45 protein-coding genes and 1 tRNA gene are annotated in these 56157 nt (G+C 65.0%); 26 read left to right on the top strand and 20 right to left on the bottom strand.

Annotation, left to right across the window (positions count from 1 at the left end; translation table 11 throughout):
- Positions 1-148: 148 nt before the first annotated feature.
- The gene (locus BMI01S_RS11490) at positions 149-589 is read left to right on the top strand and encodes a hypothetical protein (protein ID WP_028231700.1); all 441 of its coding nucleotides are present in this window, start codon (positions 149-151) and stop codon (positions 587-589) included.
- Between the two features lie 43 nt (positions 590-632).
- On the opposite strand, the gene BMI01S_RS11495 is transcribed toward BMI01S_RS11490, so the two are convergent.
- From BMI01S_RS11495 to BMI01S_RS11515, 5 genes are all read right to left on the bottom strand, one after another.
- Positions 633-1145, bottom strand: a complete 513-nt coding sequence (locus BMI01S_RS11495) for a hypothetical protein (RefSeq protein WP_028214500.1) — start codon at positions 1143-1145, stop codon at positions 633-635.
- A 345-nt stretch (positions 1146-1490) separates the two neighbouring features.
- Positions 1491-1565 (bottom strand) — tRNA-Val (locus BMI01S_RS11500).
- 49 nt (positions 1566-1614) lie between these two features.
- The gene (gene dnaQ / locus BMI01S_RS11505; RefSeq protein WP_028214499.1) at positions 1615-2361 is read right to left on the bottom strand and encodes a DNA polymerase III subunit epsilon; all 747 of its coding nucleotides are present in this window, start codon (positions 2359-2361) and stop codon (positions 1615-1617) included.
- A gap of 46 nt (positions 2362-2407) precedes the next feature.
- Positions 2408-2857 carry a ribonuclease HI gene (gene rnhA, locus BMI01S_RS11510; RefSeq protein ID WP_028214498.1) on the bottom strand — a complete coding sequence of 150 codons (450 nt, stop codon included), beginning with the start codon at positions 2855-2857 and terminating at the stop codon, positions 2408-2410.
- The gene (locus tag BMI01S_RS11515; RefSeq protein ID WP_028214497.1) at positions 2854-3780 is read right to left on the bottom strand and encodes a class I SAM-dependent methyltransferase; all 927 of its coding nucleotides are present in this window, start codon (positions 3778-3780) and stop codon (positions 2854-2856) included. Before BMI01S_RS11515 ends, rnhA begins: the two co-directional genes overlap by 4 nt.
- A gap of 20 nt (positions 3781-3800) precedes the next feature.
- Between BMI01S_RS11515 and gloB the strand changes: the two genes are divergently transcribed.
- The 6 genes from gloB (at position 3801) to BMI01S_RS11545 (ending at position 12809) form a co-directional block, all read left to right on the top strand.
- Positions 3801-4658, top strand: a complete 858-nt coding sequence (gene gloB, locus BMI01S_RS11520; protein WP_042289248.1) for a hydroxyacylglutathione hydrolase — start codon at positions 3801-3803, stop codon at positions 4656-4658.
- A 154-nt stretch (positions 4659-4812) separates the two neighbouring features.
- Complete coding sequence (locus BMI01S_RS11525) at positions 4813-6456, top strand: transglycosylase SLT domain-containing protein (RefSeq protein ID WP_028214495.1); 1644 nt, start codon at positions 4813-4815, stop codon at positions 6454-6456.
- 577 nt (positions 6457-7033) lie between these two features.
- Positions 7034-8170: a glutamine-hydrolyzing carbamoyl-phosphate synthase small subunit gene (carA, locus tag BMI01S_RS11530; protein WP_028214494.1), complete on the top strand. Its 1137-nt coding sequence runs from the start codon at positions 7034-7036 to the stop codon at positions 8168-8170.
- A gap of 145 nt (positions 8171-8315) precedes the next feature.
- Positions 8316-11570, top strand: coding sequence for a carbamoyl-phosphate synthase large subunit (carB, locus tag BMI01S_RS11535; protein WP_028214493.1), 3255 nt, complete (start codon positions 8316-8318; stop codon positions 11568-11570).
- 215 nt (positions 11571-11785) lie between these two features.
- The gene (gene greA, locus BMI01S_RS11540) at positions 11786-12262 is read left to right on the top strand and encodes a transcription elongation factor GreA (protein WP_028214492.1); all 477 of its coding nucleotides are present in this window, start codon (positions 11786-11788) and stop codon (positions 12260-12262) included.
- Positions 12263-12347: 85 nt separating this feature from the next.
- Positions 12348-12809, top strand: a complete 462-nt coding sequence (locus tag BMI01S_RS11545) for a DUF4149 domain-containing protein (protein ID WP_042289261.1) — start codon at positions 12348-12350, stop codon at positions 12807-12809.
- A 55-nt stretch (positions 12810-12864) separates the two neighbouring features.
- On the opposite strand, the gene yhbY is transcribed toward BMI01S_RS11545, so the two are convergent.
- Positions 12865-13410, bottom strand: a complete 546-nt coding sequence (yhbY, locus tag BMI01S_RS11550; protein WP_028214490.1) for a ribosome assembly RNA-binding protein YhbY — start codon at positions 13408-13410, stop codon at positions 12865-12867.
- A gap of 271 nt (positions 13411-13681) precedes the next feature.
- On the opposite strand from yhbY, the gene BMI01S_RS11555 reads away from it, so the two are divergent.
- The 11 genes from BMI01S_RS11555 (at position 13682) to phoR (ending at position 26253) form a co-directional block, all read left to right on the top strand.
- On the top strand, positions 13682-14344 hold the full coding sequence (locus BMI01S_RS11555; protein WP_028214489.1) for an RlmE family RNA methyltransferase: 663 nt from the start codon (positions 13682-13684) through the stop codon (positions 14342-14344).
- Positions 14345-14535: 191 nt separating this feature from the next.
- Positions 14536-16422, top strand: coding sequence for an ATP-dependent zinc metalloprotease FtsH (gene ftsH, locus BMI01S_RS11560; RefSeq protein WP_028214488.1), 1887 nt, complete (start codon positions 14536-14538; stop codon positions 16420-16422).
- Between the two features lie 201 nt (positions 16423-16623).
- Complete coding sequence (gene folP / locus BMI01S_RS11565) at positions 16624-17451, top strand: dihydropteroate synthase (protein ID WP_081716210.1); 828 nt, start codon at positions 16624-16626, stop codon at positions 17449-17451.
- A 149-nt stretch (positions 17452-17600) separates the two neighbouring features.
- Entirely contained in the window at positions 17601-18953 is a 1353-nt protein-coding gene (gene glmM, locus BMI01S_RS11570) for a phosphoglucosamine mutase (RefSeq protein WP_028214486.1), read from the top strand.
- A gap of 396 nt (positions 18954-19349) precedes the next feature.
- Positions 19350-20381, top strand: coding sequence for a phosphate ABC transporter substrate-binding protein PstS (pstS, locus tag BMI01S_RS11575; RefSeq protein ID WP_028214485.1), 1032 nt, complete (start codon positions 19350-19352; stop codon positions 20379-20381).
- Positions 20382-20590: 209 nt separating this feature from the next.
- A complete protein-coding gene (pstC, locus tag BMI01S_RS11580) occupies positions 20591-21577 on the top strand; it encodes a phosphate ABC transporter permease PstC (RefSeq protein WP_028214484.1) in 987 nt (328 codons plus the stop codon).
- Complete coding sequence (gene pstA, locus BMI01S_RS11585) at positions 21574-22470, top strand: phosphate ABC transporter permease PstA (RefSeq protein WP_028214483.1); 897 nt, start codon at positions 21574-21576, stop codon at positions 22468-22470. The genes pstC and pstA overlap by 4 nt, the downstream gene beginning before the upstream one ends.
- 24 nt (positions 22471-22494) lie before the next feature.
- A complete protein-coding gene (gene pstB / locus BMI01S_RS11590) occupies positions 22495-23349 on the top strand; it encodes a phosphate ABC transporter ATP-binding protein PstB (RefSeq protein WP_407669052.1) in 855 nt (284 codons plus the stop codon).
- Positions 23350-23371: 22 nt separating this feature from the next.
- Complete coding sequence (gene phoU, locus BMI01S_RS11595) at positions 23372-24076, top strand: phosphate signaling complex protein PhoU (protein WP_028214481.1); 705 nt, start codon at positions 23372-23374, stop codon at positions 24074-24076.
- 29 nt (positions 24077-24105) lie between these two features.
- Positions 24106-24807 (top strand): phosphate regulon transcriptional regulator PhoB, encoded by a 702-nt coding sequence (phoB, locus tag BMI01S_RS11600; protein ID WP_028214480.1) that lies wholly within the window; start codon positions 24106-24108, stop codon positions 24805-24807.
- A 132-nt stretch (positions 24808-24939) separates the two neighbouring features.
- On the top strand, positions 24940-26253 hold the full coding sequence (gene phoR / locus BMI01S_RS11605) for a phosphate regulon sensor histidine kinase PhoR (RefSeq protein ID WP_028214479.1): 1314 nt from the start codon (positions 24940-24942) through the stop codon (positions 26251-26253).
- An 81-nt stretch (positions 26254-26334) separates the two neighbouring features.
- Here the strand turns inward: phoR and ppk1 are convergent, their stop codons facing one another.
- Entirely contained in the window at positions 26335-28398 is a 2064-nt protein-coding gene (ppk1, locus tag BMI01S_RS11610) for a polyphosphate kinase 1 (protein WP_028214478.1), read from the bottom strand.
- A gap of 189 nt (positions 28399-28587) precedes the next feature.
- Between ppk1 and ppx the strand changes: the two genes are divergently transcribed.
- Positions 28588-30210, top strand: a complete 1623-nt coding sequence (gene ppx / locus BMI01S_RS11615; protein ID WP_028214477.1) for an exopolyphosphatase — start codon at positions 28588-28590, stop codon at positions 30208-30210.
- Between the two features lie 194 nt (positions 30211-30404).
- On the opposite strand, the gene BMI01S_RS11620 is transcribed toward ppx, so the two are convergent.
- Complete coding sequence (locus BMI01S_RS11620; protein WP_028214476.1) at positions 30405-32123, bottom strand: glutamine--tRNA ligase/YqeY domain fusion protein; 1719 nt, start codon at positions 32121-32123, stop codon at positions 30405-30407.
- Between the two features lie 156 nt (positions 32124-32279).
- Here BMI01S_RS11620 and BMI01S_RS11625 point away from each other — a divergent pair, with 156 nt between their 5' ends.
- Entirely contained in the window at positions 32280-32828 is a 549-nt protein-coding gene (locus BMI01S_RS11625; protein ID WP_154671324.1) for an RBBP9/YdeN family alpha/beta hydrolase, read from the top strand.
- 54 nt (positions 32829-32882) lie between these two features.
- Here the strand turns inward: BMI01S_RS11625 and BMI01S_RS11630 are convergent, their stop codons facing one another.
- Positions 32883-34103 (bottom strand): CaiB/BaiF CoA transferase family protein, encoded by a 1221-nt coding sequence (locus BMI01S_RS11630; protein WP_028214474.1) that lies wholly within the window; start codon positions 34101-34103, stop codon positions 32883-32885.
- A 317-nt stretch (positions 34104-34420) separates the two neighbouring features.
- On the opposite strand from BMI01S_RS11630, the gene alaS reads away from it, so the two are divergent.
- Positions 34421-37045: an alanine--tRNA ligase gene (gene alaS, locus BMI01S_RS11635; RefSeq protein WP_028214473.1), complete on the top strand. Its 2625-nt coding sequence runs from the start codon at positions 34421-34423 to the stop codon at positions 37043-37045.
- A 120-nt stretch (positions 37046-37165) separates the two neighbouring features.
- Here the strand turns inward: alaS and BMI01S_RS11640 are convergent, their stop codons facing one another.
- A complete protein-coding gene (locus tag BMI01S_RS11640; protein ID WP_028214472.1) occupies positions 37166-38098 on the bottom strand; it encodes a LysR family transcriptional regulator in 933 nt (310 codons plus the stop codon).
- 96 nt (positions 38099-38194) lie between these two features.
- Between BMI01S_RS11640 and BMI01S_RS11645 the strand changes: the two genes are divergently transcribed.
- The 3 genes from BMI01S_RS11645 (at position 38195) to BMI01S_RS11655 (ending at position 40646) form a co-directional block, all read left to right on the top strand.
- The gene (locus BMI01S_RS11645; protein WP_028214471.1) at positions 38195-39424 is read left to right on the top strand and encodes a YbfB/YjiJ family MFS transporter; all 1230 of its coding nucleotides are present in this window, start codon (positions 38195-38197) and stop codon (positions 39422-39424) included.
- Between the two features lie 126 nt (positions 39425-39550).
- Entirely contained in the window at positions 39551-40081 is a 531-nt protein-coding gene (locus tag BMI01S_RS11650) for an NUDIX domain-containing protein (RefSeq protein ID WP_028214470.1), read from the top strand.
- 52 nt (positions 40082-40133) lie between these two features.
- Complete coding sequence (locus tag BMI01S_RS11655) at positions 40134-40646, top strand: acyl-CoA thioesterase (RefSeq protein ID WP_042289254.1); 513 nt, start codon at positions 40134-40136, stop codon at positions 40644-40646.
- Between the two features lie 8 nt (positions 40647-40654).
- On the opposite strand, the gene BMI01S_RS11660 is transcribed toward BMI01S_RS11655, so the two are convergent.
- The 3 genes from BMI01S_RS11660 to BMI01S_RS11670 form a co-directional block, all read right to left on the bottom strand.
- Positions 40655-41572, bottom strand: coding sequence for an ATP adenylyltransferase family protein (locus BMI01S_RS11660; protein ID WP_028214469.1), 918 nt, complete (start codon positions 41570-41572; stop codon positions 40655-40657).
- 6 nt (positions 41573-41578) lie between these two features.
- Complete coding sequence (locus BMI01S_RS11665; protein WP_028214468.1) at positions 41579-42064, bottom strand: adenosine-specific kinase; 486 nt, start codon at positions 42062-42064, stop codon at positions 41579-41581.
- A gap of 189 nt (positions 42065-42253) precedes the next feature.
- A complete protein-coding gene (locus BMI01S_RS11670) occupies positions 42254-43507 on the bottom strand; it encodes an MFS transporter (protein WP_028214467.1) in 1254 nt (417 codons plus the stop codon).
- A gap of 475 nt (positions 43508-43982) precedes the next feature.
- Here BMI01S_RS11670 and BMI01S_RS11675 point away from each other — a divergent pair, with 475 nt between their 5' ends.
- Positions 43983-45665: a methyl-accepting chemotaxis protein gene (locus BMI01S_RS11675; RefSeq protein WP_028214466.1), complete on the top strand. Its 1683-nt coding sequence runs from the start codon at positions 43983-43985 to the stop codon at positions 45663-45665.
- Positions 45666-45741: 76 nt separating this feature from the next.
- Here the strand turns inward: BMI01S_RS11675 and iolB are convergent, their stop codons facing one another.
- The 7 genes from iolB to BMI01S_RS11710 form a co-directional block, all read right to left on the bottom strand.
- Positions 45742-46545, bottom strand: coding sequence for a 5-deoxy-glucuronate isomerase (gene iolB / locus BMI01S_RS11680; RefSeq protein WP_028214465.1), 804 nt, complete (start codon positions 46543-46545; stop codon positions 45742-45744).
- A complete protein-coding gene (gene iolE / locus BMI01S_RS11685) occupies positions 46542-47456 on the bottom strand; it encodes a myo-inosose-2 dehydratase (protein ID WP_028214631.1) in 915 nt (304 codons plus the stop codon). Before iolE ends, iolB begins: the two co-directional genes overlap by 4 nt.
- A gap of 30 nt (positions 47457-47486) precedes the next feature.
- Positions 47487-49478: a 3D-(3,5/4)-trihydroxycyclohexane-1,2-dione acylhydrolase (decyclizing) gene (gene iolD, locus BMI01S_RS11690; RefSeq protein ID WP_028231701.1), complete on the bottom strand. Its 1992-nt coding sequence runs from the start codon at positions 49476-49478 to the stop codon at positions 47487-47489.
- Positions 49475-51475 carry a bifunctional 5-dehydro-2-deoxygluconokinase/5-dehydro-2-deoxyphosphogluconate aldolase gene (locus BMI01S_RS11695; protein ID WP_028214633.1) on the bottom strand — a complete coding sequence of 667 codons (2001 nt, stop codon included), beginning with the start codon at positions 51473-51475 and terminating at the stop codon, positions 49475-49477. Before BMI01S_RS11695 ends, iolD begins: the two co-directional genes overlap by 4 nt.
- Before the next feature lie 38 nt (positions 51476-51513).
- On the bottom strand, positions 51514-52323 hold the full coding sequence (locus tag BMI01S_RS11700) for an ATP-binding cassette domain-containing protein (RefSeq protein ID WP_028214634.1): 810 nt from the start codon (positions 52321-52323) through the stop codon (positions 51514-51516).
- 15 nt (positions 52324-52338) lie between these two features.
- Positions 52339-53502, bottom strand: a complete 1164-nt coding sequence (locus BMI01S_RS11705; RefSeq protein ID WP_028214635.1) for an ABC transporter permease — start codon at positions 53500-53502, stop codon at positions 52339-52341.
- Positions 53503-53792: 290 nt separating this feature from the next.
- Positions 53793-54854 (bottom strand): sugar ABC transporter substrate-binding protein, encoded by a 1062-nt coding sequence (locus BMI01S_RS11710; RefSeq protein WP_028214636.1) that lies wholly within the window; start codon positions 54852-54854, stop codon positions 53793-53795.
- 290 nt (positions 54855-55144) lie between these two features.
- Between BMI01S_RS11710 and BMI01S_RS11715 the strand changes: the two genes are divergently transcribed.
- The gene (locus BMI01S_RS11715; protein ID WP_028214637.1) at positions 55145-56035 is read left to right on the top strand and encodes a MurR/RpiR family transcriptional regulator; all 891 of its coding nucleotides are present in this window, start codon (positions 55145-55147) and stop codon (positions 56033-56035) included.
- Positions 56036-56157: the final 122 nt, after the last annotated feature.

Consider the following 56157-nt stretch of genomic DNA (forward strand, 5'->3'; position numbering starts at 1 on the left):
ACACCTTGCGGGACTCCGCAACAATCCGGCTGCAAGAGTTGTTGCGGCTTACGGAGGTGATGACTTCTGACGGGGCGTGGGTTTCGCTGTCCAAGCCGCGAATGATCGTTACCGGGTGCGGCATTTCGCCGTATATGGCGCGGTCGGCATGTTCGACCGTCTGGACACGATTCATCCTGCGGAGTTACTGGCGCTGACCGAAGTGAAGGACGGGGAGGCGTGGCACTCGTTAGCCTTTCCGCAGAACATCGACAGGTACGTGCGGGACGTTTTGGGCGCGCTGCGGCCGCACGAGGCGTTGGCCGCAATCATGAACCTCGTGAAGCAGTACAGCTTCGGATTCAAGGCGCCTAAGGTCAACGTGCCGCACCGCTTCCGGACCGAGACTGAAGAAAAGGACGATCCGGGCGGCATGCGTCCGGTCCTTTCGTGGCTGTATACGGAAGGGAAGGCGACCATGCGCGAGTTACAAAAGGACTACACGCTGGAAGATGCGTTCCGCAAGCACCGGGAACTTCTTAAAGCGAAGGTGAAGGCCGCGCTCGAAACAGAGGCCGCACAGAAGAAGGCTAAGGCGAAGGGTGGGTGAGCAAAACGAAACGCCCGCCTATCCGATCAATAGTGTGGGGGTTCTATGGTTTCGTGGCTTGAGCGATACGTGCAGCCGTCATGGCCGTGACTTGGTGAGCTATCTGCTTTCTGTCTTCACTATCAGCAGCGAGCGCGGCGCGATACTTGGCGACCATCCCTGACAGGCTTGTCTTGATCTTGTGCGCGGCAACTATTTCAGCTTCGAGGTGTTCTGACGAAAGTGTAGAGAAGTCTGCACCTTCGCTCGGAAGGCTCGGTGCAATTCTGTCGATTTGCGCGCGGTCTGCCGCCACCGCTTCATCCCACACGATTTTGTTGCCTGATCCGCCTAGTCCCTTCGCCGCGAGCACGGCATGGCGGGAGCCGTTTGCCTCTTCAATCAGTGTTGGCAAAGAGGAAAGGGAGTCGTGGGCATCACTCAGCACCTTCCGGAGTTCAAGCCGCAGGTCCAACGACTTGATTTGGTTGGCCCGCCGATAGCCTAGGAAGCCAGTTACCGCTCCGAATATTCCCGTCGCCATCCCAACGTAGCCCGTCCAGTCTGCGTCCGCCATTTTGGTCTCCGCGTGAGGATCTGCAAATTGTACATAACAAGGGCCAGGAAATAGGCTAGTTTCGAATCGTCCGCTAGAAGGCGGGTGATAGTAGATCGCGCGGCGCGGTGCCGGACAGGTCGCCTGCGCACGGAGTCTTAGGCGCGCTCGCGGACTCTCGGAGGCGACTAAGGCCGCGCCGCGCATGCACTAGCCGTACAGATTTCCGTATCGGGCGGCTCGTACGGAAAAGATACATTTCCTACTTTCAGAAATGCGCGCGTAAACGGAAAAGGGCTTACGTCTTTCAACGTAAGCCCTTGATTTTCCGCTTCGGTGTTTGTCGTTACCAACACCAGGGAATTCTGGTGGGTAGTACTGGGATCGAACCAGTGACCCCTGCCGTGTGAAGGCAGTGCTCTACCGCTGAGCTAACCACCCGAAGAGATTGAGATTATGCAGGCTATTTCAGATCCTGTAAAGCCCTTCTTTAAGCATTTTGCACATCGGCCGAATTTTCTTCGACGGCGACCGGCTCGGTGCGCCAAACGGACGTCCCTTTGAGCGCCTTGTCGAGCTCATCGAGCACGGCGTTGTGCGCGCAGACTTCCTCGTCGCTTGCCAGGATCACCGGCAGCTCGATCGACTCGAACCGCACGCGCGGCGCGGCGACCGAGCCCGGCGCAGCGTGCTCGCCCAGCATGTCGATGACGAGGCTCTCCTGGCCGCGCGTCATCGCCAGATAGACTTCGGCGAGCAACTCCGAGTCGAGCAGCGCGCCGTGCAGCGTGCGGTGCGCGTTACTGATGCCGAAGCGGTCGCACAGGGCATCGAGCGAGTTGCGCTTGCCGGGGAAGATCTGCTTGGCCTGCACGAGCGTGTCGATCACCTCGCCGCAATGCTCCTTGAACGCCGGCTTGCCGAGCAGCGCGAGCTCCGCGTCGAGAAAGCCGATGTCGAACGGCGCGTTGTGAATGATGATGTCCGCGTCGCGAACGAAGTCGAGGATTTCATCGGCGACTTCGGCGAACTTCGGCTTGTCGGAGAGGAATTCGGTCGTGAGGCCGTGCACCGCGAGTGCGCCCGGATCGCTGTCGCGCTCCGGATTCACGTAGAAGTGCAGGTTGTTGCCGGTGAGCCGGCGGTTCACCAGCTCGACGCAGCCGATTTCGATGATGCGGTCGCCCGTGCGGGCGTTCAGGCCCGTGGTTTCGGTATCGAGAATGATTTGGCGCATGTTTTGTCAGTCTTGAAAGCGTCGAGGAGCCGCGTGCGGTGCGGTCTCAGAGTTCGGCGAGCGTGGCGACGCCGCGGTTCGCGAGCGCGTCGGCACGCTCGTTCTCCGGGTGGCCCGCATGGCCCTTCACCCAGCGCCACTCGATCTCGTGCTGCGCGACGAGCGCGTCGAGGCGCTTCCAGAGATCGTCGTTCTTGACCGGCGTTTTGGCGGCCGTCATCCAGTTCTTCTTTTTCCAGCCGTGAATCCACTCACTGATGCCTTTCTGCACGTACTGCGAGTCGGTGTGCACGATCACCCTGCATGGGCGCTTGAGCGCGTCGAGCGCGGCGATCACCGCCATCAGCTCCATGCGGTTGTTGGTCGTGCCGGCCTCGCCGCCGAACAGTTCCTTTTCCTGCGCGCCGAAGCGCAGCAGCGCGCCCCAGCCGCCGGGGCCGGGGTTGCCTTTGCAGGCGCCGTCCGTGAAGATTTCGACGAAATCGGGTGTGCTCATGTGTCCTTGTTGCGAGTGGGTGACGGTGTGGTGGCGGCCGGCTTCAGGCTCGCCGCCAGTACCGGTTTCTTGACCTTCAGCGGCCCGACGAGGCGCATGCCGCGCACACGCTTGATCGCCGTCACCATATAGATCGCGCCGAAAATGGGCCACCAGCGGTCGCCGGCGGCTTCCATGAAACCGTAGCGGCCGAGCCACTGGTCGGTGGCGAGCGGCGGACGATAGCAGCCAAAGCGCCCGCGTTCAAGCTCGAAGCCGAGCAGCTTGATCCAGTCCTTCAGGCGCGTGAAGGCGATGAGGTCCTGCCGCGCGGGCAGGAACGGATGGCCAGTCAGCTTTCCGGCAGAGTGGCGCGCACCCCACAACGAAAGCGAGTTGAATCCGACGATCAGCAATTGCCCCTCGGGCATCAGCACCCGTTCGGCTTCGCGCAGCAGTCGGTGCGGGTCGCTCGTGAATTCGAGCGTGTGCGGCATCACGATCAGGTCGACGCTCTGCGCCTCGAACGGCAGGTCGAGGTAGTCGCACCATACCGTGCTGCGGCCAGCGGGCGCGTATAGCGGCGGGGCGCCTGTCGCCGCCGGGAAGCGGGCTTCCGTGGTGCCGGCCGCGCGCGTGCCGCTGGTTTCGGGTATGCCCGGCGCGCCACGCAACGGTTCGGCGCCGTTCTCGAGTGCATGGCCCGGTGCGCCGGGGATCGAGTAGGGCGCGCTCGCGGCGCTGGCCGCGTCGAGCACGAGGCCGCGGCACGGCATGCGGTTTTCGCGCAGGGCGTCGAGCTGCGGCAGGCCGAGCTGGAGCGCATGGTAGCCGAATATGTTCGACACCACGCGATCTAGCTGCTCCTGTTCCCAACCTAGCACGTAACTGCCAGCGGGCGATGTGGTCCAGGCGGGCCAGTCTATAATCAATCGATCAGTCATGTCGAAGAATACGTCGCCCCATGAAGAGTCCGCTTGAGTACGCGCGTTCGGGCGCTGCCTGCGCTGCCCACGAATACGTACCGGTTCCGGCTTTTGAAGACAATTACATCTGGGTCGTCTCGGACGGCCAGAATGCCGTCGCCGTCGACCCGGGCGACGCCGCCCCGGTTCGCGCATATCTCGCGAAACGCGGCTGGCGGCTCGCCGCTATTTTACTCACGCATCACCACAACGACCACGTCGGCGGCGTGGCCGACTTGCTCGCCGACGCCAGCGTGCCCCGCGTGCCCCGCGTGCCCGTATACGGCCCGGCGGGCGAAGCGCTCGGCCCGCTCGATCCGTTCGTCACGCGCGTGAAGGGCGGCGACGCCGTCCATCTCGACGCGCCCGCGCTCGACTTCACGGTGATCGACGTGCCGGGCCACACGCGCGGCCACATTGCGTATTTCCAGGCGGCGGTCGCCGCCGGCACGCCCCATGTGTTCTGCGGCGACACGCTGTTCGCCTGCGGCTGCGGCCGCCTCTTCGAGGGCACGCCCGCGCAGATGCTCGTCTCGCTCGACGCGTTGGCGGCACTGCCCGGCAACACCCACGTGCATTGCGCACACGAATACACGCTGTCGAACATCCGCTTCGCGCTCGCCTGCGATCCCGGCAATGCCGATCTACGCGACTGGAGCCGCGAGGCGGCGGCGCTGCGCGAGCGCGGCGTGCCGACCTTGCCCACGACGATCGCGCACGAGCGCGCCGTCAATCCGTTCCTGCGCGCGGGCGATGCGGCCGTGCAAGCCGCGCTCGCCGAGGCACTGCACGAAGCGGTGCCGGACCGGCTGGCTGCTTTCGCCATGATGCGCGAATGGAAGAACCGGTTTCGCTGACCGACCGGAATGAGGGGGTATGCTCAACCCAAGCGTGTGGAATCGCACCCAAGCTGCGGATTTCACGGCTTTTTTCCGAATAATTCCGATTGACGGAAGCGGGTGTGTTCCGTACTATCGGCTGCAAATTCCAGCCTTGCGGATGTAGATTTTCATGCGATTCATACTCAGTGCGCTGCTGGTCCTCATGCTCGCCGCCTGTGCGGGCGGGGGACAGTCTGCGAGTTCTCAAGCCTCAGCCAACGCCCAAGCCAACGCCGACCTCATTCGCAAGACCTCAGCAGCGAAAGAAACGATTAACGTCGATCAAGGTTCCGTCACTCAACTCACGAGCCCCGACGCCGACCTCTGGGGGCGCATCCGTCGCGGCTTCCAGATGCCCGACCTGCAGAGCGACCTCGTCGACATGAACGCCAACTGGTACGCCCAGCGGCCCGACTACGTCGCGCGCATGACCGAGCGTTCGCAAAAGTACCTCTATCACATCGTCGAAGAACTCGAGGCGCGTCACATGCCGACCGAGCTCGCGCTGCTGCCGTTCATCGAATCCGCGTATAACCCGCAGGCGCTGTCGGTCGCGAAGGCGGCCGGAATGTGGCAGTTCGTGCCGGGCACCGGCCGCACCTACAACCTCAAGCAGAACATGTGGCAGGACGAGCGCCGCGACGTGCTGGCCTCCACCAGTGCCGCCCTCGACTATCTCTCGCGTCTGCACGACATGTTCGGCGACTGGTATCTCGCGCTGGCCGCCTACAACTGGGGCGAGGGCAACGTGCAGCGCGCCATCGCGCGCAACCAGGCGGCGGGCTTGCCCACGGACTACCAGAGCCTGCGCATGCCCAATGAAACGCGCAATTACGTACCCAAGCTCCAGGCGGTCAAGAACATCGTGATGAACGCGCAGCAATACGGGCTCACGCTGCCGTCCATTCCGAACCACCCCTATTTCGTCACGGTCACGACGTCGCACGACATCGACGTGGACGTCGCCGCCAGGCTTGCGAACATGACGACCGACGAGTTCCGCTCGCTCAACCCGTCGTTCAAGAAGCCGGTCATTCTCGGTGCCACCGACCCGCAGATCCTGCTGCCGTTCGACAACGCGAGCGCGTTCGAGCGCAATCTGAAGGCGTATTCGGGGCAGCTGTCCTCGTGGACCGTCTATACGACCGATGCACGCACGACGCCGGCTGCGCTCGCGCAGAAGATCGGCGTGGACGCCGACACCCTCATGTCGGTGAACAAGATTCCGGCTGGCATGCGCCTGAAGGCGGGCTCGACGCTCGTCGTGCCGCGCACCGACGACGGCGACGACGAGGACATCAGCGCCGACGTCGCGGAGAGCGCCGTGCTGGCCATGGAGCCGGACGTGCCCGACACGCGCAAGATGTTGATCCGCGTGCGCCGCAAGCAGTCGATGGAAGCGGTGGCGAGCCGCTACGGCGTGTCACTGGGACAGTTGAAGGCATGGAACAAGACCCGCCGTGACTACGTTGCACCGGGCCAGGTGCTCGTGCTGCACGTGCCCGTCAACAAGGCAATGCCGAGCGAGCCGGGGCCTGAACGTCTGGCAACGAACGTTTCTGGTGGCGGCGTGCAGCGAATCGGCACCCGCGTTACAGACACTGGGTCGAAGTCGCGCTACGATAAGAAGCACGGTCGCACGCGCACTGAGGTCGTCAAGGTTTCCGAACCTGTCAAGGCAAAGGCCTCGAGCGCAGCGCCCAGCAAGGCGTCGAAGGGTGCGGCAAGCCGCCCGAAGGCCGAAACCCATACGCAGAAGCACAAAGTCCAATAGCGGCTAGCGAAGGGTGCTCAAATCGTGCGTTGCGGGGGCAGCGCAGGGTATTCGCTCCGATCACTTCTCCGTGTTGTTACGTTTAGCGCCGTCAACCCGCCAGGTGACGGCGTTTTCATTTGCGGCGTGTGCATTCGAAAAGCGCAGCGCCTGTTTGCCGCCGCGCCGCCGCCCGCTATAGTGGAAAGGGCCGCACGCGTGAGCGCGTGGGTGCTCCCCATCGTCGGCGTCATCCTGGAATTTGAAGGAAAGGTGACTTTCGCGCTATAATTTCAAGGTTTGAGCTTATCAACCCGCACCCTAGCGCCTACCTCCTCCCAACCGTTCATCCGCCGCCCGCGCCTCACCGTCGACTGGCCGGCTGCCGCCCGATCCTGCGTCAAAAACGCGAACTCGTGGCCCGGCGCCACCACGGCCGACCGCACGAAGAGTCGCGTAGCGAGCGAGCCGCGCGCGCATTCCAGATCTACCCGACGAAGGTGGACACAGAATGCCGACGCCGCAGCCGCTCCCAGGTCGCAAGATCGCAACGTCGGATAACAGGTCGGCACAGGGTGCTCCCCCCAAGGAGTCTCCCGTGTTGCCGTCATTTTCTCCCGCTCTGCTCGCGCTCGCCGACGGCACGGTCTTTCGTGGTTACTCGATCGGCGCGCCGGGTCATACGATCGGTGAAGTCGTGTTCAACACGGCCATTACCGGTTATCAGGAAATCCTGACTGACCCGAGCTACGCTCGCCAGATCGTCACCCTCACGTACCCGCATATCGGCAACGTCGGCGTCAACGCCGAAGACGTCGAAGCCACGAAAGTCCATGCCGCCGGTCTGATCATCCGCGACCTGCCCACGCTCGCCTCGAACTTCCGCATGGAGCGCACGCTCGGCGACTACCTGAAGGACGAAGGCGTGGTGGCGATCGCCGGCATCGACACGCGCAAGCTCACCCGTATTCTGCGCGACAAGGGCGCGCAGAACGGCGCGATCCTCGCCGGTTCGGACGACGAAGCCCGTGCCATCGAACTCGCGCGCTCGTTCCCGGGCCTCGCGGGTATGGATCTCGCCAAGGTCGTCTCGACCGCAAAGCCCTACCCGTGGAATACGACCGAGTGGCGTCTGGGCGAAGGCTACCGCACGCAGTCGGCGCCGAAGTACAAGGTCGTCGCGTTCGACTTCGGCGTGAAGCAGAACATCCTGCGCATGCTGGCCGAGCGCGGCTGCGACGTCACGGTGCTGCCGGCGCAGGCCACGGCTGAAGACGCGTTCGCGCTGAACCCGGACGGCGTGTTCCTCTCCAACGGTCCCGGCGACCCGGAGCCGTGCGACTACGCGATCAAGGCCACGCAGGCGTTCATCGCTCGCGGCATCCCGACCTTCGGCATCTGTCTCGGCCACCAGATCATGGGCCTCGCCGTGGGCGCGAAAACCATGAAGATGAAGACGGGTCACCACGGCGCGAACCATCCGGTCAAGGATCTCGGTGACGGCCGCGTCGTCATCACGTCGCAGAACCACGGCTTCGCAGTGGATGCCGACACGCTGCCCGCCAACGCACGCGTCACGCACGTCTCGCTGTTCGACGGCACGCTGCAAGGCTTCGAGCTGACCGACAAGCCCGCGTTCTGCTTCCAGGGACACCCGGAAGCGTCGCCCGGCCCGCACGACATCGGCTATTTGTTCGACCGCTTCACCGCGCTGATGGACAAGGCGAAGGCGTAAGCGCGGCGCACAGGCGGGAACGAACAGAGCAGGGTGCGCAGCGAGCCGAACTCAAGATCGGCCCACGCGCGTACCCGGCGGCGAGCGGCAAGCGAAGCGCGCGCCGCAGGACGTAAAAGACACAGGAATATTTAGCGAGAGCGTTATGCCCAAGCGGACAGACATCAAGAGCATTCTCATCATCGGCGCGGGTCCGATCATCATCGGCCAGGCGTGCGAGTTCGATTATTCGGGCGCGCAGGCATGCAAGGCGCTGCGTGAAGAAGGCTACAAGGTCATCCTCGTCAACAGCAATCCGGCGACGATCATGACCGACCCGAACACGGCCGACGTCACCTACATCGAGCCGATCACATGGGAAGTGGTGGAGCGCATCATCGAGAAGGAGCGCCCCGACGCGATCCTGCCGACGATGGGCGGCCAGACCGCGCTGAACTGCGCGCTCGACCTGCACCACCACGGCGTGCTGCAGAAGTACGGCGTCGAGCTGATCGGCGCGTCGCCGGAAGCCATCGACAAGGCCGAAGACCGTCAGAAGTTCAAGGACGCGATGACGAAGATCGGCCTTGGCTCGGCGAAGTCGGGCGTCGCGCACTCGATGGAAGAGGCGCTCAAGGTTCACGCCGAAATCGCCGCGGCGACCGGCACGGGCGGTTATCCCGTCGTGATCCGTCCGTCGTTCACGCTGGGCGGCTCGGGCGGCGGCATCGCGTACAACCGCGAAGAGTTCGAGGAGATCTGCAAACGCGGCCTCGACCTTTCGCCCACGCGCGAGCTGCTGATCGAAGAGTCGCTGCTCGGCTGGAAGGAATATGAGATGGAAGTCGTCCGCGACAAGGCGGACAACTGCATCATCGTCTGCTCGATCGAGAACCTCGACCCGATGGGCATCCACACCGGCGACTCGATCACGGTCGCGCCGGCGCAGACGCTCACCGACAAGGAATACCAGATCCTGCGCGACGCGTCGCTGGCAGTCCTGCGCGAGATCGGCGTGGATACCGGCGGTTCGAACGTGCAGTTCTCGATCGATCCGCGCACCGGCCGCATGATCGTGATCGAAATGAACCCGCGCGTGTCGCGTTCGTCGGCCCTCGCTTCGAAGGCCACGGGCTTCCCGATCGCCAAGGTCGCGGCCAAGCTGGCTGTGGGCTATACGCTCGACGAGCTGAAGAACGAAATCACGGGCGGCCAGACGCCGGCTTCGTTCGAGCCGACCATCGACTATGTGGTCACGAAGATTCCGCGCTTCGCGTTCGAGAAGTTCCGTGAAGCCGACCCGCGCCTCACCACGCAGATGAAGTCCGTGGGCGAAGTCATGGCCATCGGCCGCACCTTCCAGGAGTCGTTCCAGAAGGCGCTGCGCGGCCTCGAAGTCGGCGTGGACGGGCTGGACGAAAAGACCACGAGCCGCGACGAAATCATCCGCGAGATCGGCGAAGCCGGTCCGGACCGCATCTGGTACGTGGGCGACGCGTTCCGCGTGGGCATGACGCGCGAAGAGATCTTCGAAGAAACCGCGATCGACCCGTGGTTCCTCGCGCAGATCGAAGAGATCATCAGGAAGGAAGAAGCGGCTCGCGGCCGCACGCTCGAAAGCCTCTCGAAGGACGAACTGCGCTATCTCAAGCAGAGCGGCTTCTCGGATCGCCGTCTCGCGAAGCTGCTCGGCAGCAACGCCGCCGACGTGCGCCGCCGCCGCATCGAACTGAACGTGCGCCCCGTCTACAAGCGCGTAGACACCTGCGCAGCCGAGTTCGCGACGAAGACGGCCTACATGTACTCGACCTATGAGGACGAGTGCGAGGCAAGCCCCACGAACAACAAGAAGATCATGGTGCTGGGCGGCGGTCCGAACCGGATCGGCCAGGGTATCGAGTTCGACTACTGCTGCGTTCATGCCGCGCTCGCCATGCGCGAAGACGGCTACGAAACGATCATGGTCAACTGCAACCCCGAAACCGTTTCGACCGACTACGACACGTCCGACCGCCTGTACTTCGAGCCGGTGACGCTCGAAGACGTGCTCGAAATCGTCGATCTGGAAAAGCCGCTTGGCGTGATCGTGCAGTACGGCGGCCAGACGCCGCTGAAGCTCGCGCTCGACCTCGAGGCGAACGGCGTGCCCATCGTCGGCACGTCGCCCGACATGATCGACGCGGCCGAAGACCGCGAGCGCTTCCAGAAGCTGCTGCAGGACCTGAACCTGCGCCAGCCGCCCAACCGCACCGCGCGGGCCGAAGACGAAGCGCTCAAGCTCGCCGACGAAATCGGCTATCCGCTCGTCGTGCGTCCGTCGTACGTGCTGGGCGGCCGCGCGATGGAAATCGTCCACGAGCCGCGCGATCTCGAGCGCTACATGCGCGAGGCCGTCAAGGTGTCGAACGATTCGCCGGTGCTGCTCGACCGCTTCCTCAACGATGCGATCGAATGCGATGTGGACTGCATCTCCGATGGCGAAGCCGTGTTCATCGGCGGCGTGATGGAGCACATCGAGCAGGCGGGTGTCCACTCGGGCGATTCGGCGTGCTCGCTGCCGCCGTACTCGCTCTCGACGGAGACGATCGCCGAACTCAAGCGCCAGACCGCCGCAATGGCGAAGGCGTTGAACGTGGTCGGCCTGATGAACGTGCAGTTCGCGATCCAGCAGGTGCCGCAGGACGATGGCTCGAAGAAGGATGTCATCTACGTGCTGGAAGTGAACCCGCGCGCGTCGCGTACGGTGCCGTACGTCTCGAAGGCAACGAGCCTGCCGCTCGCGAAGATCGCGGCGCGCGCAATGGTCGGCCAGAAGCTGGCGCAGCAGGGCGTGACGAAGGAAGTCGAGCCGCCGTACTTCAGCGTGAAGGAAGCGGTGTTTCCGTTCGTGAAGTTCCCGACCGTCGATCCGGTGCTCGGACCCGAAATGCGTTCGACCGGCGAAGTGATGGGCGTGGGCAAGACGTTCGGCGAAGCGCTCTTCAAGTCGCAGCTTGCCGCGGGCTCGCGCCTGCCGGAATCGGGCACCGTCTTCATCACCGTGATGGACGCGGACAAGCCCAAGGCCGTTGAAGTCGCACGCATGCTGCACGAGCTCGGCTACGGGCTCGTCGCCACGCGCGGCACCGCCGCCGCCATCGATGCGGCCGGCGTGCCGGTCAAGGTCGTCAACAAGGTGAAGGACGGCCGTCCGCACATCGTCGACATGATCAAGAACGGCGAGATTTCGCTCGTCATCACGACCGTCGACGAAACGCGCGCGGCGATTGCCGATTCGCGTTCGATTCGCATGAGCGCGCAGGCCAACAAGGTCACCTATTACACGACGATGTCGGGCGCACGTGCGGCCGTCGAGGGGCTGCGCTACCTGAAGAACCTGGAAGTCTATGATTTACAAGGCCTCCATGCTCGCCTAAACTAAGGCTTCAATTGTCTGTCCAAGATTGACGAGGCAGGCTAAAAAGCTGAATGTGCCGCGGTTAAGCGGCGTCCCCACAGGGTTTCCAGGCTGCGCCAGACCGCGCAGCCGCCCTCGCGGGATGCACTTAACCGCGGAATTTTTTTATGGCCGCACTATGCGCGCAGGCGCGCGTGGCGCGGCTTCATTGAGGGCCTAACTGGCCAGACGAGTTGTTTATGAGCACGATTCCCTTGACCAAGCGCGGCGCAGACCAACTTCGCGGAGAACTGCAGCGCCTGAAGTCCGTCGAGCGTCCGGCGGTGATCAATTCGATCGCCGAAGCCCGTGCGCAAGGCGATCTGTCGGAAAACGCGGAATACGACGCCGCGAAAGAAAAGCAGGGCTTCATCGAAGGCCGGATCGCAGAAATCGAGTCGAAGCTGGCGGCCGCGCAGATCATCGACCCGTCCACGCTCGAGGCCGACGGCCGCATCGTGTTCGGCTCGACGGTGGCTCTCGAAGACCTCGATTCGGGCAAGACGGTGACCTACCAGATCGTCGGCGACGACGAGGCCGACCTCGAGCACGGTCTGATCTCGGTCAGCTCGCCCATTGCGCGCGCGCTCATCGGCAAGTCCGAAGGCGACGTCGCCGAAGTGCAGGCGCCGGGCGGCGTGCGCGAGTACGAGGTCATCGAGGTTCGCTACGTCTGAGGACGCCGACGTGAGTACCGCAAGCCACGTGGGTTCCGCCACGCCCGTTTCGCTCGTTCCGCACCGGCTTTTCGGGCTGCTGGCCATGCTGTGGGTCGGCAGCCAGCTGACCATCGGCTATGCCGTCGCGCCCGTGCTGTTCGCCTCGCTCGAAAGGGCGGTGGCCGGCGACATCGCCGCACAGCTCTTTCGTCTCGAAGGCATGGTCGGCGTAGTGTGCGGCGTGCTGCTGCTCGGTCTCGCGAACGTGCTCGCGCGCCGTGGCATGCTGGGCTATCGCCGGCTGCGCTGGATTCTGGCCGCGATGCTGCTGTGCGTGCTGATCGGTTATTTCGCGCTGCAGCCGTTCATGAACGCGTTGCGCGTACAGGCGATGAGCGCGGGCATGGATGTCGCCAGTTCGCCGTATGCGAGCCGCTTTGGCTTGCTGCACGGCGTATCGAGCGTGTTCTATCTGGTGCAGAGCCTGCTTGGCGCCTGGCTCGTCTGGCTGCTGCCTTCGGCGCGCGGTACGCTGCCGCAGCGCCCGGAAGCCGCCCCGCGCTGAACGCGCCCGAACGCTGCGTCAGGCGAAAAAAAGCGCGGCTCGAAGGCCGCGCTTTTTACTTCGAACCCTGATGGACGCGCTTGGAGCTGGTCTGGCGCTTCTTGGCGCGCTTGATGTTGCCGCCTTGCGTCACGCGCTCGTTGCCTTTCACCGTCAGCTTTTGTGCCTTCGGCTTGCGCATCGGGTTCTCGCTGGGCTTGACGACCTTCACGACGCGCGGCGCAGCACCGCGCTTGCCTGCCTCGCGCGCGCTCGGCACGTCGGCGGACGGGCGCGACACGGTGCCGCGTGCGCCCGCGCGCGCGGTAGTGGTCTTCGCGCTGGCTTGCTCGGGCCTGTAGATGACGAGCAGCTTGCCGATGTGCTGGATCGGGGCGGCGCCCAGACGGTCGCAGATCTCTTCGTAGATCGCGATGCGCTCCTCGCGCTCGTCGCCGAACACGCGCACCTTGATGAGCTGGTGCGCGTCGAGGTGAACCTGGATTTCCTTGATCACGGCGTCGGTCAGTCCCTCGGCGCCGATGAGCACGACCGGTTTGAGCGCATGAGCCTGGGAGCGCAGTTCGGAGCGCTGTTCGGCGGAAAGAGAGAGGGCGGGCATGGGATGTGGCAGACTCGACTAAAATGACGGCGCCGCGCGGGTCGGCAGGCAAGGATTGGCAGCCTGTACGGACCGGACGCGGTCCGCGGATGGCGGGCCGCTGGCGGGCAAGCGCGTCGGAACAACGGAAAACCGTGGGGAAACGGCAGGGCGCGGGCACTTGGGTTGCCGGAGCAACGATCATCCGGCAAGGCGAGCCGCGACGGCCGCACGAATTAAACGCGTATTATCCGCTAAAAGCGCGGAATCACGCAGCAAGAGTTCATCTTTAATGGCAAAAAATCGCTTCAACCAGTCGTGGCTGCACGACCATATCAACGACCCTTACGTGAAAATGGCGCAGCGGGAGGGCTATCGCGCCCGCGCCGCGTACAAGCTCAAGGAAATCGACGAGCAGGACAAACTGATCCGCCCTGGCATGGTGATCGTGGACCTCGGGGCGGCGCCGGGAAGCTGGAGCCAGTACGCGCGCAACAAGCTCGCGGTGGGCGTGAAGCGCGACGAGCAGCGGCAGGGCGGGATCGACGGCACGATCATCGCGCTCGACATTCTGCCGATGGAACCCATCGCCGACGTCCAGTTCCTGCAAGGCGACTTTCGCGAAGACGACGTGCTTGCGCAACTCGAAGAATTGGTGGGTGGCCGCCCGGTCGATCTTGTAATTTCGGACATGGCGCCCAATCTCTCGGGGGTCGCGTCGGCCGACGCGGCACGGATCGAACACGTGTGCGACCTTGCGCTCGAGTTTTCGCAGAATCATCTGAAGTCCGAAGGGGCCCTTTTAGTCAAATGTTTCCACGGCAGCGGTTACAGCCAGATCGTCGAGAAGTTCAAGCAACAGTTCAAGGTCGTAGCCGCGCGCAAACCGAAGGCGTCGCGCGACAAATCGTCCGAAACGTTTATATTGGGTAAACACTTGAAGCGCCCCCGTTAAACAGGGCGCGATTGCGGTACATAACGCGAAACCGACTGTCAGACGCGTGCAAGACGCAGTCAGGGCAAGGCGCCGAGGCTATTCCTGCGGTAGTGAAACCTTATGGCAGGGGGCCTTGTACTGGATTAGAATGCTTTGATGGTGTCGCAAGGCGAATGTAGGCGCCCATCTATGAGTGAAGGAGTGGTGCTTTGAACAACAACATGTTTTCGAAGGCAGCGGTGTGGCTGGTAATCGCACTGGTGCTGTTTACGGTGTTCAAGCAGTTCGACAAGCCCCGTGTCCAGGAAGGCGTTTCCTATTCGCAGTTCATGGACGACGCGAGAAACGGCAAGGTCAAGAGCGTCGTGGTGCAGGGGCGGAACCTCACGGTCACTCCGGCTGATGGCCAGAAATACCAGATCGTCTCCCCGGGCGACATCTGGATGGTCGGCGACCTGATGAAATATGGCGTGCAGGTGAGCGGCAAGGCCGATGAAGAGCCGAACGCGCTCGTCTCCGCGTTGTACTACCTCGGGCCAACCATCCTCATCATCGTGTTCTGGTTCTACATGATGAGACAGATGCAGGGGGGCGGCAAAGGCGGGGCGTTTTCGTTTGGTAAATCGCGCGCCCGCCTGATCGACGAGAACAACAACGCCGTCAACTTCTCCGACGTCGCGGGCTGCGACGAAGCCAAGGAAGAAGTGTCCGAGCTCGTCGACTTCCTGCGCGATCCGCAAAAGTTCCAGAAGCTGGGCGGGCGCATCCCGCGCGGCGTGCTGCTGGTCGGCCCTCCGGGCACCGGTAAGACGCTGCTGGCACGTGCCATTGCCGGCGAGGCGAAGGTGCCGTTCTTCAGCATCTCGGGTTCCGACTTCGTCGAAATGTTCGTCGGCGTGGGCGCGGCCCGCGTGCGCGACATGTTCGAACAGGCCAAGAAGCATGCACCGTGCATCGTGTTCATCGACGAAATCGACGCGGTCGGCCGCCATCGCGGCGCCGGCATGGGCGGCGGCAACGACGAGCGCGAGCAGACGCTGAACCAGATGCTGGTGGAGATGGACGGCTTCGAGGCGAACTCGGGCGTCATCGTGATCGCGGCAACCAACCGTTCGGACGTGCTCGACAAGGCGCTGCTGCGTCCGGGCCGTTTCGACCGTCAGGTTTATGTCGGCCTCCCGGACATTCGTGGCCGCGAGCAGATCATGAAGGTGCACCTGCGCAAGGTGCCGATCGCCAACGACGTAGACGCAGCCGTCATCGCGCGCGGCACGCCGGGCTTCTCGGGCGCCGACCTCGCCAACCTGGTGAACGAAGCTGCGCTCTTCGCGGCGCGCCGCGGCAAGCGCATCGTCGAGATGCAGGATTTCGAGGACGCGAAGGACAAGATCTTCATGGGTCCGGAGCGCAAGTCGGCCGTGATCCGCGAAGAGGCGAAGCGCGCCACGGCATATCACGAGTCGGGCCATGCGGTCATCGCGAAGCTGCTGCCGAAGGCCGATCCGGTGCACAAGGTCACGATCATTCCGCGCGGCCGTGCGCTGGGCGTGACGTGGCAGCTGCCCGAACACGACAACGAGACCTACTCGAAGGACTATCTGCTGGATCGTCTGGCTATCCTGTTCGGCGGCCGTGTGGCGGAAGAGCTGTTCATGAACCTGATCAGCACGGGCGCGTCCGACGACTTCAACAAGGCGACGCAAACGGCTCGCGCAATGGTCACGCGTTTCGGCATGACCGACGCGCTCGGACCGATGGTCTACGCCGACGACGACAGTGACAGCGGTCCGTTCGGCAAGGGCTTCACGCGCGCGATTTCGGAAGCCACGCAGCAGAAGGTCGACGCGGAAATCCGCCGGGTGCTCGACGAGCAGTACAACCTCGCGAAGCGTCTGCTCGACGAGAACCGCGACAAGGTCGAAGCCATGACCGCCGCGCTCATGGAGTGGGAAACGATCGACGCCGAGCAGATCAACGACATCATGGCCGGCCGTCCGCCGCGCTCGCCGAAGAGCACGCCGTCGCCGGGCGACGCGTCGTCGGGCGGTAGCCCGGGCACCGAGGTCAAGCCGGGTAGTGCCACCGCACCGGCGTGATCCTTATCGAGTAAAGTTGCGGGCCGGTGTGATGTTCACACCGGCCCTTTGCATTTCTGGTGCGCGCGGCATGCCGGCCCACCACATCCCGTTACACTTCTGACGTTTCTTGACGTGCCCAACATCATCTCGCAGGGTAATCTTCCACCCGAACCGCTCGCGTGCGGCCGCTTCACGCTGACTTTCGAACGTCCGCTCGTCATGGGCATCCTCAATGCCACGCCGGACTCGTTTTCCGATGGCGGCCGCTATCTCGCTTTCGGTGACGCGCTGCGCCGCGCCGAGCAGATGATGCTCGACGGCGTCGACATCATCGATATTGGCGGCGAATCGACGCGGCCGGGGGCGCCTCCGGTACCGCTCGACGAGGAACTCGCGCGCGTGATTCCGCTCGTGGAGAAGCTCAAGGCCGCGAACGTGCCGCTCTCCATCGACACGTACAAGCCCGAGGTCATGCGCGCGGCGCTCGCGGCCGGCGCGGACATGATCAACGACATCTGGGGCTTCCGGATGCCCGGCGCGATCGAAGCCATACGCGGCAGCGACTGCGGATTGTGCGTGATGCACATGCTGGGCGAGCCGCAGACGATGCAGGTGTCCGAGCCCAACTATGCGGACGTCGTGCGCGAGGTGCGCGAATTTCTCGAGCAGCGTTGCGCCGAACTCGAAGCGGCGGGCGTGGCGAAGGCGCGGATCAGCGTGGATCCGGGCTTTGGCTTCGGCAAGTCGGTGGTGGAGCACAATTACGCGCTGCTCGCGCACCTGCCCGAGACGGCGCCCGAGGTCCCGAGCGGCAAGGCGCCGTATCCGATACTCGCCGGCATGTCGCGCAAATCGATGCTGGGCGCACTCGTGAACCGACCCGCGAGCGAGCGGGTGGCGGCGAGCGTGGCGGCAGCCGTGTGCGCGGCAGAGCGGGGCGCGGCAATCATCCGCGTACACGACGTCGCGCCCACTGTGGATGCCCTCAAGGTCTGGGCAGCGATGCGCAATGCGATGGGCGCCGGCGCGCCGGCCGGGCGAGGTTGAGCCACTGACCGGATAGACGCTTGCCGGCGCCAAATGCACCAGGGCGCACCAGGGCGCACCTGAGCGCACCAGAGCGCACCTGAGCGCACCGGCGCATGTCACGGTGGCTACGTACAGTACAAGACAGCACCAAACCGAGGGATAGAAAAATGGGACGTCGTTATTTCGGAACTGATGGGGTACGCGGCAAGGTCGGCGAGGCGCCGATCACGCCTGACTTCGTGCTGCGCCTTGGCTACGCCGCGGGCAAGGTGCTCGCGGGTTCGGCGGCGGCTTCGGGGCCGCGTCCGTCCGTGCTGATCGGCAAGGACACGCGCATTTCGGGCTATATGCTCGAGGCGTCGCTGGAAGCGGGGCTTTCGGCCGCTGGCGTCGACGTGATGCTGGCCGGCCCGATGACGACGCCCGGCATTGCCTATCTCACACGTGCGCTGCGGCTTGCCGCGGGCGTCGTGATCAGCGCATCGCACAATCCCTATTACGACAACGGCATCAAGTTCTTCTCCGCGGACGGCAACAAGCTGCCCGACGAGGTCGAGACGCAGATCGAGGAGCAACTCGAGCAGCCGCTGGACTGCGCGCCTTCCGAGCAGCTTGGCCGCGCGCGACGGCTCGACGACGCGGGCGGGCGCTACATCGAGTTCTGCAAGAGCACGTTCCCGCAGGCGTTCAATCTGCGCGGTCTGAAGCTCGTGATCGACTGTGCCAACGGCGCGGCGTATGACATTGCGCCGCACGTGTTCCACGAACTGGGCGCGGATGTCATTCCGATCGGGGTGTCGCCGAACGGCTTCAACATCAACGACGGCGTGGGTGCGACCTCGCCCGACGCGCTCGTGCGCGCGGTGCGCGCGAATCACGCCAACCTCGGCATCGCGCTCGATGGCGACGCCGACCGTCTTCAAGTCGTGGATGCACAAGGGCGCCTCTACAACGGCGACGAACTGCTCTACGTGCTCGTGAAGGACCGCATCGCGACCGACGGCAAGGTGGAAGGCGCGGTGGGCACGCTCATGACCAATCTCTCGGTCGAGCAGGCGCTCGCGCGCCTCGGCGTGCAGTTCGTGCGGGCGAATGTGGGTGACCGCTACGTGCTGGAGCAACTGCGCGAGCACGGCTGGCAACTGGGCGCGGAAGGCTCGGGCCATATTCTCTCGCTCGATCGCCACACGACCGGCGACGGCATCGTCTCTGCGCTGCTCGTGCTCGCCGCGATGAAGCGCAGCGGCCAGACTTTGGCGCAACTGCTCGACGGCGTGACGCTGTTCCCCCAGAAGCTCATCAACGTGCGCATTGCGCAGGGCGCCGACTGGAAAGGCAACGCCGCGATCCAGCAGTCGATCGCCTCCGCCGAGGCGGAACTGAAGGGCAAGGGCCGCGTACTGATCCGCGCCTCGGGCACGGAGCCGGTGCTGCGCGTGATGGTAGAGGCCCGCGAGGAGCGCGACGTGGTGCACTACGCCGAGGCGATCGCAGGCGTGGTCAAGCGTGCTATCGCGTGATCGTCAGCCAGGCTGGCCGATCGCATACCGATCCCACGCGCGCGATGCTGGAACGGCATGCGCGCGTTTTTTCCGTGTTTTTTTTCGATGACACGCAGATTCGGGCAAACGTTTAAAACATAAAAAACATCGTTCGCTAACATTATTCGAGGGATTCCTCGAAAACTTCCGACGATTTCCCGACTGACACGAAAGCCCCGCCGGGCGGCCTTCACTGCTGTCACTCTCCTTGCAGGCCTCGCCGCAATTGCCGGTAAGCGCGCATTCTTCGCGCCATCCCCCGCCTTTCAGTCGGTAATCGAACTGTCACGTTTGCTTCATGAACCGTCACAGTACTGTCACAGAGACCCCCTAAGCTTCGCGGTGTCGTTATCCCGCTCACACACTGGAGGTCTCATGAAATTGATGCAAACCGCGCTCGCTGGCGTTGCTGGCGCGCTCTTCGCGATCGCAGCCCACGCTGCAGACATCACCGGCGCGGGTAGCACCTTCGCAGCACCGATCTATACGAAATGGGCGGATGCCTATCAAAAGTCGGGTGGCGGCAAGGTGAACTACCAGGGCATCGGCTCGTCGGGCGGCATCAAGCAGATTCAGGCCAAGACCGTCGACTTCGCGGGCTCTGACGCCCCGCTGAAGGACGAAGATCTGGCCAAGGCCGGTCTGTTCCAGTTCCCGACGGTGGTGGGCGGCGTCGTGCCGGCGATCAACGTTCCGGGCGTCAAGGCTGGCGAAATCACGCTGTCGGGCCCGGTGCTCGGCGACATCTACCTCGGCAAGATCAAGAAGTGGAACGATCCGGCCATCGTCGCACTGAACCCGAAGGTCAAGTTGCCTGATCTCGACATCGCCGTGGTCCGCCGCGCCGATGGTTCGGGCACCAGCTTCATCTGGACGAACTACCTCTCGAAGGTCAACCCCGAGTGGAAGAGCAAGGTCGGCGAAGGCACGACCGTGAACTGGCCGACGGGTACGGGCGGCAAGGGCAACGACGGCGTCGCCGCCTTCGTTCAGCGCCTGCCGGGCGCGATCGGCTACGTCGAGTGGGCGTACGCCAAGCAAAATCACATGGTCTACACTGCCATGAAGAACGAGGCGGGCGCCGTCGTTCAGCCGGACACCGAAACGTTCAAGGCCGCCGCTGCCGGCGCGGACTGGAAGAAGTCGTTCTACCAGATCCTCACGAACGAGCCAGGCAAGGACGCATGGCCGGTCGTCGGCGCGACCTTCGTGCTGCTGCATACGGCGCAGGACAAGCCGGAACAGGGCAAGGAAACGCTCAAGTTCTTCGACTGGGCGTTCAAGAACGGCACGCCGGCTGCTGACAGCCTCGACTACATCTCGCTGCCGCCTTCGGTTGTGAGCGAAATCAAGGCGCAGTGGAAGGAGAAGGTCAAGGACGCGAGCGGCAAGCCGGTCGCTGAGTAAGCAAGGCGTCAGGCAAGCGTAAAAAGGGCCGCCGCGTGACGCGCGCGGCCTGTTCGCTTGTGGCTTGCCTGAATGCGCTGTCCATGATGTGCCGCCCGCCCTCCGGTCCAGTCGTCAGCCATAGTGGCCGGAAGTCGGGCGATCCGCAGTCTCACGGCTGCGTCAACGTCGTGAGCCCCGCGCTCGCGGCAAATGGAACCCAGGTCACCATGTCCGACGTCCCGCTCGTGTCGAACCCATCCGGCAACGCTGCGCAGCAAAGAGCGCCCAGCCCGGCAGGGGACATCATTTTCGGCGGCCTCGCACGCCTCGCCGCCATCGTCACGTTGCTGCTGCTCGGCGGCATCATCGTATCGCTGCTCGTCGCCTCGTTGCCGACGATCCAGAAGTTCGGTCTCGCATTCCTCTGGACTGCCGACTGGGATCCTCCCAGTGAGCAGTTCGGCGCGCTCGTGCCCATCTACGGCACGATCGCCACCTCGCTCATCGCGCTCATCATCGCCGTGCCTGTGAGCTTCGGCATTGCGCTCTTTCTCACTGAGCTCTCGCCCGCGTGGCTGCGCCGGCCGCTCGGCATCGCCATCGAGCTGCTCGCCGCCATCCCGTCGATCGTCTACGGGATGTGGGGTCTGCTCGTGTTTGCGCCGATCTTCGCGCAATGGTTCGAAAAGCCCCTCGGCGCGCTGCTGGGCGGCATGCCGATCGTCGGCGCGCTGTTCAAGGGCGCGCCCATCGGCATCGGCATTCTCTGCGCCGGCGTGATCCTCGCGATCATGATCATTCCGTACATCGCCTCGGTCATGCGCGACGTGTTCGAAGTCACGCCCGTGCTGCTCAAGGAGTCGGCCTACGGCATCGGCTGCACGACCTGGGAAGTGATGTGGAAGATCGTGCTGCCCTTCACCAAGACCGGCGTGATCGGCGGCGTCATGCTCGGGCTCGGGCGCGCGCTCGGCGAAACGATGGCCGTCACGTTCGTGATCGGCAATACCAATCTGCTCGACAACGTGTCGCTCTTTTCACCGGGCAACAGCATCACCTCGGCGCTCGCCAACGAGTTCGCGGAAGCGAGCCCGGGCCTGCACACGGCCGCGCTGATGGAACTCGGCCTGATCCTGTTCGTGATCACGTTCATCGTGCTGTCGATCTCGAAGGTCATGTTGCTGCGCCTTGAAAAAGCGGAGGGTGCGCGATGAGCGAACCGCTGATGAAGATTCCGGGTGCGATTTACGGGCCCGAACTGGACCGCATGCGCGGCAAGCTGCAACGCCGTCGCCGCATCACCAACGCGATCGCGCTCACGTGCTCGCTCGCCGCAATGGCGTTTGGCCTGCTCTGGCTCGTGTGGATTCTCTACACGACGCTGTCGCTCGGCATCGGCGGTCTTTCGGTGGAGCTGTTCACGCAGTCCACGCCGCCGCCGAACACCGATGGCGGCGGTCTCGCCAACGCGATCGTCGGCAGCCTGATACTCGTTGCGGCTGCAACCTTCGTCGGCACGCCGATCGGCATTCTCGCAGGCATCTATCTCGCGGAATACGGCCAGAAAAGCTGGCTCGCGAGCGTCACGCGTTTCATCAACGACATTCTGCTGTCGGCGCCTTCGATCGTCGTCGGTCTGTTCGTCTACGCGCTCGTCGTCGCGAAGATGGGGCACTTCAGCGGCTGGGCCGGCGCGATCGCCCTGGCGCTCCTGCAGATCCCGATCGTGATCCGCACGACCGAAAACATGCTCAAGCTCGTGCCGAACAATCTGCGCGAGGCGGCATTCGCGCTCGGCACGCCGAAGTGGAAGATGGTGATGTCGATCACGCTGAAGGCTTCGATCGCCGGCATCGTGACGGGCGTGCTGCTGGCGGTCGCCCGGATTGCCGGCGAAACGGCGCCGCTGCTCTTCACGGCGCTGTCGAACCAGTTCTTCACCACGAACATGAATCAACCGATCGCGAACCTGCCGGTCACGATCTTCAAGTTTGCGATGAGCCCGTTTGCGCAGTGGCAATCGCTTGCGTGGGCCGGCGTTTTCCTGATCACACTGGGCGTGCTGGGTCTGAATATCCTCGCGCGCACGGTCTTTTCGAACAAGTAATCCAGGGCGGAGTACCCGATGAACATGGCAGAGACTCACCTCAAGAGCGCCGGGCAAGCTGCGTCGCCGGCAACGGGTTTCCAACCCGCGGAACCCGCCCATCACGCGCCAGCGCAGGCGCTCGGCACGCCGAAGATCGAAGTGAAGGACCTGAACTTCTTCTACGGCAAATATCACGCCCTGAAGAACATCAACCTGCAGATCCCCGAAGGCAAGGTGACCGCGTTCATCGGCCCGTCGGGCTGCGGCAAGTCCACGCTGCTGCGGACTTTCAACAAGATGTACGCGCTCTATCCGGAGCAGCGCGCCGAGGGCGAAATCGTCATGGACGGCGAGAACCTGCTCACGTCGAAGCGCGACATCTCGCTGCTGCGCGCACGCATCGGCATGGTGTTCCAGAAGCCGACCCCGTTCCCGATGTCGATTTACGACAACATCGCGTTCGGCGTGAAGATGTTCGAATCGCTCTCGCGTCCGGAAATGGATGACCGCGTCGAGTGGGCGCTCACGAAGGCCGCGCTCTGGAACGAAGTGAAGGACAAGCTGGGTCAGAGCGGCTACGGCCTCTCGGGCGGCCAGCAGCAGCGCCTGTGCATCGCGCGCGGCATTGCCATCCGCCCCGAAGTGCTGCTGCTCGACGAGCCGTGCTCGGCGCTCGACCCGATTTCGACGGGCCGCATCGAGGAGCTCATCGCCGAGCTGAAGAGCGACTACACGGTGGTGATCGTCACCCATAACATGCAGCAGGCCGCGCGTTGTTCGGACTACACTGCGTATATGTATCTCGGCGAGCTGATCGAATTCGGCGACACCGAGAAGATCTTCATCAAGCCGGTCCGCAAGGAAACGGAAGACTACATCACGGGCCGTTTCGGCTGACCGACGACGCAGCGAGGAAACCATGTCCGACAAACACCTGTCCAGCCAGTTCGATGCCGACCTCAATCTGATTTCGTCGAAGGTCCTCGAAATGGGCGGCCTAGTCGAATCGCAGATCATCACGGCGATGCAGGCCCTGAACGAGTTCGACGGCGCCGCCGCCGATCGCGTGATCGCTGCTGAAGACCGCCTCAACACGATGGAAGTCGAGATCGACGAGGAGTGCAGCAACATCATCGCGCGCCGCCAGCCCGCCGCGCGCGACCTGCGCCTCGTGCTCGCGATCTCCAAGACGATCACGAATCTCGAGCGCGCCGGCGACGAAGCCGAGAAGATCGCCAAGCGCACCAAGCGCCTGATGGAAGACGGCGCCTCGCGCACCGTCAACATCGCCGAAATCAAGGTCTCGGGCGAGATGGCCGTGTCGATCCTGCGCCGCGCGCTCGACGCGTTCGCGCGCCTCGACACCGTGGCGGCCGCGCAGATCGTGCGCGACGACAAGGCGATCGACGAGGAATTCCGCGCCTTCGTGCGCAAGCTCGTGAGCTACATGATGGAAGATCCGCGCACGATCTCGGTGGGCCTCGACTATCTGTTCATCGCCAAGGCGATCGAGCGGATCGGCGACCACGCGAAGAACATCGCGGAATTCATCATTTACATCGTGAAGGGCACGGACGTGCGGCACAAGTCGCGCGACGCGCTCGAACGCGAAGCACTCAGCTAACTTTCAGGTAACAAGGTCAAGAGGTGCCGATGCCTAGCAGCATTCTCGTCATCGAAGATGAGCCCGCCATTTCCGAGCTGATTTCGGTGAACCTGCAGCACGCAGGCCATTGCCCGATCCGCGCCTACAACGCGGAGCAGGCGCAGAACCTGATCAGCGACGTGCTGCCCGATCTCATCCTGCTCGACTGGATGTTGCCGGGCAAGTCCGGCGTCACCTTCGCGCGCGACCTGCGCAACAACGAGCGCACGAAGCATATCCCCATCATCATGCTGACCGCGCGCGGCGACGAGCAGGACAAGGTGCTCGGTCTCGAGATCGGCGCCGACGACTACGTGACGAAGCCGTTCTCGCCGAAGGAGCTGATGGCGCGTATCAAGGCGGTGCTGCGCCGCCGCGCGCCGCAGCTCACCGAAGACGTCGTGGCGATCAACGGACTGAAGCTCGATCCGGCCACGCACCGCGTGGCGGCGGCGGCCGATGGCTCGGAGATCAAGCTCGATCTCGGTCCCACCGAGTTCCGCCTGCTGCACTTCTTCATGACGCACCCCGAGCGCGTGCACAGCCGCACGCAGCTGCTCGACCAGGTGTGGGGCGATCACGTGTTCGTCGAAGAGCGCACCGTTGACGTGCATATCAAGCGTCTGCGTGCCGCGCTAAAGCCGGCGGGGTGCGATGCTATGATCGAAACGGTGCGCGGCAGCGGCTACCGTCTCGCGAAGAGCGCCTGAGCCCGTTCCACGGCAGCGCCGCAGGGTGAGTCACCGGGCGGCGCGGCTGATTGGAATCCACCGTGACCGCAGCGGTGGTCACAAGATGTCGCGTGCCCGCATCCGACCGTATCTACCTTCGATCGCAGGATCATGAACATCATCTGGGTGCGCTCCCTCGTATCGATCGCGTTGCTCGCGCTCGTATGCGCGGGCATTGGCGCGATCTTCGGCGTCAAGATCGCACTGAGCGTGGCCGTGCTGGCGCTGCTCGCTCAAATGCTCTTCGGCACGTTCCACAAGCAGCGCCTCTGGCGCCTGCTCGACGCGCCGGTCTATGGCGAAGTGCCGAGCGCCCCCGGCATCTGGGGCGAAATCTATTACCGTCTGCACAAGCTCGCGAAGCGCTGGCACGCCCAGGTGCGCCAGGTCGAGCAGCAGCATTCGCGCTTCATCCAGGCGATTCAGGCGTCGCCCAACGGCGTCGCCATGCTCGACGATCACGATCAGATCGAATGGTGCAACGCGATCTCCGAAGTCCACTTCGGTCTCGACGCGAAACGCGATCTGCGCCAGCACATCACGCATCTCGTGCGCCAGCCCGACTTCGTGCGCTATCTCAATTCGCACGACTACACGGACATGCTCATCATGCGGGGCATGGGCGCGAAGCGTCAGAATGTGATTTCGGTGCAGGTGTTTCCGTACGGCGAGAACCGTAAGCTCGTGCTCTCGCAGGACATCACCGAACTCGAGCGTACCGACGCCATGCGGCGCGACTTCGTGGCCAACGTCTCCCACGAATTGAAGACGCCGATCACCGTGCTCTCGGGCTTCCTCGAGACGATGCGCGAACTGCCGCTGGGCGAAGCCGAGCGCACCCGCTATCTGGAGTTGATGGAGCAACAGGCCTCGCGCATGCGCCACATCGTCACCGATCTGCTGGTGCTGGCCAAACTCGAAGGCGAGGCGCGTCAGCCCGACGACCAGATGGTCGATATGCGCGCGGTACTCGGACACGTGCGTGAGGACGCGGAGAACCTGTCGGGCGGCCATCACCGCATCACGGCCGATTTCGACGATGGCTTGAGCGTTACGGGCTCCGAAACCGAGATCCTGAGCGCGCTCGGCAATCTCGCGACCAATGCGGTGCGCTATACGCCGGAGGGTGGCTCGGTGCACCTGAGCTGGCGCATGGAGCAAGGCAGTGCGGTGTTCTCGGTCACCGACAGCGGACTGGGCATTCCAGCCGCCGATATTCCGCGCCTGACCGAGCGCTTCTATCGCGTGGATCGCAGCCGCTCGCGCGACACGGGCGGCACGGGGCTGGGCCTCGCCATCGTGAAGCACGTGCTGCAACGCCATGATGCAGCGCTCGAAGTGAAGAGCGAAGAAGGGCGGGGCAGCACGTTCACGGTGCGCTTCCCGACCGCGCGTACGACGAGAAGGCAGCCCGCGCCGGTGTAAGCGCCGCAGCCAGTGCAAACGAAAATGCCGCTTCCCGGGAAGCGGCATTTTTTCGTCCAGCGCGACCAGCCCGTCAAGCCATCAAGGGCAGAACTTCGCGAGCAGATTCAACTGCGCATTGCGCACGGCCTTGCCAGCACGGCGCCGGCGATAGTGGCCGTCGCTCTGCATGAGCCAGGCCGACTGGTTGTCGCCGAGAAAGCACGACAGACCTTCGGCGATCACGCGGCGCTTGAGCCTGCGGTCACGAATCGGGAACGCCACTTCGACGCGCCGGAACAGGTTGCGATCCATCCAGTCGGCGCTCGACAGATAGACGTCTTCCTTGCCGCCCGCATAGAAGTAGTAGATGCGATGGTGTTCCAGAAAACGCCCGACGATCGAGCGCACCGTGATGTTCTCCGAGAGCCCGGGCACGCCGGGCTGCAGCGAGCACACGCCGCGGATGATGAGGTCGATTTTCACGCCGGCCTGCGATGCTTCGTACAGCTCATCGATTACCGTGGGCTCGAGCAGCGCATTCATCTTGGCGACGATGCGCGCCTTCTTGCCCTGGCGCGCAGCCTCGGCCTCGGCGCGGATCGCCTCGATCATCTTCGGATGCAGCGTGAACGGCGACTGCCACAGATCGTGCAGTTGCAGCTCGCCGCCGATGCCCGTGAGCTGCTGGAAGACGTGGTGAACGTCCTCGCACATCTTCGGCTCCGAGGTCATGAGGCCGAAGTCGGTGTAAAGACGCGCCGTGCGCGGATGGTAGTTGCCCGTGCCGAGGTGGACGTAGCGACGCAGTACCATGCGACCGTTCACGGCCACGCGGCGCACGATCAGCATCATCTTGGCATGGCACTTGTGGCCCACCACGCCGTACACCACGTGCGCGCCCACGGCTTCGAGCTGCGCGGCCCAGTTGATGTTGGTTTCTTCGTCGAAGCGCGCGAGCAGCTCCACGACCACCGTCACTTCCTTGCCGTTGCGCGCGGCCTGCATGAGCGCGTCCATGAGCGGCGAATCGGTGCCGGTGCGGTAGATCGTCTGCTTGATCGCGACCACGTTCGGATCGTTCGCGGCCTGCAGCAATAGTTCGAGCACCGGCTGGAAGCTCTCGTACGGGTGATGCAGCAGCACGTCGCCTTGGTCGATCACATCGAACATGTTGCTGTTCGCGGCGATGCGCTGCGGAATGGCGGGCACGTGCGGCACGAACTTGAGGTCGGGGCGATCCACCATCTCGGGCAACTGCATGAGACGCACGAGATTCACGGGTCCATCGACGAAATAGCAGTCCTTCTCGTTGAGGCCGCTTTCGTCGAGCAGACGCTTCACGAGATGCGCGGGCGTTTCCGCCGACACTTCGAGCCGCACCGCATTGCCGAGATGGCGCGCGGGCAGTTCGCCCTGCAGCGCCACGCGCAGATTGGTGATTTCGTCTTCGTCGACAAAGAGTTCGCTGTTGCGCGTGATGCGGAATTGATTGCAGCTGCGCACGACGAGACTCGGGAACAGCTCGCCCACGAAGCGTTGCAGCAGCGAGCCGAGCAGCACGAAACCGTGCTGGAAGCCCGAGAGTTCCTGCGGCATGCGCACGAGGCGCGGCAGCGCGCGCGGCGCCTGCACGATGCCCATTACGGCCTGACGTCCGAAGGCGTCCTTACCTTCGAGCTCCACCACGAAATTCAGGCTCTTGTTGAGCACGCGCGGGAACGGGTGGGCAGGATCGAGGCCGATCGGCGTGAGCACGGGCAGCAGTTCGTCGAAGAAGTATTTGCGCGCCCAGGCGGTTTGCGCCTCGTTCCAGGCGTCGGTGCCGTGAAAATAGATGCTTTCCTGCTCTAGCGCGGGCAGCACCGTGTCGTGCAGCATGCGGTACTGGCGATGCACGAGACGCTGCGCGCGCTCGACCACGAGGTCGTACACGTGCTGCAGCGACATGCCGTCGGGCGAGAGCACGCCCGGGTTGTCGCGCATCTGTTCCTGGAGCCCGGCCATGCGGACTTCGAAGAATTCGTCGAGGTTGCTGCTGGTGATGCAGATGAAGCGCAGGCGCTCCAGCAAAGGAACAGCGGGATCGGACGCCTGTGCCAGCACGCGCTCGTTGAATCCCAGTATGCCCAGCTCGCGGTTAAGCAAAGGGTAGCGGATGGACATTGGCAATGAAAAAGGAATATCGGGGAGTGATTCGAACGGACGCTCGGAAATTCTCACAGTAATATGACTTTAATATGACTTTTGATGTGTCATAAATTTTACGCCGCATTTTCATGAAATCGACAACTCGCGTAGCGAACATGCACCCTGGGTAAAAGTCCCTGGTTGACCCGCGCGAGGAGCGACATGGTGAAGTCGGCTACGCTTAAAATATCGCATTTGGACAGTGCGGCCGCGGAGCAGCAAGCCCGTATGGCCGCGCGTTCGTCGATGTACGCACGCACGGAGCCCGCCCCCCTGATGGTAACGAATCCCCACCTGCTTGCCGCCGTCGATCTCGGCTCGAACAGCTTTCGTCTGATCGTTGGGCGCGTCGAAGAGACCGATGCCGGCAGCCAGATCTATCCGGTGGATGCATTGCGCGAGCCGGTGCGGCTTGCAGCAGGCCTGTCGAAAGACAAGCTGCTCGACCGCGCCTCGCAGGTGCGCGGCTGGGACGCGCTCAAGCGCTTCGGCGAGCGCCTGCGCGACTTTCATCCCGATCAGGTGCGCGCGGTGGCGACCAACACGCTGCGCGTCGCCAAGAACGCGGGCGAGTTCCTCGCCGAGGCCGAAGCGGCGCTCGGCTTCCCGATCGAGGTGATCGCCGGCCGCGAAGAGGCGCGCCTCATCTACGCGGGCGCCGCGCACTCGGTGCCGGCGAGCGCGGGTAAACGCTTCGTGGTGGACATCGGCGGCGGCTCGACCGAATTCATCATCGGTGCGCACTACACGCCGATCCGGATGGAAAGCCTGTATATCGGCTGCGTGAGCCATAGCCGGCAGTTCTTCCCCTCGGGCAACGTCGACGAATACACGATGCGCCAGGCCGAACTCGCGGCCACGCGCGAAATCCAGATCATTTCCTCCGACTACCGCACGACCGGCTGGGACCAGGCCATCGGTTCCTCGGGCACGGCGCGCGCGCTCGCGGAACTCGTCGAGGCCAACGGTTTCAACGATGCGGGCGTGACGCACGGCATCTCGCGCGGCGGCCTCGAACGCCTGAAGCGCGCGCTCATCAAGGCCGAGAACGTGAACCGGCTCAAGCTCGTCGCGCTCAAGCCCGATCGCGTGCCGGTGCTGGCGGGCGGGCTCTCGATCATGATCGCGGTATTCGACGAGCTCGGTATCGACTACGTCGACACCACGGACGGCGCGCTGCGCCTCGGCGTGCTCTATGACCTGCTCGGCCGTTCGCAGCACGAGGACATGCGCACGGTGACGGTGGAAGGTTTCATGCGCCGCTACGGCGTGGACCGCGCGCAGGCGGGGCGCATCGGCGATCTCGCCGTGAAGTTCTACGACCAGTTCGAGGAGCCCGACGAGGAGCGCCGCGAAGAGAACCGCATGTTCATCTCGTGGGCGGCGTCGCTGCACGAGATCGGGCTCTCCATCTCGCACAGCGCGTATCACAAGCACTCGGCGTACATCGCCAGCAATGCCGACATGCCCGGCTTCTCGCGTACCGACCAGGCGCGCCTCGCCGCGCTCGTGCTCGGCCACGTGGGCAAGCTCGGCAAGCTCTCGCAGACACGCGACGTGGAGTGGCCGCTGCTCTTCTGCCTGCGGCTCGCCGCGCTGCTGTGCCGCCGCCGCGCCGACGTCGGCCTGCCGCACATCAAGGTAGAAGAAGAGGGCAATGGCTATGAGGTGCTGCTGCCCAACGCCTGGGTCCAGAACAATCCGCTGACCGACTACAACCTCGTTCAGGAAGCGGCAGAATGGGGCAAGATCGGCATTCCGTATCGCGTGGTGTACACCGACGAGTGAACGGGCGAGGCGCGTGGAAGCAGAGCTCGCCAAGGGTCGATCCGATCAACGGGAGTGTGTCCATGACGATCTCCGAAAAGGAAACAGCCCGATCAGCGTAAGCCGATCGGGCTGTTTCGGTCAGACTGCCCCTCTCACAAAAGCCCGCACGAATCCGTGCGGGCTTTTGCTTATGTGGGCGCGCAGCGCGTACCTTACTTGCCCCAGCTGTCGCGCAGGCCGACGATGCGGTTGAACACCGGCGCACCCGGTTTCGAATCGTAGCGGTCGGCGACAAAGTAGCCGTGGCGCTCGAACTGATAGCGGTCTTCGGGCGCGGCGTCGCGTGCGCCCGGCTCCAGATACGCCTGCACGACGCGCTTCGAGTCCGGGTTGAGCGCTTCGAGGAAGTCGCGGCCGCCCGCATCCGGCTGCTCTTCGCGGAACAGGCGGTCGTAGAGGCGCACTTCCGCCGGACACGCATGCGCCGCGCTCACCCAGTGGATGTTGCCCTTCACCTTGTAGTTGTTCGCGCCTTCCGTGCCCGACTTGCTGTCCGGGAAGTAGTTGCAGTGCACGGCGATCACGTTGCCGTTCTCGTCCTTGTCCGCGCCCGTGCACTCGATCACGAAGCCGTAGCGCAGGCGCACCTTGTTGCCCGGGAACAGGCGGAAATAGCCCTTCGGAGGCGTCTCGTTGAAGTCCTCCCGCTCGATCCACAGCTCGCGCGAGATCGGGAACGTGCGCAGGCCGCGCTCCGGATGATGCGGATGGACGGGCGCCGTGCAGTCTTCGCTCTGACCTTCGGGATAGTTGTCGATGATGAGCTTGAGCGGGTCGAGCACGGCGGCCGTGCGCGGCGCCTTGTCGTCGAGGTCGTCGCGCAGCGCGCCTTCGAACACGCTCATGTCGATCCACGAATCGACCTTCGTCACGCCGATGCGCTCGCAAAAGAGCTGGATGCTCTCGGGCGTGAAGCCGCGGCGGCGCACGCCGACGATGGTGGGCATGCGCGGGTCGTCCCAGCCGTCCACGTGGCCTTCGGTCACGAGTTGCAGCAGCTTGCGCTTGCTCGTGATCGCGTAGGTGAGGTTCAGGCGCGAAAACTCGATTTGCTGCGGGAGCGGCCGCGTGAACACGCCGGCGTCGGCCAGTTCGTTGAGCACCCAGTCGTAGAGCGGGCGATGATCTTCGAACTCGAGCGTGCAAAGCGAGTGCGTGATGTTCTCCAGCGCGTCCGAGATGCAGTGCGTGTAGTCGTACATCGGATACACGCACCACTTGTCGCCCGTGCGGTAGTGATGGGCGAAGCGGATGCGATAGATGACCGGGTCGCGCATGTTGAAGTTCGGCGACGCCATGTCGATCTTCGCGCGCAGCACGTGCGCACCTTCCTCGAACTCGCCTGCCTTCATGCGGCGGAACAGGTCGAGGTTCTCATCGACGGAACGATCGCGGAACGGCGAGTTCGTGCCGGCTTCCGTGGCCGAGCCGCGGTTCGCGCGCATCTCTTCCGGCGACTGGCTGTCCACGTAGGCCTTGCCGCGCTGGATCAGCAGTTCGGCGAACTCGTAGAGCTTGTCGTAGTAGTCGCTCGCGTAGAAGAGGTATTCCTGGTCGGCCTTCTTCCATTCGAAGCCGAGCCACGTCACCGCGTCGATGATCGAATTGACGTACTCGATGTCTTCCTTCTCAGGATTCGTGTCGTCGAAGCGCAGGTGGCACACGCCGCCGTAGCTTTTCGCGACGCCGAAGTTCAGGCAGATGCTCTTCGCGTGGCCGATGTGCAGATAGCCGTTCGGCTCCGGCGGGAAGCGCGTTTCGACACGCTGCGCCCACTTGCCCGACCGGTTGTCGTCGTCGATGATATTGCGGATGAAATTGGATGCCGCAGGCGCGTCCGTGCGGTCAGCGTCTTTACGTTCGGTATTCATGCGAAAAGGGAAGTCGTTCGAGGGCGCCCGATAAAAGGCAAAATGCACGCGATTGGGCACCCGATGGTGTCTTCCATTCTACCTGACGCGACCCGCCGTGCCAGTCCCGGTGCCGGATCGTCGCGTGGACCACGAAAAAGCGAGGAGAAGCTGACGATGAGCGAAACACGTGTGCTGGTGCTGCCGGGCTATATGGACTCAGGGCCCGGACACTGGCAGACGCGCTGGGAGGCCGCGCACGCGGGCTTTGCGCGGGTGCAGATGCCCGACTGGATGCACCCGGACTGCGAGGCGTGGTGCGCGACGCTCGAAGCCGCCGTGCAACGCGCGCCCGCCGGCGTGCGCCTCGCGGCGCACAGCCTGGGCTGCCTGACCGTGGCGCACTGGGCCGCGCGCCACGCGAGCGCCGCGACGCGGGCGAAGGTGGCCGGCGCGCTGCTGGTCGCGCTGCCCGATCCGCACGGCCCCGACTTTCCGCGCGACGCGCGGGGGTTCGATCCCGTGCCGCTGGCGGCGCTGCCGTTCGCGAGCGTCGTGGTCGCGAGCAGCGACGATCCCTACTGCGGCGTGGCGTTTTCGCAGCGCTGCGCGCAGGCCTGGGGAAGCCGCTGGTTCGATATCGGCGCGCGCGGGCACATCAACGCCGAAAGCGGCCTCGACGACTGGCCGCAGGGCATCGACTGGTTGATGTCGATGAAAAAATAGGGCGAAGGCCGCGTCGCTCTATGCGGCCGGGCCTTGCTTATGCGCAGGCACGCGTCAAACCACGCCCTTGTCCCGCAGCGCGGCGACCTGCTCATCCGCATACCCGAGCACATCGCGCAGTACCGCATCGGTATGCTCGCCGAGCGTGGGCGGATGGCTCGCCACGCGCGGCGGCGTCTCGCTCATGCGGATGGGATTGCCCACGAGCCGTGCCGTGCCGCCCGAGGGGTGCGGCACATCGACCTGCAGCGCGCGCGCGATCACCTGCTCGTTCTCGAACACTTCCGCGAGGTTGTTGATCGGCCCGCACGGCACGCCCGCGGCTTCGAGCGCGCCGATCCAGTCGGCCTTCGCGCGCGTGCGGATCAGGTCGGCGACGATCGGCACGAGCGTCTCGCGATGGCGCACGCGTTCCGGATTGGTCGCGAAGCGCTCGTCGTCGGCAAGCTCTGGCCGGCCGGCCACTTCGACGAACTTGCGGAACTGCCCGTCGTTGCCCACGGCCAGGATGATCCAGCTATCGCTCGTCTGGAATGCCTGATAGGGGACGATGTTCGGATGCGCATTGCCCCAGCGCGCCGGCGGCTTGCCGCTCGCCAGGTAGTTCGAGTTCATGTTCGCGAGCATGGCCACCTGCACGTCGAGCAGCGCCATGTCGATGTACTGGCCAACGCCCGTGCGGTCGCGGTGGGCGAGCGCCGTGAGCACGGCGATGGTCGCGTACATGCCGGTCATGAGGTCGGCGATCGCCACGCCGGCTTTTTGCGGGCCGCCGCCCGGCAGCGCGTCGCGCTCGCCGGTGATGCTCATGAAGCCGCCCATGCCCTGGACGATGAAGTCGTAGCCCGCGCGCGAGGCATAGGGCCCCGTCTGTCCGAAGCCGGTCACGGAGCAGTAGACGAGATCGGGCTTCACCTCGCGCAGCGACGCGTAGTCGAGCCCGTACTTCTTGAGCTGCCCAGCCTTGTAGTTCTCCAGCACGACGTCGCTTTGCGCGGCCAGTTCGCGCACGATGCGCTGCCCCTCGGGCGTGGCGATGTCCACCGTCACCGAGCGCTTGTTGCGGTTCGCGGCAAGGTAGTAGGCGGCTTCGGCGGTGTCCGCGCCGTCGGGGGTTTTCAGGTACGGGGGCCCCCAGTGCCGCGTGTCGTCGCCGGCGCCGGGGCGCTCCACCTTGATCACGTCGGCGCCGAAGTCGGCGAGGGTCTGTGCGCACCACGGTCCGGCGAGGACGCGGGTGAGATCGAGTACGCGGATATGGCTGAGAGCACCCATGCTATGTCTTCCCAATGTCGTTCTATGGCGGGCCGCGAGCGCTGGCCGATGCCGCCCATGGTAAGCGATCGGCGTGACCTGCGCCAATTTTCGGTACGATGTTCCGCTAAGCGGAACACAAGCCGCGAGCCGGCTACATCGAGGTCCGTGCCCGGCCACGCGCAGTGGGGTCGCCCGGACGCGCAGCGCCGCCGCGAGCGCGCGACGATCCCGTATAATCGTCCGATTCAGCACCGGGGTTTTGCCGCAAGCCGGGCCCCCGACCACGACAAAGATCGAGCACCGTACGCCCCCAAGAGAAGGACCCAACGCACGCCATGAAAGCCGCCGACATCCGCGAGAAATTCCTCAAGTTCTTCGAATCGAAGGGCCACACGATCGTGCGCTCGTCGAGCCTCGTGCCGGGCAACGACCCCACGTTGCTCTTCACCAACTCGGGCATGGTGCAGTTCAAGGACGTGTTCCTCGGCACCGACAAGCGCCCGTACACGCGCGCCACGACGGCGCAGCGCAGCGTGCGCGCGGGCGGCAAGCACAACGACCTCGAGAACGTCGGCTACACCGCGCGTCACCACACGTTCTTCGAGATGCTCGGCAACTTCTCGTTCGGCGACTACTTCAAGCGCGACGCGATCCACTACTGCTGGGAACTGCTCACGAAGGTCTACGCGCTGCCGGCCGACAAGCTCACGGTGACCGTCTACAAGGAAGACGACGAAGCCTACGACATCTGGGCGAAGGAAATCGGCGTACCGGTCGAGCGCATCATCCGCATCGGCGACAACAAGGGCGCGCGCTACGCCTCCGACAACTTCTGGCAGATGGCCGACACCGGCCCCTGCGGCCCGTGTACGGAAGTGTTCTACGACCACGGCCCGGAGATCTGGGGCGGGCCGCCGGGGTCGCCCGAGGAAGACGGCGACCGCTTCATCGAGATCTGGAATCTCGTGTTCATGCAGTTCAACCGCGATGCCCAAGGCAACATGACGCCGCTGCCCAAGCCGTGCGTCGACACGGGCATGGGTCTCGAGCGTCTTGCGGCCGTGCTTCAGCACGTGCATAGCAACTACGAGATCGACCTGTTCCAGAACCTCATCAAGGCCGCTGCGCGCGAAACGAACACGCCGGACCTCACGAACAACTCGCTGAAGGTCATTGCCGACCATATCCGCGCGTGCTCGTTCCTGATCGTCGACGGCGTGATTCCGGGCAACGAAGGTCGCGGCTACGTGCTGCGCCGTATCGTGCGCCGCGCGATCCGCCACGGCTACAAGCTCGGCAAGAAGGGCGCATTCTTCCACAAGCTGGTGGCGGACCTCGTGGCCGAAATGGGCGCGGCCTATCCGGAACTTGCCGAAGCGCAGCAGCGCGTGACCGACGTGCTGCGCCAGGAAGAGGAGCGCTTCTTCGAGACCATCGAGCACGGCATGTCGATTCTCGAAGCCGAACTCGCGGACCTCGAAGCGAAGGGCCACAAGACGCTTTCCGGCGAACTCGCATTCAAGCTGCACGACACCTACGGCTTCCCGCTCGACCTGACGGCCGACGTGTGCCGCGAGCGCAACGTGACGGTCGACGAGCCGGCGTTCGACGAAGCGATGGCGCGCCAGCGCGAGCAGGCGCGCGCGGCGGGCAAGTTCAAGATGACGCAGGGCCTCGAATACTCGGGCGCGAAGACCACGTTCCACGGCTACGAAGAGATCGTGTTCGACGACGCGAAGGTCGTCGCGCTCTACGTCGACGGCGCGTCTGTCAACGAAGTGAAGACGGGCCAGGACGCCGTGGTCGTGCTCGACCACACGCCGTTCTACGCGGAATCGGGCGGCCAGGTGGGCGACCAGGGCGTGATCTCGAACGCGAGCATCCGCTTTGCCGTTGCCGACACGCTCAAGGTTCAGGCGGACGTGTCCGGCCACCACGGCACGCTCGAACAGGGCACGCTGAAGGTGGGCGACGTCGTGAAGGCGGAAATCGACGCAATGCGCCGCGCCCGCACCGCGCGCAACCACTCGGCCACGCACCTGATGCACAAGGCGCTGCGCGAAGTGCTCGGCTCGCACGTGCAGCAGAAGGGCTCGCTCGTCGATGCCGACAAGACCCGCTTCGACTTCGCGCACAACGCGCCGATGACGGACGACGAAATCCGCCGTGTCGAGCAGATCGTCAACGCGGAAGTGTTGGCCAACGCGCCCGGCATCGTGCGCGTGATGTCCTACGACGAAGCGGTGAAGGGCGGCGCCATGGCGCTCTTCGGCGAGAAGTACGGCGACGAAGTGCGCGTGATGGACCTCGGCTTCTCGCGCGAACTCTGCGGCGGCACGCACGTCATGCGCAGTGGCGACATCGGCCTCTTCAAGATCGTCATGGAAGGCGGCGTGGCCGCCGGCATCCGCCGCGTGGAAGCGATCACGGGCGACAACGCCGTGCGCTTCGTCCAGGACCTCGACGCGACCATCAACGCGGCAGCCGCGGCGCTCAAGGCGCAGCCTTCGGAACTCACGCAGCGCATTGCGCAGGTGCAGGATCAGGTCAAGTCGCTCGAAAAGGAACTGGGCGCGCTCAAGTCGAAGCTGGCTTCGAGCCAGGGCGACGAGCTCGTGGGCCAGGCCATCGAAGTGAACGGCGTGCACGTGCTCGCCGCTACGCTCGAAGGCGCCGACTCGAAGACGCTGCGCGAGACCGTGGACAAGCTCAAGGACAAGCTCAAGAGCGCGGCGATCGTGCTCGCGGCTGTCGACGGCGGCAAGGTCAGCCTGATCGCGGGCGTGACCGCCGAGGCGAGCAAGAAGGTCAAGGCCGGCGAACTCGTGAACTTCGTCGCCCAGCAGGTGGGCGGCAAGGGCGGTGGCCGTCCCGACATGGCGCAGGCGGGCGGCACCGAACCCGCCAATCTGCCGGCCGCGCTCGCCGGCGTGAAGGGCTGGGTCGAAGCGAAGCTGTAATGCGCGTCGCGGCTTGAATGCCGCCTGGCGATGAAGAAGGGCTGTCCGAAAGGGCGGCCCTTTTTGCATGGCGCGGCTTTGAAGCCGTGCGGTTAGTGCGGCTCCGGTGGCTCTGATGGCTTACAGCTGTGCGGGCGTTGCTCCCGTTTCACTGGCCAACGGCAACGCCTCGCTGCCCCCGCGTTGCGCATGCTCGAGAAGCGCCGCCTTCAATGCCGCGAGCGCCGGCGAATAATGCCCGCGGCGCCACGCGAGCAGCGTGTCGATCTCGCCGAGCTTGCCGAGCGAATGGATCGTGACCTCGCCGAGGCTGCGCTGCAATTCGAGTACCGAGCGCGGCGCGACGGCCACACCCGCGCCCGCCGCCACGCAGGCGACGATCGCGTGATACGAGCCGAGCTCCAGCACGCGCGACGGCCGGATGCCATGCTCCAGGTACCAGCGCTCGACATAAGCGCGATACGCACAGCCGCGCTCGAACGCGACGAGCGTGGAGAGGGCGATGTCGCCGGGCTGGCGGATCGGCCGGTGGCCGCGCGGCGTGAGCATCACGAGTTCTTCGCGAAACACCGGCACGTACTCGAAAACGTCGGCGTCAGGCGGCCCCGCGAGCGGCGTGGCGATCAGCGCCGCATCGATCTCGTATTCGCGCAGGCGTTCGATCAGCGTGCCGGTCGTGCCGGTCTCCAGTTCGAGCGTGACCTCGGGCCACGCCTGGTGATAGTGCGCGAGCAGAGCCGGCAGGCGGCTTGCCGCGGCGCTTTCCATGGTGCCGAGCCGCAGGCGTCCCGAAGGCTGGCCGGCCTTCAGCGCGTGACGGGCTTCGTCGGCGAGTGCGAGCAGGCGCTCGGCATAGGGCAGCAAGGTCTCGCCGGCCGGCGTGAGGACGAGGCGGCGGCCGTCGCGCGTGAAGAGCGGCGTGCCGAGTTCGTCTTCGAGCTGCTTGATGCGCGTGGTCACGTTCGACTGCACGCGGTTGAGCTTGGCGGCGGCCCGCGTCACCCCGTTTTCCCTCACGACCGCCCGGAAGATCGCCAGTTCGGCGAGGTCCATGGTTCTCTCCTCGGAATGCATTCGTTCATGATAATTCATTTTTCGTGAACGATAGCGTCGCCTACGATGTTGGCAGTCGCTTCTTCTTTCCCGCTCATGAACGATTACGCCTCCCGTGCCGCCCACGTCTCAGAACCGCATCCGCATGCCGGGCGCCGCGCCGCTCTCGCCTGCATGGCCGCGCTTGCCGTTGCGCTGGGCGTGGGGCGATTCGCGTTTACGCCGCTTTTGCCGCTGATGTTGCATGGCGGCTCGCTCGATCTGCGTCAAGGCGGCTGGCTCGCCTCGCTCAATTACGCCGGCTACTTCGTCGGCGCAGTCACTTGTGTCGCGCTGCGCTTCGCGCCTGCCCGGATCGTGCGAGCAGGCCTCGTGGCCACGGTGCTCCTCACGTTCGCGATGGGCATCACGCAGCAGTTCTGGATCTGGGCGGTGGTGCGTTTCGTGGCGGGCGCGGTGAGCGCGTGGACCTTCGTGTTCGCCTCGCAATGGGGCCTGCGGCGGCTCGCGCAACTGGGCGCGCACGAGTGGGGCGGCGTGATCTATACCGGACCCGGCTTCGGCATCATCGCGACCGGGTTGTTCGTCAGCGCCGCGGGCGGTCTTGGCGCGCGAGCAGGCTGGATCGGCTTCGGGTTGATCAGCGCGTTGCTCGCCGTGGTCGTCTGGGCGCCGTTCGGCGAGGACATGCGAGCGCTGGCGCCGCGTTCGGGCGCGAGTGCAAGCGCCAGTGCCGCACCCGAGGGCCGCGCAAGCCGTCGTGCCGATGCCTTCTGGCTCGTGCTGCTCTACGGCGTTCCCGGCTTCGGCTACATCATCACGGCGACTTTCCTGCCGGTGATCGCGCGCCATGCGCTGCCGGGCTCGGCCTGGCCCGACCTGTTCTGGCCGATGCTGGGCGCGGCGCTCATCGCTGGCGCTTTGCTCGCGGCGCGCCTGCCGCTCCATTGGGACAATCGCCTGATGCTGGCGGGCTCCTATGTGCTTCAGGCCGTGGGCATTGCGCTCGGCATCGTCTGGCCGAACGCCGCGGGCTTTTCGTTTGGCAGCGTGCTGATCGGACTGCCGTTCACGGCGATCACGCTCTTCGCGATGCGGGAGGCGCGCCTTCTGCGCGGCGAGCACGCGGCCGCGCTGATGGGTTATGCGACTGCCTCCTACGGCATCGGGCAGATCGCGGGACCGCTCGTGGCCGCCCCGCTCGCGGCATCGACGGGCTCGTTCTCGCCTTCGCTATGGCTCGCGGCGGGCGTGCTCGTGGTCGGGGCGCTGGGGCTCGTGTGGCGGGTCTGGCTTGCGCGGGGTTCGCAGACGCCGGCGCGCTAGCGCTGGGGAGCGCTACGCGCCGATCGCGATAGCCCACTAGAATGGGCGTTTCGCGCGCCAGCCGCGAGCGCGCCCGCCGGGCCGCGCGGCCTGCCTTGCGCGCCATCGATCCGCGCCATTTCATCCATGACCGATTACCAGTTTTGCCCGCGCTGCGCCTCGCGTCTGACCGAGCGCGCCGATCCGTCCCACGAAGGCGGCCGGGTGCGTCTCGCCTGCCCGGACCTCGCCTGCGGCTACGTGCACTGGAACAATCCGCTCCCCGTCGTGGCGGCGATCGTCGAGTACGAAGGCCGCATTCTGCTCGCGCGCAACGCCGCGTGGCCCGAAGGCATGTTCGCGCTCATCACCGGGTTCCTCGAAAACGGCGAGACGCCCGAGGAGGGCATCGCGCGCGAGGTGCACGAAGAAACGTCGCTGCGCGCCGAGAGCGTCGAACTGGTGGGCGTGTACGAGTTCATCCGCAAGAACGAACTCATCATCGCGTATCACGTGAAGGCGTCGGGGACCATCGCGCTTTCTCCCGAACTGCTCGAATATCGTCTCGTCGAGCCCGCGAAGTTGCGGCCGTGGCGCGCAGGCACGGGCCAGGCGCTCGGCGAATGGATGCGACGGCGCGGTCTGCCGTTCGAGTTCGTCGAGCGTCCCGGCCAATGACGCCCGCGCAACGCGTCCCGCTTCTCCGCCAAGCCATCTCCGGACTTCTTCGATGAACCGACCTGTCACCGTCGCCCGTTCCGGGTATCGCCATTTCCTGCCGATCGGCACGCGCTGGATGGACAACGACGTCTATGGCCACGTGAACAACGTCGTCTACTACAGCTACTTCGACACCGTGGTGAACGAGTATCTCATTCGCGCGGGGGCGCTCGACATCGAGCACGGCGCGACGATCGGGCTCGTCGTCGAGACGCAGTGCAACTACTTCGCGCCGCTCGTGTTTCCGGAGCGCGTGGAGGCGGGGCTGCGCGTCGCGCGCCTCGGCTCGTCGAGTGTGCGCTACGAGGTCGGGCTGTTTCGCGAGGGCGAGGATGCGCCTGCGGCGCAGGGGCATTTCGTGCACGTGTACGTCGACCGGACGACGCGCCGGCCCGTGAGCGCCTTGCCTGATGCGCTGCGTGCGGCACTCGAACCGCTCGACATCGCGAGCGAGGGGAGCGACGCGAGCACAGCGGCCGATACGGTGACCGGCAGCGCGGCGAATCCGTCGCGCGCAGGTTGAAACGCGGCTCAGCGCGCCAAGCCGACACGTTCGAGCGCCCTCATCGGACCGATTAGGGCGAGCGTTTGCAAGTGCGCTGCATCGCGCACGAAGAACGAACCGGCGAAACCGAGCGAGTTGATCGAGATGCCCTCGACGCATTCGGCAGAGCGCGGCACGACCAGCATCCAGCGCCGCGTGACGAGCAGGTTGTACGGCGCGCCCTGATGCGCGACGCCGCCGACATCGACGGCCGGTACGCCTGCCGCATCGAGCAGCGCGCGATAGCAGTCGAGCGCCACCCGCGCGGCGTCGCCCGGCGAGCCGGAGCCGGAATCGAGGCGCGCGAACGCATGGCGAAAGGGGAGACTCGGCACGATCGCGATCGGCCGTGCACCGTGGGCCGCCTGCGCGCCGCTGAACAACGCTTCGATCGGCGCCTCTTGCGGCGAACCGTGCGGCGAATCGCCCACGAGCGGCAGCGGCACCAGCTGCAGATGCTTGTGCGGCTGGCTCGCGCCCGCGGCGGTCCCGCCGTTGTAGAACCCAAGGCCATCGATCTCGCGCTGCGCCGCGATCAGGGCGGTCAAGTCGGCCGCGTCGAGCAGCGCTTCCTGCGGTTCGTAGCGACGCGTCACGATCAGCAGATGCTGGTCGATCACGTTGAACTTGTTGAGCAGCGCGACATGCGTGGGCGAGAGATCGGCAACGAATAGGTCGGGCTCGTAAGGCAGGAAGGGATTGCGCGGCGGAGGCACTTCGGACCCCATCGAAACAGGTGGCGCGAGGCGCGCCGCCTCCTTGCGCGCGAGGTTTTCGGCCACGCGCACGGTAAAACGCACGCCGCCATCGTCGATGAAGGTGTGCGCGGTCTCGATGCGATGGAGCGCGCCGCACGCGAGCGCGTGCGCCGTCTGGCGCTCGATCGCCGCGCGCAGCGTTTGCATCGGCGCTCAGGCCTTGTAGCCGATCGCGCGTAGCAGGTCCTTGCGCCAGCGCACGTCGTCCTCGGCCTCCACACCCAGCGGCGGCATGCCGTCCACGACGCCGATGATGCCGCGCCCCTGGTCCGTTTCCGCGATCAGCACCTGCGTGGGGTTCGCGGTGGCGCAGAAGATGCGGCACACCTCGGGCACGCCCTTGATCGTGTTGAGCACGTTGAGCGGGAAAAAGCCGTCACCGAGAAAGACGATGAAACAGTGACCGGCAGCGATGCGCGACGCGTTCTGGGTGGCCATTTCGATGAGCCCATCCTGCGTGCCCGAGCGTCTCACCAGCCGTTTGCCCGACGCCTCGCAGAACGCCAGGCCGAACTGGATGCCGGGCACCGCGCCGACGAGCGCCTCGTGCAGATCCTCGACGGATTTGATGAAGTGGGTCTGGCCGAGAATGAAGTTGGTGGCTTCGGGCTTTTCGATCTCTACCGTGGACAGTTGCATCGCTCACCTCGCGCGGGTGTCTCGAAAGCGCCGCCTTCCACCGGCGTTGCGGCGGCTGGCGGCCATTAACAAGCCTAGTACGAAGTCGCGGCGGGGCAAAGCGTGCGAGAGGCGAACAAGCAAGAACGGCCGGACGCCCTCGCGGGTCGTCCGGCCGTTCTCGCCGGGGAGCGAGGCGTGTCGCCGTGCTCAGGCCGCCTTCTTCGGGCGCCTGGCTTCCACGTCTGGCAGGAAGACGGTGAGGATGCCGATGAGCGGCAGGAACGAGCAGACCTTGTAGACGAAGGCGATGCTGGTGGCGTCCGCCAACTGGCCGAGCACCGCCGCGCCGATGCCGCCCAACCCGAACGCGAAGCCGAAAAAGAGGCCCGCGACCATGCCGACCTTGCCCGGAATCAGCTCCTGCGCATAGACGAGAATGGCCGCGAACGCCGAGGCCAGCACCACGCCGATGATGACGGTGAGCACGCCGGTCCAGAACAGGTTGGCATAGGGCAGGAGCAGCGTGAAGGGCGCCACGCCGAGAATCGAGCCCCAGATCACGTACTTGCGGCCGATGCGGTCGCCTACCGGCCCGCCGATGATCGTGCCCGCGGCCACTGCGGCGAGGAACACGAACAGATGGATCTGCGCGGCCTGCACGCTCAGGTGGAAGCGGTCGATCAGATAGAACGTGAAATAGCTGTTGATGCTCGCGAGGTAGAAGTACTTCGAGAACACGAGCAGCACGAGAATGCCGATGGCGATCGCCACGCGCGAGCGCGGGAGGACGACGTGAGGCGCTTCGGCGCGCTTCTTTTTCATCGCCGGATGGGCCTTGTACCACCGGCCGATCTGCGTGAGCACGACCATGCCGACCAGCGCGGCCGCCGAGAACCACGCGATGCTGCGCTGGCCGTGCGGAATCACGACGGCCGCGGCGAGCAGCGGCCCGAGCGACGTGCCCGCATTGCCGCCGACCTGAAAGAGCGATTGCGCGAGGCCGTGGCGGCCGCCCGAAGCCATGCGCGCGACGCGCGAGGATTCCGGATGGAACACCGATGAGCCGCAGCCCACCAGCGATGCCGCGACCAGCAGCACGCCGAAAGTCGGCGCGACCGACATCAGCAGGAGGCCGCAGAGCGTGAAGCCCATGCCGACGGGCAGCGAGTAAGGCATGGGGCGCTTGTCGGTGAAGACACCCACGAGCGGCTGCAGCATCGAAGCCGTGATCTGGTAGGTGAGCGTGATGAGGCCGATCTGCGTGAACGACAGCGAGAAGCTGTCCTTGAGCATCGGATAGATGGCGAGGATCAGCGACTGGATCATGTCGTTGAGCAGGTGCGAGAAGCTGATCGCACCCAGCACGGGGTAGACGGTGCGTTGCACCGCGGACGCAGCGGCGGCCGCGGACGAACCCGCGGCGGCACCCGGCAGGGCGCGCTTGTCGAGACTGGTTTCCATGTTGTCGGTAGCAGCAGAGAGTATTCAGCGGGCGCCACTCGGGTAAGCAGCGGCGATGGCATGAAAGGACATGTATAAGAGTTATGGGCGCAGTGTAATGTGTCTTGGTCGAAATGTACGGACAAGCTTTGTCGAGAATCGGACACATCGCGTGCGCCAGGCCCTGCGGCCCTCTGTCGCAAGGGGCTGCAGCCAGCACCCGAATTTCTTCAGGGATTTTTGGCATTCGTTTGGATCCTGTATAACCGTCGCCAGGTGCGCCCACGAGGCGCCCGATTACGGGGCCGGAGTATGAGAAGCACCGCGCGCGGCGGCATGTTAAAGATTGCGCGAAGGTGTGCCGTAGACCGGGGTTGAGGCGCAACGCAAATCACGAACGATGGCGTGGCGTCGAACAACAGGCAGAGCAGTGCTCTGCATGGGATGGGACTCAGCGCTGAAGCGCCAGGACCCATCGGCATGGAGACGGAAAAAGATGAAAGCAGTATCGCAACGCGGCAGGCACGCGGGCTTCGTGCCGCAGGATCCGGCATCAGGCGCCACCCTCGCACCGCCACGCAAGACGGGACGCCCCGGCGCCGCAACGCGCAACGCGCGACTCTCGGTGAAAGCGACACTGCGCCTCGCCTTCGCGCTCGTGCTGATCGGGACGCTCGCCATCGGCGCAGTCTCGCTCGCGCAGATCAGCCGCCTCAACGGCTCGGCGCAATCGATCTACGAACAGGGATACGTCGCGAGCCGCGCTGCCGAGGAAGCGCGCGGCCATGTGCTGCGCGCGAGCCGCGCGCAGAAGATGCTGCTCACCGCCACCACGGCGCGCGAGCGTGACGAACTGGGCCAGGACATCGACAAGGATCTCGGCGCGCTCGAACGCGGCATGGGTCAGCTCCAGGAATACGCACAGCTGCAGGGCGGCGACGCGCTGGCGCTGCAAAAGAAGCTCGCGGACGCGACCACGGCATGGAGCGGCCATTTGCGCGACTTCGTGACGCTCGTGAAGCAGCAGCCGCTCGATCTCTCGCAGATGAGCTGGCAGGTGGGCACCCAGGACGTCTCGCTCCTCGTCGAGACCGGCAAGCTCGAAACGCTCGTCAACGACCTCGTCGAGCAACGCGGCACGGCCGCCAAGGCGACCATCGAGAAAGCCGGGTTCATCTTCAAGTCGTCGTTCGTGATGATGGCGGTCGCGACCGTGGCCATGTTCGTGCTCGCTTTCTTCGTGAGCGAGTGGGTCGTGCGCCGCATCGCGCGGCAACTGGGCGGGGAGCCCGCGCATGCCAAGGCCATCGCGGCGCGCATCGCGGCCGGCGATCTCGCGCAGCCCGTGGCGGTTCACGCGCGCGACGCGTCGAGCATGCTGGGCGCGCTGCGCGACATGCAGCAAGGCCTCTCGACGACGGTCGCCGAGATCGCCGCGAGCGCCGAGGCGATCGCTTCGGCCTCGGGCGAAATCACGACCGGCAATCTCGATCTCTCGCGCCGCACCGAAGAACAGGCGATGGCGCTCGAGCGCACGGCGAGCAACATGGAGCAGCTCACGTCCACGGTGCGCCTGAACGCCGAGAACGCCGAACAGGCCAGCACGCTGGCGGGCAACGCCTCGGCCATCGCGGAGAAGGGCGGCGCGGTCGTGGGGCGCGTCGTCTCGACGATGCAGCAGATCGACGAAAGCGCGAAGAGCATTGCGGACATCATCGGCGTGATCGAGGGCATCGCGTTCCAGACCAACATTCTCGCGCTCAACGCCGCTGTCGAAGCGGCGCGCGCGGGCGAGGACGGGCGCGGCTTCGCGGTGGTGGCGGGCGAGGTGCGCAGCCTCGCGCAGCGCAGCGCGGCGGCGGCCAAGGAAATCAAGACGCTCATCGACGCGTCGGTCGAGCGCGTCGCCAACGGCTCGACGCTGGCGCAGGACGCCGGCTCGACGATGGATGAAGTCGTGAAGGCCGTGAAGCGCGTGAACGACATTATCGGCGAGATTTCGGCGGCCTCGCGCGAACAGCGCTCGGGCATCGAGGAGATCGGCCGCGCGGTCTCGCAGATGGACGCCGGCACGCAGCAGAACGCGGCGCTCGTCGAAGAGGCAACCGCGGCGGCGCAGTCGCTCGACGATCAGGCAAAGGTGCTCAAGCGGCTCGTGGGGAAATTCCAGTTGGCCTGATGATGGCCGTTGGTTGCCGATGCAACGAAAAACGCCGCGTTGATTTTGCACAACGCGGCGTTTTTTTATGCGCCCATCACTTCGCGTCGCGCTCGATGATCCACTCGTGCGCGGGGTCGTTGTGGAAGTGCCATTCGCGCGTTGGCCCCGCCATCACGTTCAGGTAGTACGAGTCGTAACCATAAGGCACGACCACCGGGTGATAGCCGCGCGGCACCATCACCACGTCGTGATCTTCCACGGCCATCGTTTCGTCGAGATCGCGCGCGTCGGTGTACACGCGCTGGAAGGCGAAGCCTTGCCGCGGGTTGAGCCGGTGATAGTAGGTTTCTTCGAGCGCGCTTTCCTGCGGCAGACGGTCGGCGTCGTGCTTGTGCGGCGGGTAGCTCGACGAGTGGCCCGAAGGCGTGCGCACCTCGACCACGAGCAGCGATTCGGCGGCCGCGTCTTGCGGCAGGATATCGCAGACGTAGCGCGTATTCGCGTTCTTGCCGCGCGTGGAGCGCTTCATCTGCGCGGGCTCGATGAGGCGGATTGGCAGCGTGCCTTTGGCCGGCGCGCTCGCCACCCCCACCTCGGCTTCTCGCGTCGCGCGCACCGTGGCCTTCACGCGGGGCGGCACGTAGAGCGCGTAGGGCGCGGCGTCTTCGAATACGCTGTCGCGCGAGCCGAGGCTCGACCAGCGCTCGCCGCCGGCTTCGATATCCACCGCACCCGAGAGCACGACGATGCAGCTTTCGCGATCGGGCTCGGATACGTAGACGACCTCGTCCTTGCCGAGCCGATAGGCTGCGAAACCGACATAGCGCCAGCCCGCGGTGTCGGGCGTGACGCGCGCGATCGTCTGGCCTTCGCGCGAGGCCTTGACCAGCAGAGTCATGCTGCCTCCTTCGATTGGGTGTCCGTAGCATCGACGAGTGTGCGCAGCGTGCGGTAACCCTTTTGCGCATATTCGTACGATGGTGCGACGACAGGGTCCTGCTCGGCTTCGACTACGAGCCAGCCGCGATAGCCGTGACGTTTCAGGCGCGCGACGATCGCAGGGAAATCGACGGCGCCGTCGCCGGGCACGGTGAACGCGCCGGCGAGCACGGCGTCGAGAAAGCTCCAGTTGCGGTTGCGCGCAAGCTTGATGACAGCGGGGCGCACGTCCTTGCAGTGGACGTGGCACACGCGCGCAATGTGCTTGTCGAGCTCGGCCACCGGGTCGCCGCCCGCAAACGTCATGTGGCCCGCGTCGAAGAGGAGGCCCACTGCATCGCTCGTGCGCGCCATGAGCTTGTCGACGTCGGCGGGCGTTTCGACATAGGCGCCCATGTGGTGGTGATACGCGAGGCGCACGCCGCGCGAGAGCGTATGGCGCGCGAAGGCGTCCACGCGCGCGGCGTATTCGTCCCACTGTTTGTCGCTGAAGAAGCGCGGCCGTTGATAGAGCGGCCGCGGCGCGCCCTGGATCGAATTGGCGACCTCGCCGTACACCATCACCGTTGCGCCGTTCTGCGCGAGCAGGTCCAGATGCTTTTCCACCGCGGCGATTTCTTCCTCCACGCTGCGCCGCGCGAGCATGCCCGAGTACCAGCCGGAGACGAGCGAGAGATCGTATTGCGCGAGCAGCGCCTTGAGCGCCTGCGGCTCGCGCGGAAACTTGTTGCCGAGTTCGAAGCCCTCGTAACCGATCTCGCGCCCTTCGGTGAGCGCCTGAGCGAGCGGCGTCTCGCCGCCAAGCGAAGGCAGGTCGTCGTTCATCCACGACAGCGGGTTGATGCCGATGCGTACTTCAAATGCGCTCATGTGCGCTCCTCGATGTCTCTATCAGGCTCGTCATGCTTGATCGGGTTCGTTGGCGCCAGCGAGGCCGTCGTCTTCTGCCTGCGCGCGTCCGCCACGCTCGGCGATATGCGCTTCATAGCGCGAGCGCGCCTCCCGCACGGCTACCCGCGTCGACACCTCGGGCACCGCGACTTCCCACCACCAGCCGCCTTCCTCGGTGGTGCGCGCGGGGTCGGTGTCGATGCTGACCACGTAGGTGCGCGACGAGGCGCGTGCGCGCTGCAGCGCCGCTTCGAGTTCCGCCACGTTCGCCACGTGTTCGGCCTGTGCGCCGAGCGAGCGCGCATGCGCGGCGAAGTCGATGCGCGGCGCGCCGAGCGGCCCTTGTGCGCAGTCGTCGAACAGGTTGTTGAACGGCGCGCCGCCGCAGGCCTGCTGCAGGCGGTTGATGCACCCATAGCCGCGGTTGTCGAGCACGACGATGATGAGCTTCGCGCCCAGCATGACCGAGGTGGCGATCTCGCTGTTCATCATCAGATAGCTGCCGTCGCCCACCATGACGATGACCTCGCGATCGGGCCGGGCAAGCTTCGCGCCCAGGCCGCCCGCGATTTCGTACCCCATGCACGAGTAGCCGTATTCGACGTGATAGGCGCCGGGCCGGCCCGCGCGCCATAGCTTGTGCAACTCGGCAGGCAGCGTCCCGGCCGCGCAGACGACGATATCTTCGGTGTACGAACGGTTAGACGAGCGTTGCACGGCGCCGATCACGTCGGCGTCATAGGGCAGGGTGTTGCGTTCCTCGCGCGCATGCGTGAGACGTTCGACGCTCGCGCGCCATTCATTGGCGAGGCGCTGGGCGCGGGCGGTCCAGTTCGCGTCGGCGCGCCAGTTGATCAGCTCGTCGTTGAGCGCGGCGAGCGCCTCGCGCGCGTCGGCCTGCACGGCCAGGCCGTGATGCTTGAGCGCGTCGAAGCCGTTGGCGTTCACGCCGATCACGTGCGCGTTGGCAAAGAGCGAGTTGGAGCCGGTCGTGAAGTCCTGCAGACGCGTGCCCACGGCGAGCACGCAATCGGCGTCGCGCGCGAGTTCGTTGGCGGCGGGCGAGCCCGTCACGCCGATCGCACCCACGTTGAGCGGATCGTCCCAGGCGAGCGAGCCTTTGCCCGCCTGCGTTTCGGCAACGGGTATGCCGCGCGAGGCGGCAAGCGTGCGCAACGCCTGCGCCGCGCGCGAGTACAGCACGCCGCCGCCCGCCACGATGAGCGGGCGTTTCGCGCGATGCAGCTGCGTGAGCGCCGCATCGATCTCGGCCTGAATGGGCGCGCTCGCGTGGAACGTGACAAGGCGCGGTGTAAAGAAGCTCGCCGGGTAGTCCCACGCCATTGCCTGAACGTCCTGCGGCAGCGCGAGCGTAACGGGGCCGCAGAGCGCTGCGTCGGTGAGCACGCGCAGCGCACGCGGCAGTGCCGTGAGCAGTTGCGCGGGGTGCACGATGCGGTCGAAGTAGCGCGACACCGGCTTGAGCGCGTCGTTCGCCGAGACGCCGCCATCGTGCAGATCCTCGAGCTGTTGCAGCACCGGATCGGGTTCGCGCGAAACGAAGATGTCGCCGGGCAGCAGCAGCACGGGCAGGCGGTTCACATGCGCGAGCGCGGCCGCCGTGACGAGATTGGTGGCGCCTGGGCCGATCGAGGTCGTGACCGCCATCATGCGCCTGCGAAAATGCGCCTTCGCATACGCGATCGCGCTGTGCGCCATGGCTTGCTCGTTGTGTGCGCGCAGCGTGGGCAGCTCATGCCGATACTGATAAAGCGCCTCGCCGATGCCGGCCACGTTGCCGTGCCCGAAGATCGCGAACACGCCACCGAACAGCGGCTCGGTGCGGCCCGAGCCGTCTTCGCTCGCCACGCGCTGCGCCGCGAGATAGCGCACGAGCGCCTGCGCCGCCGTGAGCCGTACCGTGCTCGCGTGGTTGGCCGGCGCTGCGTTGTGCGGGCTTTCCGGCGAGACGTCGCCGACAGGAGCGATGCGTTGGTTCATGCCGCTTTCTCCTCGTGTTTGGGGTGCGTGCCGCGAGCGTCGGCGCGCGCCGCGCGCCACGCGCCTATGAGCGTTTCGAAAGCGCGGCGCGCGCGGGCGATCACTTCGTCGTCGCCGATCTCGCCCGCGAGCCACGCATGGCTCGGCTCGTAGAAGATCGAGCGGCCCACGGTGAAGCCGCGACAGGTGTTCGATGTCGCGGCCGCACGGAAGCCTTCCACGAGCTGCTCGATGGGCGCGGAAAGCCCGAGCAGCACGACGCCGCGGCAATACGGGTCGCGCTCGGCGACCAGCGCATCGATGTCGTGCCATTGGGCGGCATCCATCGGTTCGAGCTTCCACCATTCCGGGTAGAGGCCGATGTTGTAGAGCCGCTTGAGTGCGCGATAGACGGTATCCGGCGCATTCGGCTTTCCATTGAGCTTCGGCGGGATCACTTCGAGCAGCAACTCGTGGCCGCTCGCTTGGGTGGCATCGTAGAGCGCGCGCAGTTGCGTTTCCTGTTCGATGCGCTGTTCGATGGGCTCGTCGGGGTGGAACTGCACGAGGCATTTCACCGTGTGTTCGATCGGCCAGGTGGCGAGCGTCGTGCCGATCGAGCGGCCGTGATCGAACACGAGCGGCACGGAGCCCGGCAGCTCGACCGGCCGGCCGATCCACCAGCCGCGCCCGGTCGCGGCATTGAGCGCGTCCTGGCCGTAGCGGTCGTCGATCAGGACACCGATGCATCCTTGCAGGCCAAGGCTGCGCTCGGTTTGCGCGACCGCCTCGACGAAGAGATTCTTCAGATGCGCAATGCGCGTTTCGTCCGCGCCCGTCTGCTGCGCGAGATCGAAGAACTGGTTGCGATGATCGAACGCGAAGCCGAGCACTTCGTCGCGCGGCGTGCGCGCGGGCGTGACGCGGTGCAGGCGCGCGAGCGTCGCGTCGCGGTCGGGGCGGCGCATGCGCGCCGGATCGGCGGCGGCTTCGCGCAGGAAGTAGTCGAGTTCCACCGGCGTGGGCATGGCGGGCGCGCAGCCGTGCCGCGAGACGACCAGCGCACCGCACGCGTTGGCCGCGCGTGCGCATTCATCGAGCGTTGCGTCGCGCAGCCAGCCGGAGAGGAAGCCGGAAGCGAACGCGTCGCCGGCGCCCAGCACGTTGAGCACCTCGACTTCCACGCCGCGCTGCATCGGCAGTTCGTCCATCGAGGCGGGCACCGCGCCTTCCACGATCTGGCAGCCGAGTGGCCCGCGCTTGACGACGAGCGTCGCGCCCGAGACTTCGCGCACGCGCTCGAGCGCATCGACGAGCGTTTCCTTGCCGCCCGCAATGCGAAACTCTTCCTCCGTGCCGATCACGAGATCGAAGAGCGGCAAAATGCGCTGCAAATGCGCGCTCACGCCTTCGCTCGCCACGAAGCGCGTTTCGCCATCGGCCTTGCCCGTGAGGCCCCAGAGCACGGGCCGGTAATCGATGTCGAGCACGGTGCGCACATCGTTGCGGCGCGCGTAGTCGAGGGCGGCGAGGCTCGTGCGGTTCACTTGCGCGGTAGAGAAGTGCGTGCCGGTGATGAGCAGCGCCTTCGACGAAGCGATAAATGCCTCGTCGAAGTCTTGCGCGTCGGCGGCCATGTCGGCGCAGTTTTCGCGGTAGAAGATCAGCGGGAACGTGTCGCGGTCCTTCAGGCCCAGCAGCACGAGCGCCGTGAGGCGTTCGTGGTCCACGCGCACGTGGCTCGTATCGCAGCCTTCTTTCGCAAGCGTTTCGACGAGAAAGCGCCCCATGTGATCGTCGCCCACGCGCGTCAGCATTGCCGATTTCAGGCCAAGACGCGCACAGCCGAAGGCGATGTTCGCGGACGATCCGCCCAGATACTTCGCAAAGGTGGAGACGTCTTCGAGCCGCGCGCCCACCTGCTGCGCGTAGAGGTCGACACCGAGGCGGCCGAGGCAGATGATGTCGCGGCTGCGTCCGGTGGCGAAGCGGCTCGGAGTTGAACGAGTGTGGGCCATATGGATTCCTGAGGAGTTCTGTGCGAGGCGTGCGATGCTCAAATGGTCGCGCCGTCAAGCTCGGCGATCATCTTCTGCATTTCCGCGCCGCCCGCCATCATGTCGAGCACTTCGTTCTTGCTGATCGTCTCTTTCGTATAGGTGCCGAGCGAGCGGCCGCGATTGAGCAGCGTGAACGAGTCGCCGATGGGGTAGGCATGATGCACGTTGTGCGTGATGAAGATCACCGAGATGCCCTTGGCCCGCGCCGCATGAATCAGCTTGAGCACGTTGAAGCTTTGCTTCACGCCGAGCGCGGCGGTGGGCTCGTCCAGAATCAGCACGCGTGCGCCGAAGTGAATGGCGCGCGCAATGGCGAGACATTGCTTTTCGCCGCCCGACATCGTGCCGATGGCCTGATGCGGGTCGCGCACGTTGATGCCCATGCCGGCGAGGCGTTCCTTGGCGATCGCGGCGCTCGCATCGAGGTCCATCACGTTGATGAAGCCGAACAGCTTTTTCTGCGGCTCGCGGCCCATGAAGAAGTTGCGCGCGACAGAGAGCAGCGGCACGAGCGCGAGATCCTGATAGACGGTCGCGATGCCGAGATCGAGCGCGTCCTTCGGCGAGTCGAACGTCACGGGCTTACCGTCGACGAAGTACTGGCCCGAAGTGGGCTGGTGCACGCCGGCGAGCGTTTTGATCAGCGTGGACTTGCCCGCGCCGTTGTCGCCGAGCAGGCAGTGAACCTCGCCGCGCTTCAGGCGCAGCGTGACGCCGTTCAACGCGATGACCTTGCCGAAGTACTTGCTGACGTTCTCGAGCGCGAGAATCGTGTCGTCGTTTGCGGGATTGAGCGTATCGGACATTTGAGCATCTCCGGCTTACGATTGCGCGACGCGGCGGCGCACATAGTGATTGAAGAGCACGGCAATCAGCAGCATCACGCCGAGGAACACGCGGAACCAGTCGGAATCGATGTTCGTATAGGTGATGCCGATCTGCACGACGCCGAAGATGAGGGCGCCGAACGCGGCTCCGATCACCGAGCCGTAGCCGCCGGTTAGCAGCGTGCCGCCGATCACCGCGGCAATGATCGCTTCGAACTCCTTCTGAAGACCGCGGTCCGCGGCGGCGGAGCCGATGTCGCAAACCTGCAGCACGGCGAAGAGGCATGCGCAGAACGCGGTGAGCATGAAGAGCGAGATCTTCACGCGCTTCACGGGCACGCCGACGTTTTTCGCGGCGTTCGAATCGCCGCCGACGGCGAGGATCCAGTTGCCGTAGCGCGTCTTGGCGAGCACGAAGGCACCGATCGCGACGAGCGCGAACCACCAGAGAATGACCTTGGGCACGCCGGGCACGAGCGGCTGGCCGTTGTCGAGCATCCTGCCGATGCCGACATGCGCGAGCGCCACGAACAGGCCCTTGAACGCCGTGCCGTGAAAGAGCAGGTTGGTCAGAAAGTCGGCCTTGGCCACGTCGCCCACGCCCGAGACGATCGTGCGGTCGGCGAACATGATCGATAGTGCGAGCGTCAGGCCGCGCAGAATGAAGAGGAACGCGAGCGTGACGATGAACGAGGGCAGCCGCGTGCGCATCACGAGGTAGCCGTTGAGTGCGCCGAGCGCGACGCAGCCCACGAACGCAAACAGAATCGACAGCGCGATGGGCCAGTGAAAGTACATCGTGGGGATTGCGACCATCATGCCGGCGAAGCCGATCATCGAGCCGATCGAGAGATCGAACTCGCCGGCGATCATGAGCAGGCAGGCGCCAACGCTCAGGATCCCAAGGTAAGCGGCAACCTGCGACCAGTTCATCACGCCGTCGAGATCGAACATGCCCGAGCCGCCCGCGCCGATCGCGAAGACGGCGAAGACCAGCACGGTGCCGGAAATCGCGGCGAATTCGGGGCGGCCGAGCAGGTGGCCGAACCACGATTCGCGGCGCACGCGTTCGTCGCTGGCCCCTGGCTGCGGCGTGGGCGTCTCTTGAGCGCCGCTCTCCGGTGCGTGCGAGGGGAAGTGTTTGCCGGCTACACCCATGATGTCTCCTTTGTCGACCAAGTTGGTGCTTTAGCACTTACTCCGGTCCCAAGTAGAACTGTCGACCGGAGTTGGCGCAGAGCACCTGCTCCGGTCCCATGCCTGGTAAGCGATCGACCGAAGCTCGATTGACCGCTCCAGTCTCACGCAATGACGAATACCCGAGCGCATTCCCCACAAGCCACTGCCTTGCAGTAAAAGCAACACGGTGAATGGCGCGCGGCGAGGCTGGCGAGGGGCGATGGGCATCGGAAGATGCTAGCCGTCGCCGCGCGTTGTAGAAGAAAAACCTAGCGGTATTGACCCGCGAACTTCACGACCTTGTCGAGATTCTCCTTGGTGATGAAGCCCGGGCCCGAGCGGATATTTTTCGGGCCATACGAGGGCTGCAGGCCATAGGTTTCGAGACGCTGCTTGAACTTGGGATTCGCTTCGAGAATCTGGCGGATCTTTTGCGGATCCGTGGTGTGATCCTTCTTCACGATCGCGAGCACGGCCACCGGGATGTAGCCCTGCAAGTACGGCTGCTGGTCGATCGCGAACTGGATCGTGCCCGCGCGGATCGCCTTCGCAATGTCGTCCGAGAAGTCGAACGTGCAGAAGTAGATCTTGCCCGCAAGGCCCATCTGGTCGACTGCCTTCAGCGTGGCGGCCGCCGGCACCGGGCCGAGCGTGAGGATCGCGCCCGTGTTCGGATGATTGCGCAGATACGCGCTCACCTTCGACTGGATCTCGGTCGGGTCCTGGCCCGAGTCGATCGTCGAAGACTTGTAGTCCACGCCGAGCGCATCGGCAAAGCCGCGGCAGCGCTCGAACGAAACGGCGTTGGTGGCGAAGTGGTTCACGCACAGGAACGATTTGACGCCCGCCGCCTTGGCCTTCTCGCCTGCGGCGTGGCCCGCGACATATTCGGGCTGGCCCACATGCATGATCGCGCCGAGCTGCGCGCTTTGCTCCTCGGTGCCCGAGTTGATCGTCACGAGCGGAATCTTCTTGGCCGTGACCTTGCCGATGGCACTCTTGAGCACATCGTAGTCGGCGATGGTGACGATCACGCCGTCGTAGTTGCGCGCGGCGGCCTGTTCGATCAGCCGCGACATGTCGGCGATGTCGCCGTTGGGCGGATTGCGATAGTCGGTCTCGACGTTCCAGTCTTCGTCGGCCTGCTTGATGGCGTTCTTGATCGTGTTCCACCACGAGTCGGAATCGGGCGCGTGGCTGATCAGCACGAAATGCGCGTCGGCGGCCTGCGCCGTTTGCGCGCCGAGGACGCTCACGCCGCTCAGTCCCGCTGCCAGCGCGAGCATTGCGGCCAACCTTCGGAGCATCGTCTTGCCCTTGCGTTGAGTCATTGTCTCCACCTTTTTCGGTCTGTCGTTCGTTCTTGGGGCGAGCGCCGCAGCCGCGCGTTGTTGTGCAGAGTGTGTGCGCATCGTCGTGAACCGTTGCGCCCCATGCCGCGCTCATCGACAAGATTAGGACATCGCCTCGCGACTTGCAACGAAAATTTCATTACAAATAAAAATGGAAAATCTGTTCCATTCGTGTGACACGCTGCCTATAATCGGCTCCGTCGACATGCCGTGGAATGCAAGCCAGAGAAGGCTTTGCGGCAGTGCGGCAATGAGCAAGGAAAACGATCATGGCGGATGAAACGACCGACGCCGTAGCGGGCGTGGATGAATTGATGCAGCGCATCGCGGGCGATTACGAGGCACTGCCGCGCCAGCTGAAAAGCATCGCGACCTACATCGAGCAGCACCGCGCGAGCGTGATGATGGACCGCACGAGCGACATTGCCGCGAGCTGCGGCGTGCATCCTTCGGCCGTGGTGCGCTTCGCGCAGCGCTTCGGCTTCTCGGGCTTTTCCGATCTGCAAGCGGTGTTCCGCCAGGCGTATGCGGGCCAGGGCGCATCGGCCACGAGCTACCAGCAGCGCATTCGTCAGCTGATCGACGCGAAGGAAGGCGAGGCGAGCCCGGAGATGGGCGGCGCCGTCGCGCGCGAGTTCATCGGCGCTTGCCGCAGCGGCCTCGACGAGCTCGAAGCGGGACTCGACGGCGCGCAGTTCGACGAAGCCGTGACGATGCTCGAGCAGGCGGACAACATTTATGTGGTCGGCGTGCGCCGCTCGTTTCCGGTGGCGAGTTACATCGTCTACGCGCTGCAGCACACGAGGAAGCGCGTGCATCTCGTCTCCGGCCTCGGCGGCATGTACCACGAGCAGATTCGCAGCGTGAAGAAGGGCGACGTGGTGATCGCCATCAGCTTCGCGCCTTATGGCAAGGAAACCCAATACTGCCTGCGCGTGGCGCAACAACATCACGCCAGAACGCTCGTCATTACCGACAGCCAGCTTTCGCCGCTCGCGCGCCATGCGACCGCGCAACTCTATGTGAAGGAGGGGAGCGCGTTTGCGTTCCGCTCGCTCACCAGCACCTTCTGCCTGTGCCAGGCGCTCTTCATTGCGCTTGCGTACCGGCTCGAACTCAACGTGGAAGAATCGACCGACACCGGAGGATACGATGACTAACGGAGCAAGCGGAGCAAGCGGAGCAGCGCAAACGCTGGATGTGGCCGTGTTCGGCGCGGGACGCATCGGCCGCATTCATGCGGCGAATCTCGCGCGCCAGCCGGGCGTGCGCCTCAAGTACG

Origin of the sequence: Paraburkholderia mimosarum LMG 23256 = NBRC 106338 (assembly GCF_000739815.1) — a bacterium.
GTDB lineage: Bacteria > Pseudomonadota > Gammaproteobacteria > Burkholderiales > Burkholderiaceae > Paraburkholderia > Paraburkholderia mimosarum.

Excerpts from the sequence above, each read along its gene's own strand:
- BMI01S_RS11490 (WP_028231700.1), top strand. The coding sequence starts at position 149 with ATGTTCGACCGTCTGGACACGATTCATCCTGCGGAGTTACTGGCGCTG.
- BMI01S_RS11495 (WP_028214500.1), bottom strand. The coding sequence starts at position 1,145 with ATGGCGGACGCAGACTGGACGGGCTACGTTGGGATGGCGACGGGAATA.
- dnaQ (WP_028214499.1), bottom strand. The coding sequence starts at position 2,361 with ATGCGCCAAATCATTCTCGATACCGAAACCACGGGCCTGAACGCCCGC.
- rnhA (WP_028214498.1), bottom strand. The coding sequence starts at position 2,857 with ATGAGCACACCCGATTTCGTCGAAATCTTCACGGACGGCGCCTGCAAA.
- BMI01S_RS11515 (WP_028214497.1), bottom strand. The coding sequence starts at position 3,780 with ATGACTGATCGATTGATTATAGACTGGCCCGCCTGGACCACATCGCCC.
- gloB (WP_042289248.1), top strand. The coding sequence starts at position 3,801 with ATGAAGAGTCCGCTTGAGTACGCGCGTTCGGGCGCTGCCTGCGCTGCC.
- BMI01S_RS11525 (WP_028214495.1), top strand. The coding sequence starts at position 4,813 with ATGCGATTCATACTCAGTGCGCTGCTGGTCCTCATGCTCGCCGCCTGT.
- carB (WP_028214493.1), top strand. The coding sequence starts at position 8,316 with ATGCCCAAGCGGACAGACATCAAGAGCATTCTCATCATCGGCGCGGGT.
- greA (WP_028214492.1), top strand. The coding sequence starts at position 11,786 with ATGAGCACGATTCCCTTGACCAAGCGCGGCGCAGACCAACTTCGCGGA.
- BMI01S_RS11545 (WP_042289261.1), top strand. The coding sequence starts at position 12,348 with ATGCTGTGGGTCGGCAGCCAGCTGACCATCGGCTATGCCGTCGCGCCC.
- yhbY (WP_028214490.1), bottom strand. The coding sequence starts at position 13,410 with ATGCCCGCCCTCTCTCTTTCCGCCGAACAGCGCTCCGAACTGCGCTCC.
- BMI01S_RS11555 (WP_028214489.1), top strand. The coding sequence starts at position 13,682 with ATGGCAAAAAATCGCTTCAACCAGTCGTGGCTGCACGACCATATCAAC.
- folP (WP_081716210.1), top strand. The coding sequence starts at position 16,624 with ATGGGCATCCTCAATGCCACGCCGGACTCGTTTTCCGATGGCGGCCGC.
- glmM (WP_028214486.1), top strand. The coding sequence starts at position 17,601 with ATGGGACGTCGTTATTTCGGAACTGATGGGGTACGCGGCAAGGTCGGC.
- pstS (WP_028214485.1), top strand. The coding sequence starts at position 19,350 with ATGAAATTGATGCAAACCGCGCTCGCTGGCGTTGCTGGCGCGCTCTTC.
- pstC (WP_028214484.1), top strand. The coding sequence starts at position 20,591 with ATGTCCGACGTCCCGCTCGTGTCGAACCCATCCGGCAACGCTGCGCAG.
- pstA (WP_028214483.1), top strand. The coding sequence starts at position 21,574 with ATGAGCGAACCGCTGATGAAGATTCCGGGTGCGATTTACGGGCCCGAA.
- pstB (WP_407669052.1), top strand. The coding sequence starts at position 22,495 with ATGGCAGAGACTCACCTCAAGAGCGCCGGGCAAGCTGCGTCGCCGGCA.
- phoU (WP_028214481.1), top strand. The coding sequence starts at position 23,372 with ATGTCCGACAAACACCTGTCCAGCCAGTTCGATGCCGACCTCAATCTG.
- phoB (WP_028214480.1), top strand. The coding sequence starts at position 24,106 with ATGCCTAGCAGCATTCTCGTCATCGAAGATGAGCCCGCCATTTCCGAG.
- phoR (WP_028214479.1), top strand. The coding sequence starts at position 24,940 with ATGAACATCATCTGGGTGCGCTCCCTCGTATCGATCGCGTTGCTCGCG.
- ppk1 (WP_028214478.1), bottom strand. The coding sequence starts at position 28,398 with ATGTCCATCCGCTACCCTTTGCTTAACCGCGAGCTGGGCATACTGGGA.
- BMI01S_RS11620 (WP_028214476.1), bottom strand. The coding sequence starts at position 32,123 with ATGAATACCGAACGTAAAGACGCTGACCGCACGGACGCGCCTGCGGCA.
- BMI01S_RS11625 (WP_154671324.1), top strand. The coding sequence starts at position 32,280 with ATGAGCGAAACACGTGTGCTGGTGCTGCCGGGCTATATGGACTCAGGG.
- BMI01S_RS11630 (WP_028214474.1), bottom strand. The coding sequence starts at position 34,103 with ATGGGTGCTCTCAGCCATATCCGCGTACTCGATCTCACCCGCGTCCTC.
- alaS (WP_028214473.1), top strand. The coding sequence starts at position 34,421 with ATGAAAGCCGCCGACATCCGCGAGAAATTCCTCAAGTTCTTCGAATCG.
- BMI01S_RS11640 (WP_028214472.1), bottom strand. The coding sequence starts at position 38,098 with ATGGACCTCGCCGAACTGGCGATCTTCCGGGCGGTCGTGAGGGAAAAC.
- BMI01S_RS11645 (WP_028214471.1), top strand. The coding sequence starts at position 38,195 with ATGAACGATTACGCCTCCCGTGCCGCCCACGTCTCAGAACCGCATCCG.
- BMI01S_RS11650 (WP_028214470.1), top strand. The coding sequence starts at position 39,551 with ATGACCGATTACCAGTTTTGCCCGCGCTGCGCCTCGCGTCTGACCGAG.
- BMI01S_RS11655 (WP_042289254.1), top strand. The coding sequence starts at position 40,134 with ATGAACCGACCTGTCACCGTCGCCCGTTCCGGGTATCGCCATTTCCTG.
- BMI01S_RS11660 (WP_028214469.1), bottom strand. The coding sequence starts at position 41,572 with ATGCAAACGCTGCGCGCGGCGATCGAGCGCCAGACGGCGCACGCGCTC.
- BMI01S_RS11665 (WP_028214468.1), bottom strand. The coding sequence starts at position 42,064 with ATGCAACTGTCCACGGTAGAGATCGAAAAGCCCGAAGCCACCAACTTC.
- BMI01S_RS11670 (WP_028214467.1), bottom strand. The coding sequence starts at position 43,507 with ATGGAAACCAGTCTCGACAAGCGCGCCCTGCCGGGTGCCGCCGCGGGT.
- BMI01S_RS11675 (WP_028214466.1), top strand. The coding sequence starts at position 43,983 with ATGAAAGCAGTATCGCAACGCGGCAGGCACGCGGGCTTCGTGCCGCAG.
- iolB (WP_028214465.1), bottom strand. The coding sequence starts at position 46,545 with ATGACTCTGCTGGTCAAGGCCTCGCGCGAAGGCCAGACGATCGCGCGC.
- iolE (WP_028214631.1), bottom strand. The coding sequence starts at position 47,456 with ATGAGCGCATTTGAAGTACGCATCGGCATCAACCCGCTGTCGTGGATG.
- iolD (WP_028231701.1), bottom strand. The coding sequence starts at position 49,478 with ATGAACCAACGCATCGCTCCTGTCGGCGACGTCTCGCCGGAAAGCCCG.
- BMI01S_RS11695 (WP_028214633.1), bottom strand. The coding sequence starts at position 51,475 with ATGGCCCACACTCGTTCAACTCCGAGCCGCTTCGCCACCGGACGCAGC.
- BMI01S_RS11700 (WP_028214634.1), bottom strand. The coding sequence starts at position 52,323 with ATGTCCGATACGCTCAATCCCGCAAACGACGACACGATTCTCGCGCTC.
- BMI01S_RS11705 (WP_028214635.1), bottom strand. The coding sequence starts at position 53,502 with ATGGGTGTAGCCGGCAAACACTTCCCCTCGCACGCACCGGAGAGCGGC.
- BMI01S_RS11710 (WP_028214636.1), bottom strand. The coding sequence starts at position 54,854 with ATGACTCAACGCAAGGGCAAGACGATGCTCCGAAGGTTGGCCGCAATG.
- BMI01S_RS11715 (WP_028214637.1), top strand. The coding sequence starts at position 55,145 with ATGGCGGATGAAACGACCGACGCCGTAGCGGGCGTGGATGAATTGATG.